This window comes from Acinetobacter sp. S4397-1 (genome assembly GCF_024129285.1).
Lineage (GTDB): Bacteria > Pseudomonadota > Gammaproteobacteria > Pseudomonadales > Moraxellaceae > Acinetobacter > Acinetobacter lwoffii_C.
In genome coordinates, this window is sequence record NZ_JAMXXZ010000013.1 from 1 (window position 1) to 57,671 (window position 57,671).

Sequence of the window (57,671 nt, forward strand, 5' to 3'; positions counted from 1 at the left end):
TCGTAAAACCCTGAAGCTGGACGGGACGGAGCTGTATAGCGTGATGGGGAATATTGCGCCGCGTTCTGACCTGACTTTGGTGATTGAGCGTGCAACTGAAGATGGCAAGAATCAGATTATTGAAGTCCCGGTGACCTGTCGTCTGGATACTGAGGAAGAGGTGTCTGTCTATGAAGCCGGTGGGGTGTTGCAGCGCTTTGCACAAGATTTTTTAGCAGCAAAAGCAGCCTGATGAATCAAACAGCCTAGAGCTATTCATGGGTCAAATAATTTTGAGGATGCTTAAATGGATCATAAGCCACAACTAAAAATTCCAGCCACTTATATGCGTGGTGGAACCAGTAAAGGTGTATTTTTTAAGCTGGATGATTTGCCGGAACAAGCCCAGCTTGAAGGCGCAATAAGAGATCAACTCTTACTGCGCATAATGGGAAGCCCGGATCCTTATGGTAAACAAATTGACGGTATGGGCGGTGCAACATCGAGTACCAGCAAAACTGTCATTCTTTCTAAAAGCACTCAAGCAGAGCATGATGTCGATTATCTGTTTGGCCAGGTGTCTATAGATCAGCCTTTTGTAGACTGGAGTGGAAACTGCGGTAATTTAACCGCTGCGGTGGGGTCTTTTGCCATTTCGAATGGTCTGGTTGAGGCATCCCGTATTCCAGAGAATGGGATTTGTACTGTTCGAATCTGGCAGAAAAATATTCAAAAGACGATTATTGCACATGTGCCGGTTAGCAATGGCCAGGTTCAGGAAACGGGAGACTTTAAGCTGGATGGAGTAACTTTTCCGGCAGCTGAGGTGCAAATTGAATTTTTAGACCCGGCTGATGGAGAAGGCGACGATATGTTTCCTACAGGGAATGTGGTTGACCAGCTCGATGTTCCGGATATTGGCAGTTTTCAAGTAACCTTTATCAATGCTGGCATTCCCACTATTTTCTTAAATGCCAAAGATTTAGGCTACCACGGCACCGAATTACAAGATCATATTAATAGTAATGCCACGGCACTGGCACGTTTTGAAAAAATTCGTGCCCATGGCGCTGTCAAAATGGGCTTGATTAAAGATATTTCGGAAGCCGCCACCCGCCAGCATATCCCTAAAATTGCTTTTATTTCTGAACCAAAAAACTATACGACTTCAAGTGGTAAGCAGGTGTTAGAGGATGAGATTGATTTGCTGGTACGTGCTTTGTCGATGGGTAAACTGCATCATGCCATGATGGGCACTGCTGCAGTTGCGATTGGAGCAGCTGCTTGTATTCCCGGTACTCTAGTCAATTTGGCTGCCGGAGGCGGTGAACGCCATGCCGTCCGTTTTGGTCATCCCTCTGGCACATTACGCGTTGGCGCTCAAGCGAAGCAGCATCATGGTACATGGGTGATTGAAAAGGCCATCATGAGCCGAAGTGCGCGTGTGTTAATGGAAGGAAATATTCGCATTCCACCGCTATAAGTAGCGTTAACACCATTCAATATTCAATAGCTGGTTTTTTAAATAAGCTAAACCGACCTATTGGCTGTATCAGATCAATAGTTGCAGGCTTATTTATCGTTTAGCTGCTCTTGAATAATCGGTAGGAGAAAACCTGAAAATTCAAATTTCACCTTTTTGTCTTCAGCAAAATTTGAATCACTCAGGTATTAACAAATGCGTGAAGGAACATGAAACAAATTAATAAGATATTGGTTGCAAACCGTGGTGAAATTGCCATTCGTGTCATGCGTGCGGCAGCAGAGATGGGAATTCGTACCGTTGCAATTTATGCAGAAGAAGATAAATTTGCCCTACATCGCTTTAAATCAGATGAAGCTTATCGTGTAGGCGCAGGAAAAAAACCCATCGCAGCTTATCTGGATATTGAAGATATTATCCGTATTGCACTGGAGGCCGGAGTCGATGCCATTCATCCTGGATATGGCTTCTTGTCTGAAAATCCTGAATTTGCTGAAGCCTGTAACCAAGCCGGAATTCGTTTTATCGGTCCTAAACCGCAAGTGATGCGTCAATTGGGTAATAAGGTGATGGCGCGCAATGTGGCAATTATTGCGGGTGTTCCTGTGATACCGGCAACCAAGGCCTTACCTGAAGGGCTGGAAGACTGTCAACGGCTTGCTGCCGAGGTGGGTTATCCGCTGATGCTCAAAGCCAGCTGGGGCGGAGGAGGCCGCGGCATGCGGGTGGTTGAACAGGAAAGCGAGCTGGAAGAGGCGATTTTGGTTGCACGGCGTGAAGCCAGATCGGCATTTGGTAATGATGAAGTATATCTAGAAAAACTGATTCGTCAGGCACGGCATGTGGAAGTACAGATTTTAGGAGATACGCATGGTAATATCGTCCATCTGTTTGAACGTGATTGTACGGTACAGCGACGTAACCAAAAGGTCGTTGAGCGGGCGCCTGCACCTTATCTGTCTACTGAGCAAAGGAACAAACTGTGTGAAGCCGCTTTAAGGCTGGCTCGTGCTGTCGATTATACCCATGCTGGGACAGTTGAGTTTTTAATGGATGCTGAAACGGAGGCTTTCTACTTTATTGAAGTCAATCCGCGTATTCAGGTCGAACATACGGTTACTGAAGAAATTACTGGTATTGATATCGTCAAAGCACAAATCAAGGTGACTGAAGGCGCTAAAGTCGGAGATGGCAACAGCTTTATTCCATCTCAGCAACAAATCAGGTTATTAGGTCATGCGCTACAATGCCGCCTAACGACTGAAGACCCTAAAAATGGATTTATGCCGGACTATGGACGCCTGACAGCATTTCGTAGCGCCACCGGTTTTGGGGTGCGTGTAGATAGCGGGACCGCTTATACAGGTGCGGTGATTACTCCCTATTACGATTCTTTGCTGGCCAAAGTGACAGTGCGTGGGGCGAGTAGTGATGAGGCCAATGCACGAATGCTACGCGCATTACGGGAGTTCCGTATCCGCGGCGTGTCTAATAATCTGGCATTTTTAGAAAATGTCATAATGCATCCTTTATTCACTCAAGGCACATGTACCACCCAGTTTATTGATACCACACCTGACTTATTCCAGTTCAAACCGAAACAGGACCGTGCCACTAAGTTGCTGGAATTTTTAGGCGATGTGACGGTAAATGGACAGCCGGAGCTAAAAGGCCGCTCACTTCCTGCTGCATTTCCGGCGCCCGCGCAGTTACCGGCATTTCACCTGAATCAGACAATTCCAACCGGAACCCGAGACCAATTTAAATTACTCGGTGCAGAAGGCTTTTCTGAATGGATGTTGAATCAAAAGCGTGTGCTGGTAACAGATACCACCATGCGTGATGCTCACCAGTCCCTGTTTGCAACCCGTATGCGTACGGCAGACATGCTGGTAATTGCACCGTATTATTCGCAGATGGCCAGCGAGCTGTTTTCGCTAGAATGTTGGGGCGGGGCAACCTTCGATGTGTCGATGCGTTTTTTAAAAGAAGATCCGTGGGAACGTCTGGCTCGACTACGTGAAGCTGTGCCGAACATTCTATTTCAAATGCTGCTACGTTCATCGAATGCAGTGGGCTATACCAACTATCCGGATAATGTGGTTCGCCACTTTATTGCACAGGCAGCACAAGGCGGTATCGACCTGTTCCGGGTATTCGATTCGCTGAATGCAGTCGACAATATGCGGGTGGCCATGGATGCGGTAAGAGAGTCCGGTATGCTATGTGAAGCCGCGATCTGTTATACCAGTGATATTTTTGACCACAACCGCCGATATAACCTCAACTACTATGTTGAGATGGCAAAGCAATTGCAAAAGGCAGGGGCTAACATCCTGGCTATCAAAGATATGGCCGGTATATGCAAACCAGCCGCAGCACGTGAGCTGATCAAGGCATTGAAGGAAGAAACCGGATTACCGATTCATTTTCATACCCATGACACCAGTGGCATTGCTGCAGCCAGTGTTTTATCTGCCATTGATGCGGGTGTAGATGCGGTTGATACCGCCATGGATGCCATGAGCGGCCTGACTTCACAGCCCGGCATGGGATCGCTTGTTGCCGCACTAAAAAATACTGATCGGGATACTGGACTCAATCAAAACAACCTGCAACAACTTTCCACTTACTGGGAAGGCGTGCGTCATATCTATGCACCCTTTGAAGCAGATATGCGAGCCGGTACAGCCGATGTCTATCATCATGAAATGCCGGGTGGTCAGTATACCAATCTGCGTGAACAGGCGCGTTCGCTGGGCATTGAAGAACGCTGGTCGGAAGTTTCGGATGCCTATGCACAAGTTAACTTGCTGTTTGGTGACATTATTAAAGTTACCCCAACTTCTAAAGTGGTCGGGGATATGGCTTTGTATATGGTGTCCAACAATCTCAAGCCTGAAGACATTCATAATCCGGAGCTTGAGATTAATTTCCCTGAATCCGTAGTTTCACTGTTTAAAGGGGAACTAGGGACACCGGCATCCGGTTTTCCGCAAGCATTACAGCATAAGGTCTTAAAAGGTACAGCGCCTTTAAGTGATCGTCCGGGTGCTGTTATGCCCTCTGTTCATCTGGAGAGTGAAAAAGTCAGGCTTGAAAATCTCTTTGGTCAGGTGATCACCGAACAGGAACTGGCATCCTATCTCATGTATCCGAAAGTCTTTAGCGACTTTATGCAGCACAAACAGAAATATAGGACGACTTCAAGCATTCCCTCTTCAGCCTTCTTTTATGGCTTGAAAGAGCAGACTCCGGTTGAAATAGAAATTGAACGTGGTAAAACACTTGAAATTAAACTGTTGGGACGGTCGGAAGCGAAAGAGGGAATCATTGATCTGTTTGTGGAGCTGAACGGACAATTGCGTCTGATTCAGGTGAGACAGGCGAATCAGAAAGAAACCAGCGCTCATCCACAAGCAGACCAGTTGAACCCGAAACATATCGGTGCTTCGATGTCGGGGATGATCAGTACGGTTCCTGTAAAGTCCGGTCAGTCTGTGAAAAAAGGCGATACATTATTTACCATTGAAGCTATGAAAATGGAGCTTGCGATTAAGGCTGAACAAGATTGTCAGATTGAGCAAGTTTTAATGAACCCTGGTAAACAGGTGAGAAATATGGATTTAGTCCTGGTGGTCCATTAAAAAGCCAAAAGTATAGGGGAATCAGCTATCCCCCTATACTCCCTCTCTTTCATACATCGTTTTGCCCAAGCCCACATGATCAACTTTATAGTTTGGTTGAAGCTCAAACCAGATTTATCATTCTATTAGGTGAATATTAACCCAAAAAAGAGCCGCCTATAGGCAGCTCTTTTAATTCAACCGATCATTGATCAGGATGGTACAGACCTAAATCGACCAGATGTAATCTGAGCAGTCGGCGTAGCTCAAGCACTGCTTCCGGAGTCTCCTGAATCGAATGGCCGCCCTTGATCGTTTTACTGGAAGCCGCCCCTTCAAGATAGGCACTTTGATAAGACACAATACCATCAGACATGTGATTCACATCCTCACTGTCCGTTGTATTACCGATGATGGAGTGAAATTTAAAACCCGGAGGAGGTTGAATGCCTTTGGTCAGAGTCATAAATCTTGAATTTTCACTCAAATCGCTAGGCCCATTCTGAATCAGCTCATGGCCCATTTCATGGACAAAATCACTTAAACCAACTTCACCTTGGACTGTATCAGCAAAAGCCCCTAGAAAAGCACTTGGAATACGGATAATCTTACGGGCCAGCTTGGTATGCCAACGGTCTGCATATTCGGTTCCTTCATGCGGGGTCGCCAAGAAAATGGCACGACTGAAATTTGGAATAGGCCGCATTTCTAAACGTGCTTTAAATAGAGGATTATTGCGGAACCTGATCAGCTGAGTGTTTTTCACAGTGTTAAATGTAGACTGACTGATATCTGCCTGGCTGACCAATAAGCGGGAAATAACACCGCCCATACTATGTCCGACCAGCACCGCTTCCTTCTTGGCGGGTGCATGATTGTTGAGACGGGAAAAACTTTGCTGGAGCAGGGCATAAATCTGGTAACGACTTTCCAGAATTGGCATATTGGTGGAGTAAAACACCTGCCAGACCTGAAAGTTTTCTCTTAAAACCGGATCACCCATAATGTCGTTAGTCAGACGAATCCAGGCTTCCGGACTGCTGGCCAAGCCATGAATTAAGACCAGGACTTTCTTGTTGGGATTATAAGGCTCCAGCATATACAGATGCGGCATCATCAGATTGTCATCACGATCAATCAGCGTCAGATAGGCCATACGCCCGAGATTGTTTTCCGCCAGCCAGAGACCGTAAGGAGCAGAAAAATTTGCAGCTAAAGCATACTCTTTGTTTGCGACCTTAATTTTTTCATATTTATAAGGATCATAAAGATTCAAGTTAAAATGAGAGCTATTTAAAATCTGCTCAACAGAATGGGCGAATTGCGGAATAGCAGTAATGGTTGTCGCCAGATAGCGTGCCGAATGAATGTTCGGGTTAAAACCATTGCGGTATTGATGTTTTAGCGGATCAGCCAGATACTTTTTGTCTTCTTGCGAGGTTTTTTCTTCCGGCAAGACTGCGAGAAATTCGGAACCGAAACCATCACGACGGGTAATCGAACGTAAGCCGGAAAAGTTCATGTTATAGGTGGACATCAACTTTTCGATCGACTGATTTTTCAGCTGTGGGAAGTTGTCCAGATTAAGGGTATAGACACTCTTGCCCACCTGCAGGCGCTGACCGGCTTCTTTGCTTTCATGCCGCTCGGCATAAATATGAATCAGATGTGCAATTGCGAGGTTATAAAAATCCCGGATCTGGACCTGCCGGTTATCAAAAATCCGTTCCTGTGGTGCACGCTCGGTCTGAAATAGGTAGGCATAGCTGTAGCGAATGCTTTTATCCAGCATCAGTAATTGCTGTTCCTGACATTGTTGCTGGTTCTGCTTGTGGAGTTGCTGTTTCTCTTCAGAACGGGTTTTCGCCAGGGCACTGGTGGTACATTCTGCCGATTTGCCAAGTTGCAAAGATTTAGCCAGATACAATTCACTCGAAGTAGAAAGTAATTGCTCATCCAGAATCTGCGGGATTTTTTTCAGCTCTGCCACACATTCGTCAGGTTGATCCATACAGATTTGTGCCTCTCGTCCGGTCATGGACAAAACATTCAGACTGGCTTCACTGAGTTTATCTCGGGTCAGAATACTGTCACGCTCATTGCTAATCGAGACATTAATTGCCAGCTCCTTAACACTGACGACCTGACAGCCACTGAGTAGGCTACTCATGACCAGGGTGCACAGCAGAAGCTTTTTAGTTATTTTTTTATGCATACCGTTTGCAGACTCATTTAAATTCTTGAAACCATAATATTCTGTATTCTACTGATTTTTCCATAAAAATAGACTGCCGTAGCAGTCTATTTTTATGAGGGGTTTAAAAGAACAAGCCAATCATTGCGTCTTGGCAGCTGGTGCAGGCGTTGCGGTTTGCATCACTTGCCAAACGTTCCAGCGGCCGTTTTTCTCCACCTCCATGATCAGGCGGTCTGCCACTTCAGCTTCTTGCGGATATTTGATTTTGTAATTTTTCAACGTTTGGATCGCGTTTTTCTTCTGCTCCAGAGCAATATAATTATTTGCTGCCGACAGATAGGCTTCCTGCACACCAGCCTTCATGGCCTTGTCCAGATATGGAATTGCTTCACGGTGACCACCCCCTTCAGACAAGCCAAAGCCAAACCAGAAATTCACTTCAGGATCATCCTGATTCAGGCGAAGAATGCGCTGTGCATAGGTCAGGGATTTCGTGGTATAGACAGAACCCAGATCCAGGTTACGCGCCATCACACTGGCTTTAAAGGCACGCATCAATACATCGAAAGAGGCATTTTCACGTGCGGCGAGCGTATCCAGATGCTGGGAAACTTCACGTAATTTTGCTTCAAAACCACGACGTTCCTGACGGTCCGTAAAGCGAGGCGGATAATGGCGAGCCTTGCCTTCGACCATTTGCAGAAAATCATCCACCTCTGTAATGTCGATCTCATTGTCCTGTGCAAGAGTGGCATAATGCAGGGAAGAGGCCTTGCTGTCGACTAATGGAATGATCAGCTTATTGACATCTAGCGTGATCTTTTTAGAGGGATCATTCGGGTCGCTCACAACCATTTTGGTCACAGGTTGGACTGCAGCTTTTTGCAGATGGACTTCAAACGGAGGTGGTTCGTTATAGTTGAAAGGATTTAAAGCATAAAATGGTGGTGTAAGTGCTGGTTCTACAAATACAATTGCATCTGTCGCTTTCTGTGCTGGTTTCTGTGACATGGTTGAACATGCAGTTAAAGTCAGGGTTAAGCAAGCAAGCGCCAAGGGCTTAAGAGTCATAATATCCGTCCATTTGTGTTATTTTTTAAAATAGCTGGTTTAAAAATCACATGATCGCCAGTCTATGAAAACTGTTAGAATCATGCAAGTCATTGCATGTTACAAAGTTAAGCGTATGGTCAGGCTTTGGACTGATTGCTTTGTGCTTCACATTCCCGTCGTGCTTCTTCCAGAATTGCAAGCTCTTCCTTGCTCAAAGGTGATTCATCAAGTGGCTTTTTAAATGATGGATCAAGCAAAGACAGGCGGTTGCATAAGTTATTCATGCGTTTTTCATTTTGCTGAATTCGATCCAGCAGTACACGCATTCCTTCCAGAATCGGATCAGACTGCTCTTCAGTGGCAGCATAAGGCAGAAAGCCAATACTCTCTGCATAGTCACGACGGCGACTTTCGCTATCATTTTTTGGTTTGTCTTTGGTAATGAAACGTGCCGGGTTACCGACTGCCGTTGTATTGGCTGGTACCGGCTTGGTCACTACGGCATTAGAACCGACCTTGGCATTTTTACCGACAGTGAAAGGGCCCAGAATTTTTGCTCCGGCCCCCACCACTACACCATCTTCCAGGGTAGGGTGACGTTTCCCTTTATTCCAGGTCGTACCCCCCAGTGTTACCCCATGATAAAGCGTGACATCATCACCAATTTCTGCAGTTTCCCCAATGACCACGCCCATGCCATGATCGATAAAAAAGCGGCGGCCAATTTTTGCCCCCGGATGAATTTCAATTCCGGTGACAAAGCGGCTAAATGAAGACAGGGCACGCGCCGTTCCTTTACAGTCTTTGTTCCACAGTTCATGTGCCATGCGATGCATGATCAGGGCATGAATACCAGGGTAGGTGGTTAAGACTTCGAGTGTATTGCGTGCTGCAGGATCGCGCGCAAAGACAGCTTTTATATCTTCTTTGAGCTGTTTTAGCATTAGTTTTGATCCTCATTCTGTTGTAATGTCTTTGAAGATTTTTTCCAAGTCCCGTTATTTAGAGCCTGAACACGACTAAAAATACCACGAAGTAAATGATATTCCATACGATCTAATTGTATACGTCCAAAAAGGCGACGCAAGCGTAAAGGCAATAATCTCGGATTTTTGGGATCCATAAATTCAATTTCTGCCAACATTTTTTCCAAATGCGGATAGAACTGCTCCATGTGCTCATGTGTCACCAGCGGCTCGTCCCATTGCATTTCAATACCATCAATCACTTGCATGGTGGCTTTAGGATCTTGTGGATGTTCAACCTGTTCCATGGCTGCCATACGAAGCTCATAGCAAATAATTTGAATCGCCTGAGCGACGTTCAAAACACCATAATCCTTATTCACAGGAATGGTTAAGTGATAATTGGCCATCGCCAATTCTTCATTGGTCAGCCCCCGGTCTTCGCGACCGAAGATAATCGCAACCTCATTCTGCTCTTGTGTAACCGCAGTGAGGGCTTTGCTTGCAGCTGGCCGGACATCCAGCAAGGGCCATGGAATGGTGCGGCTGCGTGCGCTGGTACCGAATACAATCTGGCAGTCTTTAATGGCATCTTCAAGGGTTTCTACAATTTCGATCTGCTCGATCAGGTCAGTTGCACCCGCAGCCAGCGCGGCAATATCCGGATGCGGATAGGTTTTCGGTGCCACCAGAACCAGCTTGGACAGGCCCATGGTTTTCATGGCGCGTAAGGCACTGCCAATGTTGGCAGGTAAGGTGGTATTGACCATGACAATACGCACATGGGAGAGATGTGCTGAAACGGTAGCATTGTCAATTTGACTCATGAACTTTCCAATTGTGAATGTTTTTAAATGAAATTATGAATATTGGGCCTGATTTTCCGCCTGATACAGGTCCATAGCATCTTCGATGCTCATATCGGCAGGTGGTGGCGGCACTTCGACAGGCTTGGCTTCTTCATAAGAGACGGCTCTGGCCGCTTTGGACTTAACTTGATATTCAATATGAATGGCCGATTTACCAAAGTAATCACGCAGCTTTATGAGCAGTTCATCCAGCGGCGCAACTTTCCAGTTGAGGCCCAAATGCAGTTCAGTACTGGCATAGTCATAATCCAGATATAAAATCACCGGAATATGCGTGCTCATGTCTACATCCGTATAAAGCTGTAAGATCTGCTGTAAATCACGTGCCAGTGTTTTGCTCTGGTGCTCGGCAGTCAGGGTGATTTTAATACTGTTAGCACGTTTCTGACGGATTTCATTTAAGCTAAAAGCCTTGGTCAAGCGGCCCAGTGGGCGGTCAAAACCTTCACGCTCATAAATTTCGCCTTCAATGACTACCACTTTGTCGACCTGGACAATCTCTTTGAAGCGCTGGAAACGTTCATGGTTGGTAGAAATTTCAATACGTGACGTACCATCATCCAGCGTAACCATCATCCGGTTCGGGAAGTTCGCCACATCTACCACCAGCCCGGCAAACACCGTGGTTACGCCACGGCGTGTGGGGGTCAATTCATTAATTTGTGCAGGCACAAAGGCTTTCAGCTCATTACGGTAGACATCAATCGGATGACCGGTCAGATACAGGCCGAGCGTGTCTTTTTCACCTTTAAGACGGACTTCATCTGACCAGGGTTTGACCGGTTTAGATGGCTTGCGCTGAACTTCTTCAACTTCACCAAACAGGTCCATAATGCCGGTTTCACGGTTTGAACGTGCCTGTTCTGCTGCCTGAACGGCTTGAGGCAGTTGTACCATCAAATCTGCACGTTCAATTCCCAGACAGTCGAGTGCGCCCGCACGGATCAAGGCTTCCAGAGTACGCTTATTGATTTTCTTCAAGTCGATCCGGTGACAGAAATCAAACAGGTCTTTATAAGGGCCTTGCTCGTTACGTGAGTTGATCACCGATTGCATTGCCGCTTCGCCCACGCCTTTAATCGCACCTAGACCATACACAATAGTTTTTTCATCAATGGCGTGGAACTGGTAAATCGACATATTGACTGAAGGTGGTAACACTTCCAGATTGTTTTTACGGCAGTCGTCAATCAGGAAGACCACGTTATCGGTGTTCTGCATTTCCGAGGACATGACTGCTGCCAGAAACTCAGCCGGATAATGGGCTTTTAACCAGGCAGTCTGATAGGCCACCAAAGCATAGGCAGCCGCATGTGATTTGTTAAAACCATAGCCGGCAAACTTTTCCATATAGTCAAAGATATGGTTGGCTGTGGCTTCATCAATATCTTTTTTTGCAGCGCCTTCAATGAAGATTTTACGCTGTTTGACCATTTCTTCAGGCTTTTTCTTACCCATGGCCCGGCGCAGCAAGTCCGCACCGCCCAAGGTATAACCGGCACAGTACTGCGCAGCCTGCATCACCTGTTCTTGATACACCATAATTCCGTAGGTCGGTTCCAGGACACCTTCCAACAGGGGATGCAGATATTCAAAATCGCCACCATGCATCCGGTGAATAAAGTCAGGAATCAGATCCATCGGACCAGGACGGTATAAAGATACAAAGGCAATAATTTCTTCGAACTTACTAGGACGCGCCTCTTTCAGCATCTTTTTCATGCCGACAGATTCAAACTGGAAGACGGCGGTGGTGTTGGCATTAGCAAATACGAGGTAGGCGTCTTTGTCATCTAGCGGGATATAGGCAATATCCAGCGGTTTTTCACTCTGAATGCGTTTATTGATGTTCTTGACCGCATCTTCAATCACGGTCAGGTTACGCAAGCCTAAGAAGTCAAACTTCACCAGACCGGCAGATTCAACATCGTCCTTATCGAACTGTGCCACGCGTCCGGTACCATCAGCATCGCACATGACCGCAGAGAAATCGGTAATCTTGGTCGGTGAAATGACCACACCACCGGCGTGTTTACCGGTATTTCGGGTAATGCCTTCAAGTTTGAGAGCCATTTCCCAGATCTCAGAAGCATCATCATAGTCAGGATTCGAGGGATTGGTCACCAAATCCTTGAGTTGCGGTTCGGCTTCCAGCGACTCTTCCAATGTTAGACCCAACGGTTTGGTTGGAATCAGTTTAGAGATCCGATCTGCCAGACCATAAGATTTGCCTAGTACCCGTGCGACGTCACGAATTGCCCCTTTGGCAGCCATGGTACCGAAGGTTGCAATCTGGGACACCGCGTCACGGCCATAAGTGCGTGCAACATAGTCAATCACCCGGTCACGACCAGTAATACAGAAGTCTACGTCAAAATCGGGCATTGACACACGTTCCGGATTCAGGAAGCGTTCAAACAGCAGCTCATAGCGTAACGGATCCAGGTCGGTAATTTTTAAACTATAGGCCACCAGTGAACCCGCACCTGAACCACGACCCGGGCCTACCGGTACGCCGTTGCTCTTGGACCATTGAATAAAGTCCATGACGATCAGGAAGTAGCCAGGGAAACCCATCGAGTTAATGATGTTGATTTCATATTCAATCCGCTCATCATAAGGCTTACGGATTTCTGCCCAGTGCTCGTCACGCTCTGCAGGCGGATAAAGGAAGTCCAGACGCTCTTCGAGACCTTCTTTAGACAAATGTGCAAAGTAAGTATCAATGGTATGACCTTCAGGGATCGGATAATCCGGCAGAAAGTATTTACCCAGTTGCAAGGTTACATTACAGCGCTTGGCAATATGGTAGGTGTTTTCAATTGCTGCAGGAATATCCGAAAAAAGTTCGGTCATTTCCTCGGCAGATTTAAAGTACTGTTCAGGTGAATAAGTTTTGGGACGGCGGTTATCGCCCAGAACATAGCCATCTGCAATACATACACGCGCTTCATGTGCTTCAAAGTCATTACGGGTCATAAAATGCACATCATTATGTGCCACGACCCCAATATTGTACTTTTTGGCCAGCTTAACCGCCTCAAGAATGAAGTTATCTTCATCTGGACGATTGGTACGGCTAAGTGCTAAATAGACACGATTCCCAAATTTTTCAATCCATTCTTCTAATAGTGGTTCAGCTTTTTGTGGATTGGAGGTAATAAGCATTTTTCCAACATCGGACTGTATGCCGAGCAGGGCAATCATGTCGTCGGACTGCTCCAGAATCCATTTTTTTTGTATGCACGGAATGTCCAGTTGCTGTCCGCGAATAAAGCCTTCGGAGACCAGCTCAGTCAGGTTACGCCAACCTTTATTGGTCATGGCCAGTAAGGTCATACGATGTTCGGCATCATTCAGGCGAATTTCTGAACCTAAAATCGGTTTAATGCCTTTTCCTAGGCATTTTCCATAAAATTTTACTGCTGCATGCAGGTTGGACAAGTCGGTGAGGGCAAGGGCAGGCATTTGCTCTTTCTCAGCAGCTTTGACTAAATCAGGTATACGTACGATGGATTCAGTAATCGAAAATTCTGTATGAATACCAAGATGAACAAAGTGCATAAATGAGTCCCTGCAAAAACCGCTCGATAGTTTAACATGGGATTTATTGTTGCAGTTTGAAATTGATGGGAAATGCTGAACTTTTAATTTAATTGAGCAGCTTATTTTTCTTTAGTCTTGAAAAACGAGCAGCACTGCTGGGTGCACTCATAAAAAACTTTTCTTAGTTTGCTGAAATATTGTTAGATTACCCGCCAACGAGCCATGATCCATATATGAACTGTTAACCGAGCTGAATATGTCCTGCATCGTTATAGAGGAAAAATAAAACCCTCCGAAGAGGGCTGAACTATAATTTTTATCTTAACCGCGACAGCCAGTCACCGATACTTTGAACAATCTGGACCAGAATCAATAAGACAATCACTGTCATGATCACCACAGACGTGTCAAAACGCTGATAACCATAAGAAATAGCTAAATCACCAATACCACCAGCACCAACGGCCCCGGCCATCGCTGTCGCACCAATCAGGCTAATGGTTGCAGTGGTCAGATTGAGAATCAGGGAGCTACGGGCTTCGGGCAGGACAAATTTGAAAATAATCTGCATTGGAGTTGCACCCATCGCCTGTGCAGACTCAATAATGCCTGCATTTACTTCCAGCAACGAGGTTTCAATCAGGCGGCCAATATAAGGCCCGACATAAATGGTTAGCGGTACAATCGCCGCCCAAGTACCAATAGATGTTCCTACAATCCACTTGGTCAGCGGGATGACTGCAATCAGCAGAATAATAAACGGCAAGGAGCGAAGCGCATTCACAATTGGATTTAAACCGTGATAAATCACGCGATTTGGCAGAATGCCGTCCGGACGGGTTAGCAGTAAAATAATGGCTTGAACAAAGCCCCAGATACAGCCAAACAGCATGGCGAAAAATACCATGTGAAAGGTTTCCTGCAAGGCTGTGACGAACTGGTCCATGGACAGGGAGCTTTTCCAGAAAGGTGCAGTCAGCGTCGTCAACCACTGTACAATGAAATCTCTCATGCTTGTATTCCTGCTTGTGATACCTGCACACCTTGATCTTCCAGATATTGCAGGGCAGCGTTAATTTCAGTGCCATCGCCGGAGAGTTGAATAAACATCTGTCCAATCACGGAGCCATTAATTTCGGTCATGTTGGCAAACAGAATATTCAGGTTAATATTGAACTGTCTGATCACCGCTTGAATCACGGTTTCCTGCGCTGAACTGCCGAGAAATTTTAAACAATAAATACTCTGCTGATTCTGATTTTCCAGATTGTTTAAAATATTCACAGGCAAATGCTGCTGTAAAACGGTCTGGATAAAACTTCGGGTGGTTGGATGCTGCGGTTGACTGAAGATCTGCAAGGTAGAGCCGGTTTCAATCACATCACCTTTTTCCATTACGGCCACATAATCACAGATTGATTCAATCACATCCATTTCATGCGTTACCATCACAATCGTGATGCCTTGCTCTTCATTGATTTTTTTCAGGAGTTGTAATACGGATTTGGTGGTTTGTGGATCAAGTGCGGAAGTCGCTTCATCACAGAGTAAAATTTTAGGATGATTGGCAAGGGCGCGTGCAATACCGACACGCTGTTTTTGACCCCCGGAAAGCTCATCAGGATAGGTATTACGCTTATGTTTTAGATCAATAAAATCCAGTAATTCTTCCAGACGTTTTTCACGCTCAGCCTTGTTCCAGCCCAGAAGTTTCATCGGCATTTCAATATTGGCCGCCACGGTTTGGGTTTGCAGTAAATTAAAATGCTGGAAAATCATCCCGATACCTGCACGTTCTTGACGCAATGCTTTCGCATCCAAGGCCGTAAAATCTGTACCATTGATAATAACTTGTCCCGAGCTTGGACGTTCTAGCAGGTTAATCAGGCGAATTAATGTACTCTTGCCTGCGCCACTATATCCAATAATGCCAAAAATACTGCCTGTCGGGATCTGCAGATTGATCTGATTCAGGGCATGCAAGGTTTGACCTTTCAGCTCATACTGTTTGGAAATATTTTTAAATTCAATCATAGTGTCAAAAACTGCATTACCAGCAAAAAACAGGCAAGAAAAGCTTGCCTGTTTTTATATTGGGTAAAATATTACTGAGCTTCGGTCAAATAAGTAACGGGTTTGTTGACCGCGACTTTTGTGCCACCAAAGTGTTCATCAACATAGGCTTGCACAGCAGGAGTATGATACAGTGCGCCCACTTTTTGAAGTGCCGGGTCGTTCTGACGGTCTGCTGCCACCGCTAAAACATTTACATTCATTTTAGTGCTTTGATCAATTGGCTCATAGTAAATCGCATCTTTTAAGACGTTTAAACCGCCTTCCATTGCCAGAGTATTACCTAAAACAATCGCATCTACTTCGTCTTTTACGCGAACTGCAGTCGCCATTTGAATCGGTTTGATGACAATCTGTTTGGCGTTTTCAGTCACATCGGCCGTAGTGCCTTTGACATAGTCAAATTCAGGTTTAAGTTTCACCAGACCGGCAGACTGTAATAGCAGGAGGGCGCGTGACTCATTTGCACCATCATTTGGAATGGCAATGGTGGCACCGGTTTTAAACTCATGCAAGGATTTTACCTTGCTGGAGTAAATCCCCATAGGCTCTAAATAAGTGGTCGCGAGCGGGGCGATTTTTTGTGTATTGGCATCATTATACGCCACCATATAGGCATAGGACTGGAATGCGTTTAGGTCAATTTCTTTATTGGCGACCGCAGTATTCATGGCAACATAGTCGGTAAAATTTTTTACATCCAGCTTGAGACCTGCTTGCTTGGTTTCCGGCAATGTTGCAATGTAGCGCCAGATGTCGGCATCTGAACCGGTAGATGCCAGCGTTACGGTTTGCAGTTCACCGGAGTTTTTAGCTTGAGCAGCATCACTGTCAGGAGCTTGCTGTTTGCTACACGCAGTTAAAGTGAATACAGATGCACTCAATAAGACACCCAGTAACTTTTTCATAAAAAATATCCTAATTTTTTGTTGCCTAAAGTATAAGCACTTTTAAGTCGTATTAAAGCAGCGTTTTATCGCGATCCTGCTTGAAAGTAAATCAGAATACGCACGGTATTTGCCTAAAGCATACATCTAAAGTTTCCAGTATCTACCCGATGAGCATCAAACAATCGTGTACCTTCTTTTGTATTAAAACTGGAGAGAGCCGCCTTTCAATGGTCGCCATCATAACAATAAAGCTATATTCAGAATAGTGAAGTGAAAATGCGATCTTATCTATTTAGTAGAATAAGGATTAGAGGTTTCAACTAAAAAATCAATAAATACAAAGTATTATTTTTATCAAAAATCGGCAGGCGAAGTCATGGTTTAATTTATGATCTTTATAAGATTTTATCCAATCTAAATCATAAAAACGGATATAAGAGGCTTGGAACCACCTGTTTTTATTGTTTTTATCTGCAAAATATATTTTATGTTTATGACGCTGTAGGAAGCATGCTGCTAATAAAGCAATTCTATAGGTGGTGTGAAAATATATTTAAGAAATGCTGGAGGCGTAAACGTCGACAGTGATCAAATTTTTTAACTGTATAGACTAGACGCCAGTTTTTGTCATCAACGCTTTGGATCAAAGGTGGAAGAGGGAGGACTGATAAAATTTATAGTGATAAAAATATAAAAAATAATGCACAAAATCCAAATCTGGAACGATAAAAAGCCCTATATAAAATAGGGCTTTTACAATTAACGATTCTGGAAAATATTAAGTATTTTCACGCGCAATCGCACGGTAGCCAATATCCTTACGGTATTGAACACCGTCAAAAGTGACTTTTTCACACAGTTCCAAAGCTTTGGCTTGTGCTTCACCGATGGTATTGCCCAGTGCAGTTACACAAAGTACACGGCCACCAGCTGTCACAATTTCACCTTTCTCATTGGCTTTAGTACCTGCATGGAAGACTTTGGCATCGGCCATTTCAGTGTCTAGGCCTGAAATCACATCACCATTGCTTGAAGTTTCCGGGTAGCCACGTGACGCAAGTACGATACCGACAGTTTTACGCTCATCCCAGTCAGCTTCTGCTGGCAGCTTGCCTGCAAGACCTGCTTCCACCAGTTCCACCAAAGAAGATTTTAAGCGCATCATGATTGGCTGGGTTTCAGGGTCACCAAAACGGCAGTTGAATTCAATCACTTTAGGTTGGCCTTGCTCGTCAATCATCAGACCCGCATACAGGAAGCCTGTGTACGCATGTCCATCCGCTTTCATACCATCAACGGTTGGGCGCATGACTTCTTTCATGGTTTTTTCGAAAACGTCAGCTGTCACCACTGGCGCAGGAGAGTAAGCGCCCATACCGCCCGTGTTGGGACCCTGGTCACCTTCAAAAATGCGTTTGTGATCTTGTGAGGTTGCCATTGGCAGGATGTTGTCACCATCAATCATACAAATGAAAGAGGCTTCTTCACCCGCAAGGAATTCTTCAATAACTACACGTGAACCGGCATCACCAAACTTGTTGCCTGCCAGCATGTCATCAATTGCAGCAAATGCTTCTTCGTTGCTCATCGCCACGATTACGCCTTTACCGGCTGCCAAGCCATCTGCCTTGATCACAATTGGCGCACCATTTTTTTCAACAAAGGCTTTGGCAGCATCGACTTCTGTAAATACGTCATAGAAAGCAGTTGGAATGTTGTGGCGTTTTAAGAAGTGCTTCGCAAATGCTTTAGAGCCTTCAAGCTGTGCTGCAAACTGCGTTGGACCCCAGATTTTAAGATCAGCAGCGCGGCACGCATCTACGACACCATTCACAAGTGGTGCTTCTGGACCCACGATAATCAGATCAACCGCATTATTTTTAGCAAAGTCGATAATTGCAGCATTGTCTAAAATGTTTAATGCAACATTTTCGCATTTTGATTCGGTTGCAGTCCCGGCATTACCTGGCGCAACAAAAACTTTAGCAACTTTTTTATCTTGTGCGATTTTCCATGCTAAAGCATGTTCACGACCGCCGTTACCCAAAACTAAAATATTCATCGGTTCATACTCCATGAATCGAAAATGACATAAAGCCCTCAACTTAAAAAGGAGAGGACTTTATGCAAGATTAAAAATCTAGATTGTTCAGCATGTAAGACATTGTCATTACATTGGCACTACATAATTAGTGGCGGAAGTGACGCATGCCAGTGAAGACCATGGCAATACCAGCTTCGTCAGCTGCTGCAATGGTTTCTTCATCACGCATAGAACCACCCGGTTGGATAATGCATTTGATGCCAGCTTTTGCAGCGTTATCAATACCATCACGGAATGGGAAGAATGCGTCAGATGCCATTACTGCACCTTCAACTACGAGACCTGCATGTTCAGCTTTAATTGCAGCAATACGCGCAGAGTTGACACGGCTCATTTGACCTGCACCTACACCAATCGTTTGACGATTTTTCGCATACACAATCGCATTTGATTTTACATATTTCGCAACTTTCCAGGCGAAGATCATGTCATCAATTTCCTGTTCAGTTGGCGTACGTTTAGTCACAACTTTAAGGTCATCTTTAGTGATCATGCCCAAGTCCTGGTCTTGAACCAGTAAACCACCGTTGACACGCTTGTAGTCGAGTTGAGATTGACGCGCATCGATTGCTGGAAGTTCGCCACATACCAGAACGCGTACGTTTTTCTTCGCGCCTGTTACTTCAAGAACGCCTTCAGCAACGCTAGGTGCAATGATCACTTCAACGAATTGACGATCCACAATTGCTTGTGCAGTTGCGACATCTAGTTCACGGTTGAATGCAATGATGCCACCGAATGCAGATTCAGGGTCAGTTGCATAAGCCAGGTCATAAGCCGCCTGGATGCCATCTAAAGACACCGCAACGCCACATGGATTGGCATGTTTTACAATCACACACGCAGGTTTAGCGAATGATTTCACACATTCAAGTGCTGCATCTGTATCTGCGATATTGTTATAAGAGAGCTCTTTACCTTGTAACTGTTTAGCTGTTGAAACAGACGCTTCAGTCGCTGTGTCTTCTACATAGAAGGCAGCAGATTGATGCGGGTTTTCACCATAACGAAGGTCTTGAACTTTATTTAATTGCGTATTGAAAGTACGTGCAAATTTGTCTGCCTGACCTTCTTCTTTACCTACGCGAGCACCCAGATAAGAAGCGATCATGCCATCGTATTGCGCTGTATGTTCAAACGCTTTAACCGCTAGGTCAAAACGAGTAGCATAAGACAAAGCACCTTCTGCTTTTAACTCAGCAATAACGGTTGAGTAGTCAGAAGCGTTTACTACAATACCGACAGAAGCATGGTTTTTTGCAGCAGCACGAACCATAGTTGGGCCACCGATGTCGATGTTTTCAATCGCATCTGCAAGTGAACAGTTTGGTTTTGCTACAGTGGCTGCAAATGGATATAAGTTCACAACAACAAGGTCGATGGCATCGATGCTGTGTTCTGCCATTACAGCTTCATCCAGTCCGCGACGTGCCAAGATACCGCCATGAATTTTTGGATGCAAAGTTTTTACACGGCCGTCCATCATCTCTGGGAAACCAGTGTGCTCTGAAACTTCAACTACGGCAATATTATTGTCTTTTAATAATTTGTATGTACCACCAGTAGATAAAATTTCTACCCCAAGAGCAGCAAGGTTTTGGGCAAACTCAACAATACCAGTCTTGTCGGAAACAGAGATTAAAGCGCGTTTAATAGTCATGATCTTCGTCACAGTTTTCAAGAATTAAAACAAATTAGCTAAATACAGGTCGAAAAAAATGCCTGCGGAAGCCGCAAGCATTTTATCATTTATTCACTCATTAAACCGTGAGCTTTTAACTTTTTACGTAAAGTACCGCGGTTAAGTCCGAGAATCTCAGCAGCACGTGTCTGGTTGCCACGTGTGTACTCTAGAACTACAGATAAAAGAGGCTTCTCCATTTCTGCTAGCACCATGTCATACACCTGAGAAGGTTGCTCGCCCTGCAGTTGTGCAAAGTAGTGGCGAACTGCGCGATCTACATGAATACGTAGAGCGACATCAGATTGTGCAGTAAAAATAGGAGACTTGCTATTCATGCGAATTAATCCGAAAAATAAATATCACTTGGGTAAAGTGATATATAAAAGTGGTCTAGAAATTTAAATGAACTCCAATTTTAGATCCTAAAACTAGAGTTCTAAAACTTGGTCATTACATTGAGCTTGTAGCTTGACATATCTCTGCGGTTTGGTCGAAAAATAAGCGTAACAATAATTAAAGTTTTGTTACTGACCAAAATCCAAACAAAAAATCTGCTCAATACGCAATAAATTTTATAGCGCATTAGTTAAGACTGTATTTGTTGTGGAAAAGTAGCGAGGAGTTTGCAGCACATAGCTTTTGTGGCGCGTATAATACCATTTTCTAGGAAAAAGTGAGCAAGAAAACTGCATTTTTTTAAACTTTTTTCGATTTTTTAATAGTTTTTACCCATATTAAGGCCGAATTATTTCTAAACTATAATTATCGAAGTCTTTGCGGTCTACCGGAAGGCTAAATTTAAACTTGAAGGGACTGTTTTGGGGAATTCGCTCTACCTTTACCAGACTTTCAATCAGATACTCCTGTGAAGTCAGGTTGTAGGTCACGGTCTGCTTGCCATGTTTTTTCAGGTTTACTCTTAAAATAGGCAGGCTGAGACTGCGGTCATGGAGATTGACCAGTTCACCACTAAATTGTGTCTCGTTTTTAGCCACAGATCTGATTTTGACTTTATTAATATGAATTAGGTTGTAATGCTCATTAATATGCGAACAGTTAAACGTTTCGCAGATCTGGGTGAATGCCATACTCATGACATGGCTATTTTGCAGATATTTGGGATTAAACCAGAAAAACTGGAATAACAGCAGTCCAAGTAGGGACAGGTTTAACAGACTCCAGCCGGCATAATAAAGTAAGCTTTTTTCCTGTTCCTTGTCCGACTCATCCCAGTTCATGCTGGGTAAGACGCTGATCGGGGTGGTGCTAAAATAGTTCAGGTTGTTTAGGTAAGTATGCAAGTCGATATTCGAGTTTTCGACTTTCTCATCAAAAATATTCAGAAAACTGTGCCGAGGCCGCTGAACCTGGTTGTTATGCTGCCCAGATGTGTCGGTCTGAGTAGGATAACGACTGTTATGATCGATAGTATCAAAAGCAGATTCAGAAGCAGTGACCGAGTTCTGGTTCTCAGCCACCAGATGTGATAAAGCATTAAAAGTCGTGGTGCATTTGGGACAGCAAACCATACCTTGCGCTATGGTTAATTGTGCAACGCTAACCTTATAAGTTGTAGAACATGTAGGGCAATGGGTTTGCTTGTCACTCATATAGACTTTATATACTCTTTAATTTTTATGGCGTTTCCCCGAAATTCGGCACCAGTTTTCATCACGTTTTTCGACTTCTAATATATCAAAATGTTTTGAGTAAATGCTAGTAACTTCAGTCACTTGCTCTTCAATCACACCTGCAAGTGCGAACTCTGCCTCAGGTTTGACTAAATTTGCAAACTCAGGCTCAAGCATCATTAGGGGCCCTGCCAGAATGTTGGCTACAAACACATCTGCTTTCTGCTCGCCCAGCTCTGTATTGAACTCTTCCGGCAGACCCACATAGAGTTTGTCGAGTACACCATTCAGTTCTGCATTTTGTTGGGTTGCCAGAACAGCTTGTGGATCGATATCAGTGGCATATGCTTTTTTCGCACCTAGTAATAGGGCGGCGACAGCCAAAATTCCTGAACCGCAACCATAGTCAATGACGATCTTGTCTTTAACATCAGTTTTTCCGAGCCATTGCAAGCAAAGGAAAGTCGAGGCATGGTTTCCAGTACCAAAGGCCAGACCTGGGTCAAGTTTGATATTGACAGCATCAGCTTCGGGGGCTTGCATCCATTCCGGTACAATCCAGAATTTTTCTGCAATCTGAATCGGCGCATAGGCATCCATCCAGGTTCTTTCCCAGGCCTGGTCTTCTAAAAACTCATGCCGCATTGGAGCATCCGGGATTTGCAGGCAAATAAATGTTTCAAGAGCGCTGACATCAATTTCTTCATCATCTTCCTGTGCATAGATGCCAGTTACAATCACTTTATTCCAAAGTGGGGTTTCACCTGGAAGTGGTTCCAGTAAATCTTGGTTTTCGGCATCATCCAGTGTCACACTGACTGCACCCAGAGAGCTGAGTAAGGTTTCAGTAAAATCAACTTGAGCCTGATCAACCGTAATATGAATTTGTAACCACTTCACAGAAATTAACCTTTTCTACATGTTTTAAAAAGCTATTGTAACGGAACTTGGGAATGAGCGCTGCTATCTTGTGAGGCTATCACTAAAATAAAAGAGCGCCATAAATGGAGCTGCATCCCAAAAACTTGACAGCTTAAGCCGGGTTTAAAGGATGCATTTTTACTATTGCGCGCTAGACAAGGCAGGTCGAGGGCTAATGGGTGCAAAGCGATTAAGCAAGAAACCAAAGATGGCAGCAAAAATATACATAAAGATCGAGTACACGGCAGCTGGCATGGCGACTGCCGTACTGGACATGACTGTCAACGCAATGGTCATGGCTAAAGTACTATTATGAATGCCAATTTCAAATGCACTGGCCCGAGCCTGAGCTGTATTGATATTCATCAGACGCGGAACAAAATAACCAATGCTCAGGCTGAAAATGCAGAACAGTACAGCGGCCAGACCCACTTGAGCCAAGTATTCAGTAATATTGCTACGTTCACTATAAATGGCCCCTGCGATAATCAGGAGCAGGAAAATGACTGCAAAAATACGCAGGGGTTTATTCAGTTTCTTGGTCAGTTCTGGAGAATAGCGGCGAATCAGCATGCCAATTCCGACGGGAAGCAGAATAATGCCAAAGACCTGCAGGATTTTTGCAAACTGTAAGCTGATTTGCTGGCTGTCCTGCATGAAGTGCATAATTGAAAAGTTAACAATCAATGGCAAGGTCAGCGCCGCAATCACTGAGTTAATGGCAGTGAGAGTAATATTTAGGGCCAGGTCTCCCTTGAATAGATAGCTAAACAGGTTGGCGGTACTCCCACCGGGAGAAGCAGCCAGGAGCATTAGGCCAACAGCAAGTAGAGGTGGAAGCGCCAGCAGCTTACACAGTACAAAGGCAATACCAACCAGCAGTACGAGCTGACAGAACAGGGCGACCAGCACGGCTTTGGGATGCTGGGTCACGCGTGCAAAATCTTTGGGCGTGAGCTCCAGCCCCAAACCCACCATAATAATCGCCAGAGCGAGGGGTAAAAATATAGTAATAATGCCAGAATCCATCTGCATACTCCTTGGTAAAATTATTCTAATCGTTTTGATTTACTTTGAAAAAAGCATACAGCTTAAATCTGGTCATGCCAAGAAAATTACAAATTGGGTAAGTGACGGTTAGGTCTATAATTTACTTTTTGACGACTGATCATCCAGCCAAAAATCGTGGCAAAAACATACATTACAATACTGTAAATTCCGGCCGGGATAGCAATCGTGACATTGTCTAAAACCGAAATAGCAATGGTCATGGCAATGGCCGTGTTATGAATGCCGATTTCAAAAGTGCAGGCCCGCACCATCCTTTCCGGAATCTTCATCATTAAGGGAAGACAATAACCGATAAACAGGCTGGAAAAACAGAGTAATACTGTCGCGGTACCGACGCTGGCAAAATATTCAATCAGGTTGAAACGTTCCCTGAAAATGGCAAAGGTAAATAAAATGCATAAAAAACTCACAGAGAGCAGGCGCATCGTGTGGTGCGCACTGATCGACAGTTGAGGGAGTTTGGCCCGTACCAGCATGCCGATCATGACCGGAATAATTGTAATCAGAAAAACCTGCATAATTTTTTCAGGTGGTAAGCTGATACTGCTTTGATCAGCAAGAAAATAATGTAATGACAGATTAATAATAAAGGGTAAAGTAAAGAGGGAGATAACAGTATTGAAAGCAGTTAAAGTGATATTAAGTGCAACATCCCCCTTATATAAATAACTGAACAAATTCGCTGTAGGGCCGCCAGGGGACGCTGACAGGAGCATCAACCCGACTGCCAGCAGAGGAGGCAAGTTTAAAACCAGACAAATCAGAAATGCCAGGCTGGTTAAAATCACCAGTTGAGAAAACAAGGCAATAAAAATTACTTTTGGATAGCGAAGTACCTTAAGAAAGTCTTTGAAGGTCAGTTCCAGTCCCAGCCCCATCATCATAATTGCCAGAGTGATTGGCAAAAATAAACTAAAAAACCCCGAGTCCATGAAGTTTCCTTCTTATTATTCATTTTTTAAGTGTTTTGAAGTTTATCTTAGCTATACAAATAAGCAACAAAAAAATAAAAAACGGACAAAAACTAGTCAGTTTGCCCGTTTGAGTTGAATTTAAATTAAGCTGTTACTCGGGCAGCTTACATCCCTCTCTGAGGAGTGGTTGCAGGCATCGTTTGATTTTGTTGCATCATATTGTTCTGAGGATGAGGAACGGTAAAACCTAAGGCACATTTGCCACGCATTTCAGTACCATTGATGGTGACTGAGGTCACATTGCCTGTACTACAAGCATTATATAGTTCCGGTTCATCGCCTCTTAAAGAACTAGTGCCTGAAGATGGGAAAAATTGTGGCTCACAGGTACCATTCCAGATAATACCGCGGTAAGCAAAGCTGACTGGTGCACCTTGTGATTTGCCTTTACAAACCTGTTGGTATTTTTGTGCATTATAAACTTTCTCGACCTTATCATTTGCTGAAGCCACAAACGGGGCGAGACATAGACTACAGAGGGCAGCGGATAGAAACAAATTCTTATTCATCTTTTATACCTTTGGTTGTAATGTCAACATAAATAGCTTAAAAAATACTCAAAATTAAGCAATGTTAATCAAGTAATTTTTTAAGCTTAAATGTTTAATTTATATATAAAGTCTGCAAGTTAAGATTACATTGCAATATTCAGCAGGACTCAAAAAGTATGGTGTGGAGATAAATTACAGGGGGTTCTGTCAAATTTAGGCTAAATTTTGCTATAATACTCAGCTATCCTTTTTTATCTCTCAATATACCACTATGCATTATCCTAAAGTTTACGATGTCATTGTTATCGGTGGCGGTCACGCAGGTACGGAAGCGGCCCTGGCTGCGGCGCGTATGGGGCGACAGACTTTACTCTTGACTCATAATATTGAGACTTTAGGGCAGATGAGCTGTAATCCGGCAATCGGTGGTATTGGTAAGTCGCATCTGGTGCGTGAAGTTGATGCCTTGGGCGGAGCAATGGCGCTGGCTGCTGATAAAGGTGGTATTCAATTTCGTATTTTAAACTCACGTAAAGGTGCAGCAGTACGTGCCACACGTGCGCAAGCGGATCGTGTACGCTACAAGGCTGCAATTCGTGAGACTTTGGAAAACCAGGCGAATCTGGATATTTTCCAGCAAGCTGCAGATGACCTGATTGTTGAAGGCGATACTGTCAAAGGCGTCGTGACCCAAATGGGCATTCGCTTTGATGCCAAAACTGTGGTGCTGACTGCGGGTACATTCCTGGGTGGCATCATCCATGTCGGTCTGGAAAAGTCGAGTGGTGGCCGTGCGGGTGATCCGCCTTCTATTTCTCTTGCACATCGTTTACGTGAGCTGCAACTTCCTGTAGGGCGCTTAAAGACCGGAACACCCCCACGTATTGATGCACGCTCTGTTGACTTCTCAGTCATGACAGCACAGCCGGGCGATTTCCCGTCACCGACCATGTCGTTCATGGGAGATGCTTCAATGCATCCTGAACAGGTAAATTGCTGGATTACGCATACAAATGAAAGAACCCATGAGATTATCCGTGGTGGTTTAGACCGCTCTCCGATGTATACCGGTGTGATCGAGGGAGTTGGTCCACGTTACTGTCCTTCTATTGAAGATAAGATTCACCGCTTTGCGGACAAAGATTCGCATCAGGTGTTTCTGGAACCAGAAGGACTGGATACACACGAGCTTTATCCAAATGGTATTTCAACGTCATTGCCATTTGATGTTCAGTTTGAGTTGGTGCGTTCAATCCGTGGTATGGAGAATGCGCATATTCTTCGTCCAGGTTATGCAATTGAATATGATTATTTTAATCCGCAAGCCTTGAAGTTTACGCTTGAAACCAAAGCGATCAACAACCTGTATTTTGCTGGTCAAATTAACGGTACTACCGGTTATGAAGAAGCGGGGGCGCAAGGTCTGCTTGCAGGCTTGAACGCTGCACGTCGTGCCTGGGACCAGGAGCAGTGGACCCCGAAACGTGATGAAGCGTATATGGGAGTCCTGGTGGATGACCTGATTACTTTGGGAACCAAAGAACCGTATCGTATGTTTACTTCACGTGCAGAGTACCGTTTGATGCTGCGCGAAGACAATGCGGATCAGCGCTTAACGCCAATTGGCCGTGAACTTGGTCTGGTAGATGATGAGCGCTGGGCAGCATATTGTGAAAAAATGGAAGCTGTCGAGAGTGAAACAGGGCGTTTGCAAGATCTATGGGCAGCCCCAAATAACCCGATGGGTAAAAAATTCGTAGAGATGACAGGTGCAGATCTTTCCAAAGAATGTTCTGCGATTGATCTGCTGAAACGTCCGAATATTACTTTTGCACAAATCGCAGAACTTACTGGCTCTGAAGTGTCACAGCAGGTTGGTGATCAGATCGAGATTGCGGTGAAATACGCAGGTTATATCAACCGTCAGCATCAAGATGTGGCACAAATGAAGCGTCTTGAGGAAACCAGAATTCCTGCAGACTTTGATTATGACGCCGTCTCGGGCCTTTCCCGTGAAATTACTCTGAAACTGAAGGATGTGGGTCCTGAAACGTTAGGTCAGGCGAGCCGTATTCCGGGAGTGACACCTGCAGCAGTGCAGTTGGTGATGATTACGATTCGTAAGAATGCCCAAACCAAGAAGTCTGCTTAATCGTTTGAATTAAAAAGGCCCGCTAAATGCGGGCTTTTTTATTGAATCGGGAAGATGATCATTTAAAATGATGATTCTATAGTTATAAGTTACTAATTTTATAAATTATTGATAAGTATAAATTTAATATTTTTGCTTATTTGGTGTTTCTCATGTTGTTATTGATTTTAGATCTTATTCTTCTTAAATAAGCTCAGGACTCGAGCATAAATCCTACTATTGTAGTGGTGTTTATTTAGCTCGATTCGCTGAACAATTCAATAGTAGGCTAAATATAGACAGAGCCTTTTATTGAAGGAGATCAATCATGATGTTGGCGCCAAAGGAGAAAACACAAAAACTCCTGGTGATTTTTTTGTGTTTTTGGGTCGCATTTTTTGAAGGCTTTGACTTGCAGGCACCTGGAATTGCTGCAAAAGGAATTGCAGAAACATTTGTATTGGGTCAGGTGCAGATGGGCTATGTGTTCAGTCTGGGTGTTTTCGGCATGCTCTTCGGGGCTTTTTTTGGTGGCCGTATTGCCGACTATCTGGGGCAAAAATGTGTCTTGATGTTATCTGTGGCAATTTTTGGAATATTCTTCGCACTTACCGCGATTGCGCCGAGTGTTGAGGTTTTATATGTAGCACGGTTCCTAACTGGACTGGGTTTAGGTGCGGCGATGCCCACCATGATTTCTGTAGTGGGAGATGAAGCGACAGAAGCCAACCGTGGCAAGTTAAATAGTCTGATGTACTGCGGTTTGCCTGTAGGAGCGATTTTTGTAGCGGGTCTGGCTATCTGCTTTCAAGATATCAGCTGGCAAACCCTATTCTTGATTGGTGGCTTGACACCTTTGGTCCTGCTTCCATTTATGGCTTTTATTCTGAAGGATAAACCACGTACGGCTCAGTTCGAGCAAGCCGGGCAGCAGGATGTTGCTGTACCGGCCATGACAGATGTACTTTTTAAAGAGCAGCGCTATAAACGTACCGTACCGCTATGGTTTGGCTTTTTCTTTACCTTGATGATTAACTATATTCTGATTAGCTGGTTACCGAACTTGTTGATGGAACAAGGTTTATCCAAGCAGGAAGCTTTTAGTATCATGCTGATCTTTCAGGTGGGAGCGGTGATTGGTACCTTGGGTCTGGGTTATTTGCTAGATCGCTTAAAGCTGTGGCAAGTCGCGATGATCATTTATGTTGGTCTGGCGATTGCATTGGTCCTGCTCTTTAGCAGTCAGGTGATTCCATTGCTGATCTTGGCAGGACTGATGGGTGGGATTTTCTCAACCGGTGGACAATCAATTCTGTATGGTATTTCCCCGATATTCTATACCGGTTCAGGTAAAGTCACAGGGGTGGGTACTGCAATCTCGCTTGGACGTTTGGGTGCGATGACTGGTCCATTGCTGTCCGGCAAGATCTTGGCTTTAGGTTTGGGTGCAACCGGTATTTTGTGGGCAAGTTTGCCAGCAGTCGTGATTTCTGCTGTGGCTGTAACCGTGCTGTCTCGCTATAAGATAGGAGATAAAGCCTGATTTAAGACGGTTTTTCTGAAAAAAAGAAGGCTAATCATCTCATGCCAGTCATTGAAGCACTGACTGGCATTTTTTATGTTTGGAGTTTGAGTGCCATTTACTGATCGCCATTAGACTAGGACTGCTTTGATGGAAATAGTATCGGGTTGTTATTCGGCTACTATTTTTTGCTAAGATAGGCTCAGATAAGATTTGAATATGAAAGATGAGCTATCAATTAATTCAGCTGGATATTGCAGCGACTGATAATATTGCCTGTCCACATTGTCAGCAGAAAATTATTAACTGGCAAGAAGAGCAGTATATCCAGCCTTGCGAACATACCTTATTTATCGCCATGGATATTGGTTTTGAATATATTACCGATGAATTTGAACAGACCATGCTGCGTTCGGTGGATGATCTGCACGCCAATGATGATCTGGTCAATATGTTTGCCGAGATTAGTGTAAGTCGTTATCCAGACTATCTGATTTTAAAATCAGATTTGGGGATACAGGGATATTCCCGCTATATCGGTATTGCTCCCTGATTCTTTAAAAATCAGATTAATAAAAAAGCGCCCAATTAGTTGGCGCTTTTTTATGGTTAAGTTTAGGGTCTATTGATATTTCGTCTGTGTTTTCGACACTAAAGATCTATCTCGTAAGATTTTCTTAGTTGGTATAAGGCAAGAGACAAGAGATTTAGTCTTTCTAAATGAATGGCTCATAACGAGATAACAAAAAACATATTCGTCTTCTTGCACAGTGAACACAGCGATGCTTTGTTCTTGCTTATAGAGCTAACACTCTCTTGGATTTCGTTATAAAACTTGACAAGAATCTCGCTATTTCCTTTCTTTTATGCCTCATCTGTCCAGTTTTAACTTGCAGCGCAATCTATTGATGAAATACACACCTGAATAATTAGGTTTCAGCCTCTTCTTCAACATCGTCATCGGCACTGTCCATTCCAAGTTCTTTGAGTTTGCGGGTGAGAGTGTTGCGTCCCCAGCCTAGCAGTTCTGCGGCATGACGTTTACGGCCACGGGTTTGTTGCAGGGCTGCATTAATCAGAGTGCGTTCAAACATCGGGGTGGCAACATCCAGTAATTTCATTTCGCCATTTTTGAGTTTTTGAATAGCCCACTGGCCAAGTAATTCATCCCACTGAGAGGCTGCAATCTGATTTGGATTCGGAATTAGAGCGCTTGCATCCTGCTGCTGGATAGGAATCTGTTTTAACTCTGGTGGCAGGTCTTGAGGATAGATCTCACGACCGGTAATCATGACGGTGAGCCAGCGACAGGTGTTTTCCAGTTGACGCACATTCCCTTGCCAAGGGAGCTTTTGCATATATTCCTGAGTCTCTGGGCGCAAGATTTTAGGGTTAACGCCTAACTCTTTGCCAGCAAGTGCCAAAAAGTGCTGTGCCAGCATTGGAATATCTTCACTGCGATGAGCCAGTTTTGGAATATGAATTCGAATGACATTCAGGCGATGATATAAGTCTTCGCGGAAACGTCCATCCTGTACCAGTTTTTCCAGATCCTGATGGGTGGCTGCGACAATACGCACATCGACTTTAACCGGAATATGACCACCGACACGGTAAAACTCGCCATCGGCCAGAACACGCAGTAGGCGGGTCTGGGTCTCAAAAGGCATATCGCCAATTTCATCTAAAAATAAGGTACCCTCATTGGCCTGTTCAAAACGGCCTTGACGTTGTGTATTTGCCCCGGTAAAAGCTCCCTTTTCGTGACCAAACAATTCGGTTTCGATCAAGTCTTTGGGAATCGCGGCCATATTCAGGGCAATGAAGGGTTTATTACTGCGCGGCGAATGACGATGCAGGGCATGAGCGACCAGTTCTTTACCGGTACCGGATTCACCATTAATTAATACCGTAATATGCGACTGGGATAAACGGCCAATGGCACGGAAGACCTCCTGCATCGCCGGTGATTCGCCAATAATTTCTGTAGACTGAATAGCTGGTGCTGTTCTGGCAGATTCCTGCTGCTGTAATTTACTCAGATGTAAAATTGCACGATTGACCAAAGCCAGTGCTTCATCAATATCAAACGGTTTTGGCAGATATTCAAAAGCGCCGGTCTGATAACTGGATACTGCCGATTCCAGATCAGAGTGCGCCGTCATAATAATGACAGGCAGGTCAGGATACTTATGTTTGACTTTGCTTAAAAAGGTCAGGCCATCAATACCGGGCATGCGGATATCGGTTAAAATTACGTCAGGCGCATTACTATTTAACTGGTCGAGAGCCGATTGTGCCTCTTCAAAGCTGGTGACATCAAAGCCTTCTTCCTTGAAGGTTTTTTCCAGCACCCAGCGCATGGTCCGATCATCATCAATGATCCATATTTTATTGTGTGGCATGGTCTGACTCCCAAGGTAAATATAAGCTAAATATGGTTTTTCCGGGTGCGGAATGACAGGCAATGATGCCGTTGTGCTGATGGATAATATTTTGAGCAATACTGAGGCCAAGTCCGGTGCCTTTGGCACGGCTGGTAACGAGCGGATAAAAGATCGATTCCAGAATATCTTCCGGAACACCAGGGCCGTTATCTTCAATATCAATACGGATCACCGAACGGTGCAGCGTACCGTTAATCGTAATCAGGCGCTGAATCCGGGTTCTTAAAATCAGCTCAGGCTGATGCTCGATGAAAAAATCTTTATTTTCCGTTATGGCTTGAATGGCGTTGGCACAGATATTCAGCATGACCTGAATCAATTGATCACGGTCTGCCAGAACTTCAGGCAAAGAAAGGTCATAATCACGAATGATCTTAATTTTTTTCTTGGTCTGGTTTACGATCAGCGCGCGGACACGTTCAAGTGGTTCATGTACATTCACCATTTGATAACTCGGCAACTGGCGTGAACCGAGCATGGTATCGGCCAGATTTCTAAGCCGGTCCACCTCACTGATAATAATGTCAGTAAATTCTTTATATTGCGGATCATTCAGGCTGCGTGCCAAGAGCTGGGTCGCACCACGAATTCCTCCCAGCGGATTCTTGATTTCATGGGCGACTCCACGAATGAGCAGGCGGGCAACCTGATGCTGCTGACTAAAGTTTTCTTCACGGGAGATTTTCAGCATACGGTCACGCTGATTTAGCTCAATCAGCAGAAGTGGGTGATAGTCCTTGCCGGCATTTAAGAGTGACACCATATAGTCCACATGAATGTCTTTAAAGTTGACATTTAGCGTGGCTTCACGGCGTGTATAAGGTTGAGCTGTTCTCAAGGTATTGAGCAGTGCTTCTTCAGTATTAAACTCATCGGTGGGTACATGCAGGATATTCATGACTGGCGTGCCGTATGCGCGTAATAAACTGATATCAAATAAGGCTTCGCAGGCCGAGTTGAGATAAAAGATATTTAGATCGCGGTCTACCAGCAAAATAGCGGTGGTCATATTATCCACCAAAACACGATAGTCAATCGAATTAGGCTGATCCATTAGCAGTTGTTTCCCTGTTTTAAAATGGCGCAATGGCATCTTCATAAAGCCCAATAAAAAAATTTAAAGTTCAAGAGTTAGGCGGATTAAGCAAGATGCACGCCAACTTTAAAACTCTATAAAATCCGGCTGAAAATGCACGAAATACGCGAGAAGCACATCAATAAATCCAGGTATAACGGATTAAATTCAGCCTGTAAACTAAAAATGATTCATTTTGGTGCATTGCTATTTGTGTTGGTTATTTTATAGCGTTATTTTGGTGCGTGATGCAAAGAGTCAGCTTTTCAACTATTTTTATGATTAGAAAAGTCATACAATACGCGCATTCTAGTGGAGCGCAGATTCATGAAATCCCCCAAAGTCGGTTTTGTTTCTTTAGGTTGTCCTAAGGCATTGGTAGATTCCGAACGAATTTTAACTCAGTTAAAGACTGAAGGTTATGATGTCGCATCGGATTATGACGGTGCTGATTTAGTTGTTGTAAATACTTGTGGTTTTATTGAATCTGCAGTACAAGAGTCTTTAGATGCAATCGGTGAAGCGATGAGCGCGAATGGTCGTGTCATCGTAACAGGTTGTCTGGGTAAAGACGAAGACAAAATTCGTCAAATGCATCCGAATGTCCTGAAAGTGACAGGTGCAGCAGCCTATGAAGAAGTGATGGATGCGGTTCATCAATATGTGCCTGAACCACCAAAACACAATCCATTTATTGATCTGGTGCCTGAGCAGGGTATCCGCTTAACTCCTAAACATTATGCATACTTAAAAATATCGGAAGGGTGTAACCACCGTTGTACCTTCTGTATTATTCCGAGCATGCGTGGTGATCTGGTCTCCCGTCCTGTCGGTTCCGTACTTGAAGAGGCAGCAGCACTCAAACGCGCCGGTGTTAAAGAAGTACTCGTGATCTCTCAAGACACTTCGGCTTATGGCGTCGATACCAAATATAAGCTGGATTTCTGGAACGGTCAGCCGGTTAAAACCAAATTCTATGACATGTGCGAAGCTTTAGGTCAGCTTGGCATCTGGGTGCGTCTGCACTATGTCTATCCTTATCCGCACGTCGATGCAGTCATTGATCTGATGGCCCAAGGTAAAATTCTGCCTTATCTGGACATTCCATTCCAGCATGCCAGCCCGCGTATTTTAAAGCTGATGAAACGTCCGGCGCACAGTGAAAACACACTGGAGCGCTTAAAGCTCTGGCGTGAAAAATGTCCGGAGCTGGTGATTCGCTCTACCTTTGTGGTCGGTTTCCCGGGTGAAACTGAAGAAGACTTCCAGATATTACTGAAATGGCTCAAAGAAGCGCAGCTGGACCGTGTAGGCTGCTTTACCTATTCACCGGTTGAAGGTGCAACGGCCAATGATTTGCCGGATCATGTGCCGGAAGAAATCAAGCAGGAGCGTTATGAACGTTTCATGCAGGTACAGCAGGAAATTTCCGCGGCAAAACTACAAAAGCGTATTGGTCAGACCATGACTGTGCTGGTTGATGACCTGGAAGATGAATTCCCGGTTGCCGTTGCACGCTCTTATGCCGACGCCCCTGAAATTGATGGCAATGTCTTTGTAGAAGATATTGATAAAAACAGGATTAAGGCGGGTGATGTGCTCGAGGTTGAAATTACTGATGCAGACGAATATGACCTGTTTGCCAAGCTGATTTCGATCAAGTCTGCTTAAGATTTTGAATTAAAAATATTTTGAATTGAATACTTTGGAGTTGGAAGATGTTGGATTCTAAAAAACCTCGATTTGGTCGTATCCTGTTAAAGCTTTCTGGTGAAGCACTGGCAGGGAATAAAGACATGGGGATTGATGCCCAGATCCTGGATCAGATGTCTTTATCGATTGCCCATTTGGTTGGTTTGGGTGTTCAAGTCGGTATCGTGGTCGGTGGTGGTAACCTGTATCGTGGTAGCCAGCTACAAAAAGACGGTCTGGTCGGTCGGGTAACAGGCGATCAAATGGGGATGCTGGCGACTGTAATGAACGGTCTGGCCCTGCGTGATGCCTTGGTGCGCCGTAATATCAAAACACGCTTACTGTCAGCTTTACCAATTGGGACAGTTGTAGAATCTTATTCTAGCCGTGATGCTATCCGTCACCTGACACGCGGTGAAGTGTGTGTATTTGTTGCCGGTACAGGAAACCCATTCTTTACTACGGATACAGCAGCTTGCTTACGCGGTATTGAAATTGAAGCGAATCTGATTCTTAAAGCCACTAAAGTTGATGGTGTTTATAATAAAGATCCAAGCAAGTATGAAGATGCAGTAAAATACAATACATTGACCTTCGATCAGGTACTGGATGAAAAGCTGGGTGTGATGGATTTGACCGCCATTTGTCTATGCCGTGATCACAATGTGCCGCTACAAGTCTTCGATATGAACAAGTCTGGTGCTTTATTGTCCGTTGTGATGGGTGAAAATGAGGGCACTCACGTCACGAATTAATGACGTGAGTCCTGAAGCCATTTATACTAGCCGCTAATTTAGCATTTATCTCTTTAGAATTAAGTAAGGAAGATCATATGATTAACGATCTTAAAAAAGACGCAGAAGAGCGTATGAACAAGTCACTTGACTCATTGGAAAATGGTTTTGCAAAAGTTCGTACAGGTCGTGCACATCCATCTATTTTAAACGGTGTTATGGTTCCTTACTATGGCTCTGATGTGCCATTAAATCAGGTTGCTAACGTAGGTGTTGAAGACTCGCGTACTTTACTGGTTCAGCCATTTGAGCGTTCAATGGTATCTGCAATTGATAAAGCGATTCGTGAATCAGACCTGGGTCTGAACCCGATTACGGCAGATGCAATCCGTGTACCTATGGCCGCTTTAACCGAAGAAACACGTCGTGACATGCAAAAAGTGGCACGTAACGAAGCTGAAAATGCCAAGGTTGCAATCCGCAACATCCGCCGTGATGTATTGGGTGATATTAAAGCCTTATTAAAAGAGAAAGAGATTTCTGAAGATGATGAGCGCCGTGCATCTGACGACATCCAGAAAATTACAGATAAATTTGTTGCTGAAGTAGATAAACGCTTGGCTGCGAAAGAAGCTGAATTGATGAAGGTTTAATTCATCAATGACCACTGCTGAAGAAAACCCCCATCTTCCAAAACATGTTGCCATCATTATGGATGGCAACAATCGTTTTGCCAAAAAAAATCAGATGCAGAAAGGTGATGGACACCGTGAAGGAAAAACGGTTCTGGATCCGATTGTAGAACATTGTAAAAAAAGAAATATTCAGGCGCTGACTGTCTTTGCATTTTCCAGCGAAAACTGGAATCGTCCTCAATATGAAGTTGAATTGCTGATGAATCTGCTGCTAGATACGATTCATGAGCAATTGCCTCGCATGGAAAAGTTCAATATTGCACTGCGTTTTATAGGAGATCGCTCGCGTTTATCTCCTGAACTGCAATCACTAATGTTGCATGCTGAACAAAGGACTGCTAATTTCAACAGTATGACACTTACCATTGCCATCAGTTATGGCGGTATGTGGGATATGGCACACGCTGCGAAGCAGATTGCTGCAGATGTTTTAACAAATAAATTAAATCTTGATGCAATTGATGCTGATGTCTTTGGTCAATATGTCTGTTTAGGTGATTTGCCTGCTGTGGATTTGCTGATTCGTACAGGTGGAGATTTCCGTCTGTCTAATTTCCTGCTCTGGCAGGCGGCTTATGCAGAGCTATATTTTACTGAAACTTTATGGCCTGAGTTTACTGTAGAAGAATTTGATGATGCGCTGGCTGTATTTGGTGGGCGTGAGCGTCGTTTCGGCAAAACATCAGAACAGATTTGTCAGGAAAAACTTGAGAACTAAACATGTTTGAGCGGATTATAACCGCATTGGTGTTGGTAGCCGTAGTGATCAGCTGCATGTTTGCTACCAAATCACATTATCCAATGTTTGCCTTAATGGTTGTGGCTGCTGGGGTTGCAGGCTATGAATGGTTTAAGCTCATGCCGCGAAAATCTAAAAATGTAATCAAGCCGGTGGGATGGGGTTATGGTCTGATGACCGCAGCCTTATCTGCACTGGCCTTATATTACTGGGATGTTGCCTTATTATTATGGGCTGCTTCGATCATGACCTGGCTGCTCAGCATCTACTGGGTGAAATCCTATCCTGATTACGACGGCTGGTACAATGTCAGTCTGCAAGGTCTTGGTATTATTTTAATTTCAGCAGCTGTAACGGCAATCTTCTCGGTTTGGCAAAATTCACCTTGGTGGTTGATGTACCTATTCCTGCTGGTGTGGGGTGCAGATAGCGGGGCGTATTTTGTAGGGCGTAAATTTGGCAAGAAAAAGCTTGCGCCGAATGTCAGCCCGAACAAGTCTGTCGAAGGGCTATATGGCGGTATTGTGACTTCAATGCTGATCGTAATCGCCGTGGCTTCCTTATATCTGGAAATGACTTGGGCCGAACTCAGCCTATTTCTGATTTTATCTATCGTAACCGTCTTTAGTTCGGTCTTGGGTGATCTGTTTGAATCCATGATCAAGCGTCGTGCCGGAATCAAGGATTCTGGTCGTATTCTGCCCGGTCATGGCGGTGTGCTGGACCGGATTGATTCTTTGCTGGCTGCAGCTCCAATTTTTGCAACTGGTATCTATATCTTAAAACTTATTGGCGTAAATTTATAAATGTCACAAGCTGTTTGTATACTGGGTGCTACAGGTTCCATTGGTCAAAGTACTTTAAAGATTCTGCAGCAGCACTCTGAAGCTTACTCGGTTTTCGCTGTGACAGCGCAAAGTCGTATGATTGAACTGGCTGAAATCTGCCAGCAGTATCACCCCAAAGTTGCTGTGGTGCCTTCTGAAAAGGTAGATGAGCTTGCCCATCTGCTTGAGCAGCAGGGATTGTCTGATATCGAGATTTTGCAGGATGAGGCCGGTTTAATTGCAGTTGCCGAACATCCTGAGGTGGATATCGTGATGGCGGCAATTGTTGGTGCAGCAGGTTTGTTGCCGACATTGGCAGCAGTAAAAGCAGCTAAACGCGTTCTACTGGCCAATAAAGAAGCCTTGGTGATGTCCGGTGATATCATGATGCAGGCTGCGCGTCAGCATGGTGCCTTATTGCTGCCTGTAGACTCTGAGCATAATGCCATTTTCCAGTGTCTGCCGCAAAACTACTTTGAGGCAGAGCGCAATGGCCAGCCGAAACTCGGCGTACAGCAGATTCTACTGACCGCCTCAGGCGGCCCATTTTTAAATCATAGTCTGGAAGAGCTTGAGCAGGTGACACCTGTGCAGGCCTGTAAACATCCTAACTGGTCCATGGGGCAAAAAATTTCGGTAGATTCAGCGACTTTAATGAATAAAGGGCTGGAATTGATCGAAGCCTGCCATTTATTTGCAGTTGAAGAACAATTTGTTACAGTCGTTGTGCATCCACAGAGTATTATTCATTCCATGGTGCAATATGTAGATGGATCGACTTTGGCACAAATGGGCAATCCGGATATGGGAACGCCAATTGCACATGCTTTGGCATGGCCTGAGCGAATCAGTACCCATATCGCACCATTAGATCTATTTATACATTCACAGCTGAATTTTCAGGAGCCGGATGTGGAACGTTTTCCTGCATTAAAGCTGGCCCGCCAAGCTATGCAGAGCGGCGGAATTGCACCGACGATTTTAAATGCAGCCAATGAGATTGCTGTGGCTGCCTTCTTGAATCAAGAGATTAGATTTACCCAAATTCCTCAGGTGGTTGAAAGTGTCCTGAACCAGATGGATAATCAGCCTGCATATGATCTGGAAACTATTTTGCAGGCAGATCAGACCGCACGAGGTTTGTCACAGCAATTTGTGGTGAATAAAGGAAGTTAAGAGATGAACGCCTTGTTTATTATTGCCGCTGCAATCCTGTTACTCGGTCCCTTAATTGCGATTCACGAGTTTGGTCACTACATTGTGGCACGTAAACTGGGCGTTAAAGTGTTGGTTTACTCGATTGGTTTTGGCCCGACTCTGATCAAATGGACCTCCAAAAAATCAGGTATCCAGTATCAGCTCTCTGCTTTGCCTTTAGGTGGGTATGTGAAGATGCTGGATGAACGTGAAGGCAATGTCGCGGAAGAAGACTTACCCAAAGCCTTTAACCGTCAGCATCCCTGGAAGCGTATCGCGATTGTGGCTGCTGGTCCTTTAATCAATCTGGTGCTGGCTGTGGTTCTCTTCTGGATATTGTTTTTACCTGCTCAGGAACAGCTAAATACCCGGGTCGGCAAGATTATTCCCGATACGCCTGCCGCTACTGTACATATGCAGCAAGGGGATAAAATTGTTGCGATAGACGGAACGAAGGTCGAAACCTGGGAAAAGCTCAGCTATGCGCTGGTCGATCGTGTCGGTGAAACTGGCAATATCAGTATTCAGGCTGAGCGGTCAGGTGAGACTAAAACCTTTCAGCTCCCTATTCAGAATTTTCTCAAAGATCAGTCTCAATCTCCCTTAGAAGAGCTAGGCTTCTTGCCTTATCGCCCGCAAGTTCCAGCAGTGGTCTCCAAGCTGACCGCCGATGGTGCAGCCATCCGTCAAGGGATGCAGGAGGGTGACCGTATCTTGGCCATTAATGGCACCTCGATGAAAGACTGGTACGATGTGGTGCAAGTGGTTCAGGCCTCTCCGGAAAAACTGCTCAAGATAGAAGTATTGCGGGATAAACAGGTGATACAGCTTGAAGTTATGCCGCAAGGAAAGCGTGACAATATGGGCAATGTCACTGGTATGCTTGGCGTACAGGGTGATCCGGGTAAAATTACCATTCCCGCAGAATATAAACAGACCATTCATTATAACCCGGCCGAAGCACTGGTCATGGCTTTTGATAAAACCGCGCAGCTTTCCTCCATGATTGTAAACTCGATTGTGAAGATGATCCGTGGAATGATCGGTTTGGATAACCTCTCTGGCCCAATTACCATTGCCAAGGTAGCCGGACAAAGTGCAGAAATGGGTTGGGAAACTTTTATTTCCTTTATGGCGCTAATGAGTGTAAGTTTAGGAATATTAAACTTATTGCCCATTCCAATGCTTGATGGAGGACATCTGGTTTACTATTTTATTGAATTAATTCGTGGTAAACCTGTTTCTGAACAAATACAATTGGTTGGATTTAAAATTGGTATGGTACTGCTCGGCAGTATGATGCTTCTGGCATTATTTAATGACTTTATGCGTTTATAAGAACGTAAATGAAATAAATTAACAGCGGAAAAGACTGGCATGCAGCACACACATTTATTTATGCCTTTGGCACTCGTTAGTGCAATGGCAGCAGCACAACAAGTATATGCAGTAGATGAATTCATTGTACAAGATATAAAATTTGATGGATTAGTACGTTTAACTCCTGAAAATCTGTATAGCTTGGTGCCGGTCAACAGTGGTGACCGTGTGAATGATCCTGTGATTGCCAATGCAATTCGTAGCCTGTTTGCATCAGGGTTATTTGATGATATCAAAGCCGTTCAGCAGGGAAATACTCTGGTTTTCCAGGTGGTAGAGCGTCCGGTTATTTCAAAGATTGAGCTCAAAGGCAACAAGTTGATTCCAAAAGAAGCACTTGAAGAAGGCCTGAAAAAAATGGGCTTGGCTGAAGGCGAGGTGCTGAGAAAATCTGCGCTGCAAACAGTGGAGTCCGAGCTTGAACAGCAATATATGCAGCAAGGCCGTTATGATGCCGATATTAAGGTAACCACCACTGCGCGACCAAATAACCGGGTTGAATTACTGATTGACTTTGTAGAAGGCAAAGCCGCTAAAGTTTTTGATATTAATATCATCGGGAATACGGTATTTAAAGAATCCGAGATTAAGCAGGCTTTTGCCGTCAAGGAAAGTGGTTGGAGTTCAGTGGTCTCGCGTAATGACCGCTATGCACGTGAAAAGATGGCTGCGAGTCTGGAAGCCTTGCGTGCGATGTATCTGAACCGTGGTTACATTAACTTTAATATCGCCAACTCCAGCCTGAACCTGAGTGAAGATAAAAAAAATGTGTTCATTGAGGTTTCAGTCGATGAAGGTGAGCAGTTTAAATTTGGTCAAACCAAGTTCTTGGGTGATGCGCTTTATCAGCCTGAAGAGTTAAAAGCTTTACAGCTGTATAAAGAAAGTGAAGTGTATTCACAGGAAAAAGTGAATGCAGTCAAGCAGTTGTTGCTACGTAAATATGGCAATGCTGGCTATTACTATGCTGAAGTGAATGTGGTTCCTCAGATTAATGAAGAAACCAAGCAAGTTGATTTGAACTATTATATTAATCCGGGTCAACAGATTACCGTACGACGTATCAACTTTACAGGTAACTCCAAGACCGCAGACGAAGTATTGCGTCGTGAAATGCGCCAAATGGAAGGGGCACTGGCCAGTAACGAAAAGATTGATCTGTCAAAGGTTCGTCTGGAACGCACCGGTTTCTTTAAGAGTGTAGATGTTAAACCTGTACGTATTCCGGGTTCACCTGATCAGGTTGACCTGAATATTGCAGTAGAAGAACAACATTCGGGAACCAGTACACTGGCAGTTGGTTTCTCGCAAAGTGGTGGTGTGACCTTCCAGGCTGGCTTAAGTCAAACCAACTTCTTGGGTACAGGGAATAGCGTCTCTATAGACCTGTCCCGTTCTGAAACTCAAGATTATTATAACTTGAGCGTGATGGACCCGTATTTTACCATTGATGGCGTACGTCGTGGCTATAATCTTTACTATCGTAAAACCAAACTAGATGATGATTATAACGTCAATAACTATGTGACTGACAGTTTTGGTGGTGGGATCAATTTTGGTTATCCAATTGATGAAAACCAAAGTGTAAGTTTGGGCCTGAATATTGACCAGACTGAAGTGACGACTGGTCCCTATGTCTCGACCTATGTTCGGGATTATTTGTTAGCCAATGGTGGTAAAGCTAAAGGCGAAGGTAAGTATTGTTCGAGCGATAACCTAAAATCACAATGGGAGATTGATTTAGCAGCTGATCCTGATCTGGAAAAACCTTCTAATCCACCAGAAGGTTATTTTGATCGTCTTTGCCGAGATGGTAATAATCAAGATATTGGTTTTACCTCATTTGATGATGAGTTTGGTGGAGAATTCCTGACTTATAATTTAAATCTAGGTTGGTCATATAACACTTTAAACCGTCCAGTCTTCCCAACTACGGGAATGTCACATCGAGTCAATGCAGAAATTGCATTACCTGGCAGTGATGTGGAATATCAAAAAGTATCTTATGATGCACAAGCACTCTTCCCATTGGGTAAGGACTTTGTGCTGCGCGGTTACGGTAAGCTAGGCTATGGTAATGATCTGCCATTCTATAAGAACTTCTATGCTGGTGGTTATGGCTCAGTGCGTGGTTATGAAAACAGTACGCTTGGACCTAAATACCCTGGTGTAACTTATAACGAATCACGCAGACGAGATTATGATCCAGAAGAAGTGGGTGGTAATGCGCTAATTCAGTTTGGTGCTGAGTTGGTATTGCCTGTGCCGTTTAAAGGGGATTGGGCACGTCAGGTGCGTCCAGTACTGTTTGCTGAAGGTGCTCAAGTATTTGATACTCAGTGTGATGTACCATCAGGTAAGCTGTATTTGACTGGTAAAATGGATGATCCTGGTGTAGATGCAAAACAATACTGTAAAGACAACTTCGGCTTTGATAGTGGCAATATGCGCTATAGTGTTGGTGCAGGCTTTACCTGGATTACCATGATTGGCCCATTATCACTCAGTTATGCTTATCCACTTAACGATAAGCCGGGTGATGATACCCAGAATGTACAGTTTGAAATTGGACGTACATTCTAAATTACTTATCCATGAAGAATGTAAAATTTGCTCACGAGGTTGTGGCCTTGTGAGCAAATTTTTTGAAAGAGTGAAAATTATGAATAAAATAATGATGACAATGAGCCTGGTTTTAGCCACATTCGCGCCTTTGACTCAAGCAGCCGGGATTGGTGTAATTGATCTGGAGCGTGTGGTTGAAAATAGTACTTATTTAAAGCAGCAAAATACTGCATTCCAGCAAAAAATTCAGCCTCAAACCACCAAGATTGACCAGTTAAGTAAAGAGCTTGAGGCTTTACAGCAGCGAGCGCAGGCAAATAGCAAAATCAGTGATGCTGAAAAGCAGAAAATGTCAGCTCAATATCAGGCTAAACTTCAGGAATTGGCACAGCTTCAGCAAACCGTTCAAGGCAGTGTACAAAGCTCCATTCAGCAAATCCGGACAGTTTTTGATGGACGTGTGAAACAGATTGCAGAGCAATTGCGTAAAGAAAACAACCTGGATGTGGTTTTAAATAAAAATTCCACGCTTACTTATGACGCCAAGTATGATTTAACTGATAAAATGATTCAAAAGGTTAATGCAATTAAATAAATCAATGAATCATCAACAGCTTCAGTTAGCTGATCTTGCTCGCCTGGTTCAAGGCGAGTGTGTAGGTCAGGCAGATTTGCATTTGAGAGGTTTGGCCAGTCTTGAACATGCAACCTCACAAGATTTGGCATTCGTTAATGCAGACAAATATCTAGAGCAGGCCAATCACAGTCAGGCGGGTGCGCTCATTGTCACTGCTGAACTGAAACAGCAATGCACTTCACAGCAAAACTTTATTGTGGTGGATAATCCTTACTTGGCTTTTGCCATCCTGACGCATGTTTTTGAAAAAAAACATAGCATGACTGGAATTGAAAGTACGGCACAAATTCATCCTTCAGCAATAATTGCCGACGATGCCTATATTGGTCACTATGCAGTGATTGGTGAGCATTGTGTGGTGGGTGCAAATACGATTGTTCAAGCACATGCATATCTTGATGATGCTGTGGAAATCGGTCAAGACTGTTTTATTGATGCACATGTGACCCTAACTGGCGAAGCTAAAATTGGTAACCGTGTCCGTATTCATGCCAATACGGTGATTGGTAGTGAAGGTTTTGGTTTTGCGCCTTACCAAGGGAAATGGCACAGGATCGCCCAGTTAGGTTCTGTTCGCATCGCTGATGATGTCCGGATTGGGTCGAACTGTAGTGTAGATCGTGGTGCGTTGGATGATACGGTTTTGGAACAAGGTGTTATTATTGATAACCTTGTGCAAATCGCGCATAACGTTAAAATAGGTGCCAATACCGCTATTGCTGCGAAAACTGCTGTTGCAGGAAGTGTTTCAATTGGCAAAAACTGTATCATTGGTGGTGGTACCGCAATTTCTGGACACTTAAATATTGCTGATAATGTGACTTTGACTGGAATGTCAATGGTGACAAATAATATTTCTGAAGATGGAAAATATTCTTCGGGGATTGGATTGTTTGAAAATCAGAAATGGAAACGCACAGTGGTTCGCCTCAGACAATTAGCAGATGTGCCATTGACCCAGTTGGTTAAACGATTGGATCATATGCAATCTCAAATTGAGTCCATTGAATCAACATTAAAGTTGCGTAAATAATTATGATGACAGAGTCGAATTTGCCTACATTGACGAAGCCTGAATTGCCAATGAATATTCAAAAAATTCGTGAATATTTGCCCCATCGTTATCCATTTTTACTGGTTGATCGTGTAGTCGATATTACTGAAAATGGTATTGTTGGTTATAAGAACGTCTCGATTAATGAAGAGTTTTTGCAAGGTCATTTTCCGAATTATCCGATCATGCCGGGCGTGCTGATTGTTGAAGCATTGGCTCAGATTTCTGGAATTTTGGGTTTTGTCATGAATAACGAAGTTCCAAGTGAAGGTTCTTTGTTCCTGTTTGCTGGTGCTGAGAAGGTCAGATTTAAAAAACAAGTGGTTGCTGGTGATCAATTGGTTTTAAAAGCTGAATTAGTGATGCAAAAGCGAGGCATTTACAAATATAATTGTATTGCCACTGTAGATGGCGTCGTCGCAACAACCGCGGAAATTATGGTTTCGCATCAAAAAGTCGAGCAGGCATGAGCAATAATCCCCTTATTCACCCAACTGCCATTATTGACTCATCAGCAGTAATTGCTGCTGATGTGCAAATTGGTCCATATTGTATTATTGGACCGAATGTCACTATTGGCGCGGGTAGCAAACTTCATTCACATGTTGTGGTGGGTGGCTATACGCGTATGGGTGAATATAATGAAATTTTTCAGTTCGCCAGTGTGGGCGAAGTTTGTCAGGATCTCAAATATGCAGGTGAAGAAACCTGGCTAGAAATTGGTGATCACAACAAGATTCGTGAACATTGTAGTTTGCATCGTGGTACGGTTCAGGATCAGGGCATTACTAAAGTGGGTAGTCATAACCTGCTGATGGTGAATACGCATATTGCCCATGACTGTAGGGTGGGCGATCATAATATCTTTGCAAATAATGTCGGTGTAGCTGGCCATGTGCATGTAGGTGATTATGTTGTGGTTGGAGGTAACTCCGGAATTCATCAATTCTGCAAAATTGATTCATATAGCATGATTGGCGGTGCTTCACTTATTCTCAAAGATGTGCCAGCGTATGTAATGGTGTCTGGAAATCCTGCACATGCATTTGCCATGAATGTGGAAGGGATGCGTCGTAAGGGTTGGTCCAAGAATGTGGTCAATGGCTTACGTGAAGCTTTCAAGCTCATTTATAAATCGGGTCTGACCACTCAGGAAGCGCTTGAAAAAATTCGTAGTGAGATTTTACCAGAAGTGCCTGAAGCGCAGCGTTTAATTGACTCTCTGGAGCAATCAAAACGCGGAATCATACGCTAAAGCATTTTTTATAAAAAAGACACCTTGAGAGTGTCTTTTTTATTTTCTAAACAGCCTTTATTTAAAATACTGCGCTTCTTCTGATTGTGGATGCTGACTTAATAGCTGGTTTTTATATTGCATCGCTACATCAGGCTTGTGTTCTACATCCTTGCTGATGCTATAAAGCTGATACAAGGCACGTGGTGCACGCGATGATTTGGGAAAGCGTTCTGTAACCACCGTATAATTACGCTTGGCTTCTGCAAAATTGGGTGGATCAATGGCCAGATTAAACTCAGCCAGCCAGAAGTGCGCATTGCTGATATACACGCTATTGGGATTGTTCTTGATAAAATTCTGCATTGGTGCGATTGCTTTAGCAGCACCGCCATTTTTATAAGCATCCAGTGCAATGGTATAAGCGGCTTTTTCCTGCTCATTAGCTTGTGTGCTGCTGGTGTTTGCTGCGGCTGTTGAACTCAAACTGGGAGGAGTATCCTGTTGATTATCCTCCGTTGGTGCATCCTCTGTCGGTTCTATTTTTTGCTGTAATAATTCCAGACGCTGATCTAAGTCGGCATAACGGTTGGTCAGCTCGCTTTTAAGACGTTCAATCTCGTTTTCCTGCTCTTCCATTTTTCCGCGCAAGCTACGCAAATCATTTTCAAGCTGCTGGTTTTTTTGCATGATTTGCCAGCTGGTATTGGTCTGTACAGGCGCATCTGAGCTGGTAGAAATAGCGGCTTGTGCTGCAGGATTGTTGGATTGGCTTAATCCGCGTGATTCTATTGGAATGGCGGCAAGCAGGGGCGTTGTAAAGAGTGCAGTCAAAGCACACAATGCCGTTTTCTTAAACATTCTATAATTTCCATAATTCTTGGCGAGCCCTGGGCTCGCTACACAGTTATATCAACAAGAAGATCTGCTCTCTATTATCCACATTAGAAACGGCATTTTTAGAAATTGCAACAAGGTTTTACAAAGATTCAGTTAATTTTGCTGTTCATGAATTAAATATGAAGATCAATCAAAAAGCGCTAAAATATTCGGACTGTTTCTAAAGTAATCAAACGGATAGCTTGTGAGCTAATTTTGAATACAAGTACTTGCAACTTACTTAAAAATCTTTATACTCTGTTCCTGCAATGGTAGCCCTGCCGGTTACTTCGCAATTGCACTCTATGAACCCCGCCAGGACCGGAAGGTAGCAACGGTAATAGAACTGTGATGTGCCGAAGCTTTGCTGGTAGGGTTGCCACCATATATTTAATTATAAAAGTTATACATATTCGCAATCTCATTTATCCGATTAAACTTAAGCTCTTCTATTTAAAACCCACCTATAGCATTTTTTTATTTAATTTTATTGCTCTATCAACACCTCAGTGTTTCGTCTGACAGATGTATCATCATTGAATGAGTAGGAATCAGTAGGATTAAAGTTAAGAACTGGAAAGCTGAGTAAATGAATATATTGAAGAAAGGATAGGGTTAGTCTTCAGGCTTGCGGCTAATGGCTTTTATGATCGCATCCATTTCAAAACCACGATACATCAGAAAGCGGATCTGTTTAGCCTTAAGTTTAGGGTCTTTGCTGACTTCTGGCCCATATTTTTTAAGTTTAAGCTCATAGGCCTGTTGTACCCAGTCAGTTTCCTTGAGCTCTTCTGAAATTAAAGCAGTATCAATTTTTTTGCTTTTAAGCTTCATTTTAATTTGATTGGGGCCTTTGCCTTTGCGCTTTTGACTCGATAGCATGATTTCAGCGACACGCTGGTCGCTCTGGTAATTTTCTTTTGCAAGCTCATCGACCAAAGCGATGACCTCATTACGATCTTCTGCATAAAGCGCCAGTTTTTCGATCAGCTCAGCTTTAGAATATTCCTTGCGGGTTAAGACGGCAAAGGCATAAGAACGCAGACGAGAGCCGCTAAGGCCTGGTTTTTTCTCTTGCTTATCCGGCTGTCCAAATAAACTGTCTTCCGGATCAAATTCTGGCAAAACTTGAGACGGAACAGTTGAGGTGTGTGCTGAATCTTCAGTATCACCAAACTGCTGCTTAATCGCTTCATAGTCCAAGAGCTTACTGAATTTTGCGTCCGACATGCTGATCTCGAATAAAGTAAACCAGTCCATCATAACAAAACGCCCCGTAGGGCGCTCTGGATGATGTTGAAAGACTAAACAAATAATAGATTAGGCATCTAAAAGATCTGCTTCTTCTTTATCATCTTCTTCAGTGATTACGGCTTTGGTAAGCAGTTGCTCCCGAATCAGCTTTTCAATGGTTTTAGCCATTTCTTTATGTTCTTCCAGGTAGCGAATCGTGTTGTTCTTACCTTGGCCAATCTTGTCGCCTTGATATGAATACCATGCTCCGGCTTTTTGTACGATTTCTTGCTGTACGGCAAGGTCGATCAGTTCACCTAGATGGTTTACGCCTTTACCATACAGAATCTGGAACAGGGCTTCTTTGAAGGGAGGCGCCATTTTGTTTTTCACAACTTTGACTTTGGTTTCAGAACCAATAATCTCGTCACCTTCTTTAACCTGACCGATACGACGAATATCCAGACGTACAGAAGCGTAGAACTTCAGAGCGTTACCACCAGTCGTAGTTTCCGGGCTACCAAACATCACACCAATTTTCATACGGATCTGGTTAATGAAAATGACCATACAGTTTGAACGTTTGGCATTACCGGTAATTTTACGCAGTGCCTGGCTCATCAAACGTGCTTGCAGGCCCATGTGTGAGTCGCCCATTTCGCCTTCAATTTCGGCGCGAGGGGTTAGGGCAGCCACGGAGTCAACAACGATCATGTCAATTGCACCAGAGCGTACCAGCATGTCTGCAATCTCAAGTGCCTGTTCACCATGATCGGGTTGAGAGACCAATAGGTTATCAATATCTACACCAAGTTTACGGGCGTATTGAGGATCAAGCGCGTGCTCGGCATCGATAAATGCACATGTGCCGCCTGCTTTTTGACATTCAGCAATCGCTTGCAGGGTCATCGTGGTTTTACCTGAAGATTCAGGACCATAAATTTCGATAATACGGCCTTTCGGTAAACCACCAATACCGAGTGCAATATCAAGCGTTAATGAGCCTGTAGATACAGCTTCAACTGCCTGCACGGTATTGTCACCAAGACGCATCACTGTGTTTTTACCAAACTGTTTTTCAATTTGGCTTAAGGCAGCATTAAGCGCCTTATTTTTATTCTCATCCATCTTATAACCTCAATACGATGTCACAAACTTAGTACTCAAGTGGATGTCTTAAATTAGAGCTTCGTTCCACAAGTGTATGGTGACAGAAAATGCCTTGCTATTCTATCAATGTCAGGTGTGTTGCGACACATTCTGACGCTTATATTCAATCATCATTATATGACCACTGCTGGTCAAAGTTCTGACTATTTTCATTTCTGAATTTACTGATGTCCCGGCGGTCTTTTTTGCTCGGCCGATGATCGGGACGGGCTAGATTATGCAACTTTCTTTGTGATGCAATCAATTCCCGGCGTGCAATACTGACTTCAGTTTCTTCATAAAGTTTCTGTGCAACTGGCGCAGGACCGCGTACATCGGAAAGTTCTTTCACGACTACCGTTTTTTTGTCGATGCCTTGCTGAATCGTCAACTCCATTCCGACACGGACTTCGCGTGATACTTTAACCCGTTCGCCATTATGGTGGACTTTGCCTCCCTCAATAGCATTTTTGGCAATTGAACGGGTTTTAAAAAAACGTGCCGCCCACAGCCATTTGTCTATACGCATGCCTACCGCATCTTCAGGTAAAGACGATTTACGCATATTGCTTGCTTACCTCAGTTTGATTTAAATGGGTGATCAGTTCTGTTAATTGGTGCAGCATTGGATAATTGCAAGTCTTGCGTGCAACTTTGCCAGACGAGGGTTGCTGGATGCTAAACAGGTTCTGAATCCCGTAAGCACGGGCACCATTCAGGACTTTTTCGGTATCATCAATAAAATAAACCTGCTCTGGATTAAAAGGATGCAGGGCATTTAAACCTTGCCAGAATTCTACAAACTCTTTGGCATGTCCTATGCTTTCCGAGCTGACAATCACATCAAAATAATCTTTTAAATTCATCTGTTCGAGTTTAAACGCCAAGCTGGCACAGTCGGCATTCGTGGTTAGCCAGATCGGATAATCATTGCTTTTCAGATAGTCGAGCAATTCAAGGCAATAAGGGCGCAAAGCCACTTTATGTTTATGTTCTATTTGCATGGCCAGGACGTCGACTCCAACTTTAGCCGTCCAGAAGCTTGAAGAGTACCAGTTTAGGGTATGATTGTGTTGTTGATAGAAGGTATACAGGGTGGCGCGGCTTTGTTCCAGGCTACAGCCATGTGTTTCAGCATAACGTACTGGTAATAATTCGTTCCAGATGAAATCATCATAGGCAAGATCAAGCAAGGTTCCGTCCATATCAAAAAAAACGGCCGGTTTTTCTGAGCAATTCGACATATTAAGGTTTTCTATGTTTAAAACGACAATAACACCACAAGATCCCATGATTTTGCAGCTTGTGCCCATCTTGACACAGGCTTGTGAAATTTTGCGAGAAGAATATCAGCTTTATTGCTCGGGTGCTGCATTTGATATTGTCAAGAAAAGTGATGATTCTCCGGTGACACAAGCAGATTTTCGGGTGAATAAATATCTGACTCAAGCCTTGGCAGATATATCGGAGTTACCGTTATTGTCGGAAGAAGGTCATCAGGACCAGCGTCATGAATGGTCGGAATTCTGGTTGCTTGATCCTTTAGATGGAACCAAAGAGTTTTTGCACCAGCGGCCTGAATTTACCATTAACTTGAGTCTGGTGAGGGGGAGCTTAACCACCTTCGCCATATTGGCTGTTCCGGCTCAGCAGCTGATTTATTTCTGCCCGGAGCACGGCATGCCGTTGAAATATGATATTCACCATAATGTATGGTTCAGCTATGAAGCGGCGACGGATCATCAGGCTGTATATATTGGTTTGAGTCAGAGTAGCCAGCAGAAGCTGAAATATGTTGAATATCTGCAAAGCTTGGCTAAATTCACTTCATATAGCGAGTTTAAGGCAGGCAGTGCTTACAAGTTCTGTATGATGCTGGAAGATCAGGTGGATATTTATCCACGATTTCACCCAACTGCTGAATGGGATACCAGTGCTGGCCAGTGCATGATCGAACGAATCGGTGGCGGACTGATTGACCTGGAAGGGCGGCCATTCATTTATAATCAGCGTGACACCTTGCTGAATGGCGGATTTATTGCTTATAAGAATCACAAGATGAAAATGCTTGCCTTAAAGGCATTGAGCGATATGCAGTCCAAGCATTGAGCAAAATCCTGAGCATGTTATAGTGAAGGATAATCCTTCACGAATGGAACTGGTCAAGACGTGTCCCTAAAGCTGCTTCCACCTAGCATGTTAAGTGCTATAGATTTACTACCTGATGGACAGACCCCGGTCACCTTGTTCACACGTCACTCGATCCGTGAAAATGTCCAGGGCCAAGGGCTGGCAGGCTATGATCTACAGTTGACTGAGCAGGGAAGAGAGCTGGCGCAGGAGTGGGGAGCTTATCTGGCCGACCAGACAGATCGTATTATCCAACATTGTATTTCCAGTCCGATCCAGCGCTGTATTGATACTGCTGCCTTAATGATTGAAGGCGCGGATGGAGTTACAGCTGAGCCGAATACTCATCGGATTGAAATTATTGAGCAAGGGCTACTGGTCGAGCCGGGAAGTTTTGTATTGGATATTCAGCAAGCCGGCCCTTATTTTGCTAAACAGGGAGCGCTGGGTTTTATTAACAGCTTCGTCAATAATGCTTTGCCGGGAATGAAACATCCGATTCGTGGCGTAGTGGATGTATTGGAGTTAATTTATAACACTCATCCACAAAATAAGTACGGTGTGAGCCTTGCTGTGAGCCACGATACTATTCTGGCAGCCATGATTGCGGTGATGTCCGGTCGGCAGGAAGTAAGTCGCGAGGACTGGCCGGAAATGATGGAAGGGCTGTTTGTGTGGTTTGAGGGAGATGTGTTTTTGGAGTCTAAGCTGAAATGGATCTGGCGTGGTAAGGTTTCAGAATTAAATATTCAGGATTTTAAAAACTTAAATCTCTAACTTTTTATTCTTTCTATATTTTTCGTATTTTAAAAAAGCTTGATACATGATGTTATCGGGCTTTTTTTATTTTGCTGTCTGGATTCCAGGCGATCAAAGTTCCCATTATTAAAAAATCTGGTTCGGTAACAGCGTAATTTAAAAACGAAATACTTTTAATCCGCTCACTGTCTGATAATAAAAAATGTTCCATGACACATTCTAATCATTTGGCTCCATCAATTTTTATTCATATTTTTTTGTTTATCAGACAATAACCGATTGCAAATGAAGCTGCGTATAAATATGATTACATCCTGTATAAGTTGTTGATTTTATTTATTAAAATAAGTCTACCTTTTGGGGTTTTTTGTGCTTTTAGTGGGGGTTTAATATGAAAAATGTGATCAGGTGTTCACATGGTTATTTAAGTGTATGTGTATTATCGCTCATGTTGGTCGCATGTGGGGGTGGGGAAAATGATCAGAATACAGATCAGGGAGGAAACCAGAATCCGAATGAACTTTATCCAGAACCGACTGTAGACGCGAGCTATGCCAATACATTGGGTTTTTATGATTATGATGCAGAATCCAAAACTCGAACGATACGTCATGATCTAAAGGGTGAGTTTCAAGCGATGGTGCAGTTTGGTCAGCAGCATGTTGTTGATCCGAATGGGAATGAAGCCAAACAGATGCCAAGATTAACCAGTGAAAAAGAAGCTTTGCTACTGGTTACGCCTGTGGCTGAAATGCAGGATATTACCTCACTTCAAGTTGATATTTATCAAGGTAATCAGCTGCTGCGTACTGTAAAGCTGGCAGATCCGACCAAAATTCCTGCATCAGATCAGAAAGGACGAGGTACCCGTCCATCTTTACAATATAGTAAGCGTGCCTGGTCAGTCCGATTAAACTGGAATGAAGTTAAGCCTGGTCTGAAATTACGTTTCAGTGACTCGAAAAACCGTAGCGGTGAACTCGCCGAAGAAGCGATTGATTTTGCTGCGCCAGGAGAACTGGTACTCAACAATATCCGTATCGGAATGTTAACTGATGCGCCTGTTTCCGGTGGCCATAAAATGCTGCTAGAGCCGGAAAAATCGGGTACGGATTATTTTCAGACGATTCCTGCGGCACACATGACCGTGGCCAAATATGATGATATTAGTCTGGATAAAGTCATGATTGCGTCAGGTGTCATTTATGATAAGAATACGGGCAGTGCAGGAAGTGGGGATGTTTACAGTGGGGATATGCGTGAGAATGTCGGGAAATCTACATTTAGTGTAGGAATTAATCTGGCTAACTGGGGCATTACCAGTGCTTCAATGGCCAGTCAGGCACAGCCTCAGTTGACGCAAAGTGTTGTGGCCCATCACTCGCGGGGTAAATATACCAATGGTGAAAGTAGCCATGGCCTGAGTGGTGGGAATGGCATGCTGACTTTATATGATTCTATAGGAAATGAATTCAGTCATGAGATTGGACATCACTATGGTTTGGGGCATTATCCTGGGCGTGTACAAATTGATCAGGATACGGTTAATGACTTTTTAACTGCCCATCATGCAGATAGCGGATGGGGATATATAAGCTATCGTAACAAGATGCGTGGTAATTTGAGCTGGAGCTCGACAAGCTTGCGTGATGGTTCAAATGGTATTCCAAACTTTTTAAATCTGTTCCGCTATGGTACAGACTCTATGGCGGGAGGCTATCCGGACAGCACCATATCCAACTATACCCATTATACGGGCTATAGCACCTATTTAAGAATTCAGCCACATTTTGACCGTGCAGTCTGGGATGAAACATCACCGACAGGTTATAAGACCTGGAATAAACAAACCAGGACAATGGAGGTTTATCAACCTCAGATTCCTGCCAAGATGAACGCCGTCTGGTTTAATCGTCCAGATGGTTATTACTTAAAGCCACGTTTGTTCGGTGTGCCGGTCTTTACGATTTTAGGGGGGTATGACCCGGTAAATCAGGTGGGCTTGCTTTACCCGGAAGCACGCGGGAACTGGGGAAATGTCTTTAATCTTCCAGAAGCAGATCTATCATCTGAAAATGCAGCCTGCTGGTTAAAGGTCCACTATCTATCGCATACAAAAACTGTAGCGCTGGCGCCTTCTCGTTTAGGCTCCAATGCAAATAAATTGCATGTGAATCTGGCTATCTCCGATCAGCCGAAAACGGTAGATTTATATTGCAAAAATGCGGGTGAAGAAGCCAAGCAGCTGTCACACCTTGAGATTAAAACTTATCCTGACGCCATTAAGCCAGCCGTTAAGATTGGTCGTCAGGCCGGCTATAGTGCGCTGCGTGCGATAGAACTGCCTGCCCTAGAGGAAGCCTTGGAAGCTCAGGCAGCCAGTACGGTCATCAATTTAAATGCACAGCAGCAGCTGATTGCTGACTCCTATACCGATCATATGGATAAACTGAGTCCTCTGGCCCGACAGCAGTTGATACGTTATCAGCACCAGCAGAATATTGTTCCGCGCTTTGATCGCTGGATTGCAGCTTATCAGCAAGACTTCTCTGCTGGAAAAGCACAGGCCATAACTTCATTTGAAAAACTCATGGTTAGATTGGGGCTGAACAATGACAATATTCTTGCTGGGGCAATGCCAATTAAAAATAATGGCAAGAACTGTCTGAAAACTGAAACACTGACGGATGGTTCGCTTAATCTTTATATTAGTGGACCGAGTGCCTGTACGGGAGATTTAACAGAGCAATGGATGTTTGATGTATCGGGCCGAATTCACTCTGCGAAAGATCCGGGTCAATGTGTCACCAGTACTGGCAGCTATGCAAAAGTGATCATGGCGGTATGTGATGCTAATAATAGCAATCAAATCTGGACCATGAAGCCAGAGAACTCTACGATTATTCAAGCAGGGCAGTGTTTCGATCTTGGAAATGGTTATTTAACCAATAACCGGACTAACCTGTTACGCTATGCTTGTAATAATACCGCTGCCCAGATATGGAATACGCTAACACCAAGCTCCAGTTTGATTTTGGCGACAGCCAGGCCATTTAGCCTGGATTTATATGCAAAATATTTGCAGAATAAAGCCGCCTCTTTAGAGCCGCCAGTAATCCACTAAGTTTTCGGGAGATTAAGAAAAAACAAGCTCTTTAAGGGCTTGTTTTTTTCGATAACTTTTATTTAGGGAATATAGTTACCAGTTAGAAACCAACAGCGGGGTTGAAGCTGATTTATTTTGATTTCTGGCTCTTAAGTCTTAAATGATTGAATGAGTCATTTTTTGATTTTGTAAGAGTTGAGAGGAACAATCAATATTAATCTACATCATCACTTCAAGAGTGAAGATACTGAATACAGTCAGTCGGATCATATCCAATTCACCTTGCTGCTTATGTATAAGAAAATAGAAAAATGCGACACTACAGGGCAGCAAAAATATTTTCATAAAATTTAACAGTACTTTTATTTTGAATGAAGAAATAAGTGCTCAGCGATGTAAAATTAAACTATTCCAGGTTAAAAACTCGTTTTATTATTGTGTTTTTTTTAAGAGCTAATTGAGCTTAATTGAATTTTAGATACAAAAAAAGCCCTAATGGGCTTTTTTCATATCGCGATTAGTTAGCAGCCAAAGCTTTAACTTGCGCATTTAAACGGCTCTTATGACGAGCTGCTTTATTTTTATGGATGATACCTTTATCAGCCATACGGTCGATTACTGGAACAGCTTTTTTGTAAGCTTCAGAAGCAACCGCATAGTCGCCAGCAGCAATAGCAGCTACTGTGCGTTTAAGATAGGTACGAACCATAGAACGCAAGCTTGCGTTGTGTTTGCGTGCTTTAACGTTTTGACGAGCACGTTTTTTAGCTTGAGCAGAGTTTGCCACTCGTGCACTCCTTGAAATAGATTGGTCTGGGCGGGCTGAAACTCAACTGAAAACCAACATCAGAAGAACTATCACCAGCCCGTAAACAAGTGCCATATTTTGATTAAACTAAGCACCGAAGTCAAGTCTTGACATGCTTTGGCAACATTTTAGATGCAGAAAAACTCTAAAGAAAACGTTAGATTAGTATTCCACTGAGGAGATCGTATAAAAAATGACTAAATCAATAACTCATCCTATGGTGATTGGCGCCAGTGGACTGGTCGGAAAACAACTCATACAGGACCTGCAAGTTGAGCCAAGTTGCGAGCAGATTACTGCTGTAGTCAGGCATTATCAGACAGACTGGGACAGCTTCAATAAAGTGCGCCAGCTGGTACTTGAAGACTTTCTGATGCTAAATGATCAGGATGTAAGCGGGCATACTCACGGCTTTAGTTGTCTGGGTACGACCATAAAAAAAGCCGGTTCCAGACAGAGTTTTTACGATATTGATTACACGATTAATGCCCATTTTGCAGAATTGCTTCAGCAGACCGAGGCTCATTATTTGTTGCTGAGTGCGATGGGTGCAAATCCGCAATCGCTATTTTATTACAATCGGGTCAAGGGTGAGCTGGAAGAATATGTTCAAAGTCTGTCTCTGGACAGAATTAGCCTGATTCGCCCCTCACTTTTACTTGGCGAGCGCGAAGAGCCGCGTTTTCTGGAAGATACAGCGCAACAGATCTATCATAAGATCTCAAATTTTATCCCCGATACTTTTCAATATAAGCCGGTGACAGCCGCCCAAGTGGCTCATACTATGGTCGAGGCAGCACGAACTCAAACGGTAAAGTTTGAAATTTATGATAATTTATATATTCAAAAAATGAAAAGAGGCTAAATATCGTGTCTACAGTACCATTTGTCACCTGTGATTTATTGGATGATCATCCGGATCTGGAGTTACAGGTCCTAACACCATGTCTGGATGGAAAGTTCTTCAAAAGCTATGGTGCTCGCAAGACCTTCGGTGGGCAGGTCGTTACAGTGAAATGTTTTGAAGATAACTCACGGGTCAAAGAACTCCTGGCAACGGATGGTACTGGCAAAGTGTTGGTGGTGGATGGTGGTGCCTCCATGCGCTGTGCATTAATGGGAGACCTGATTGCCGATTCAGCAGTTAAGAATCACTGGAATGGTGTCATTATTTATGGTTGCATCCGTGATGTAGATGCAATTGCTGAGCTGAACCTGGGGGTACAGGCATTGGCATCCATTCCACAAAAAAGTAACCGTAAAGGCCTTGGAGAGGTAGATGTGCCGCTGTATTTTGGCGGGGTAACTTTTACTCCAGGCGAATATGTTTATGCTGACAATAATGGTATTGTGCTGTCCAAAAGCTCTTTAGTGGCTTAAAAATAGCTTAGACAGACTGTAAAAGAATTACAAAACCAAGCTATAAGATAAAGATACAAGACAGAATCATGAGAGTCTGTCTTGTAGGATGATTAAAACAAAAACAGGAGAAAAATATGCTGGGTCATCAAATCAAGGTTGTTCAAGCATTGGCATCGGCCTTTACCCAAGGCGGACGAGGTACCACAGGTACACCTTTTCCAAATCAGCCGGACCAGCCTTTAAAGCTATATGAATATGAAGGGTCGCCATTTTGTCGGCGTGTACGTGAAGTGATGACTCTGCTGAATCTGGATTATGAGGTTTATCCTTGTCCACGCGGTGGTACCCATTTCCGGCCTGTCGTACAAGCACTCGGAGGAAAGCTCCAGTTTCCTTTTTTAGTAGATGAAAATACCGGCGACAAGTTGTATGAATCTCAAGACATTATTCATCATTTGTTTAAACACTATGGCAAAACTGGAAAAACACCAAAGAAATATGCGTATTATCCAAAAATTCCTGTAGCTGCTATTGCTGGCACAGTCATAAATGGATTAAGCGGGGGCATGGCCAATCCAAAGGCCAAAGGCCGGCCTGCGCCTGAGCAGTTATTGGAGTTATGGGGATTTGAAGCCAGTCCCTATACCCGAATCGTACGTGGCGTTTTGAGCGAACTGGAAATCCCTTTTATTTTTCATAATGTTGCTAAAGAGCGCTGGCAGGATCAAGGGCTTGCCAAGTTGCGCTTAAAACCGGGGA

48 protein-coding genes and 1 other RNA gene (1 of these 49 running past the window's edge) are annotated in these 57,671 nt (G+C 43.9%); 25 read left to right on the top strand and 24 right to left on the bottom strand.

The window, feature by feature from the left end:
* The 3 genes from NI467_RS08320 to NI467_RS08330 all read left to right on the top strand — a co-directional run.
* Positions 1-232, top strand: a 232-nt coding sequence (locus tag NI467_RS08320) for a hypothetical protein (RefSeq protein ID WP_253152235.1), incomplete at its 5' end; no start/stop codon positions are given.
* Positions 233-286: 54 nt separating this feature from the next.
* A complete protein-coding gene (gene prpF, locus NI467_RS08325; RefSeq protein WP_253152237.1) occupies positions 287-1,462 on the top strand; it encodes a 2-methylaconitate cis-trans isomerase PrpF in 1,176 nt (391 codons plus the stop codon).
* Positions 1,463-1,671: 209 nt separating this feature from the next.
* Complete coding sequence (locus tag NI467_RS08330; RefSeq protein WP_253152239.1) at positions 1,672-5,109, top strand: pyruvate carboxylase; 3,438 nt, start codon at positions 1,672-1,674, stop codon at positions 5,107-5,109.
* Between the two features lie 184 nt (positions 5,110-5,293).
* On the opposite strand, the gene NI467_RS08335 is transcribed toward NI467_RS08330, so the two are convergent.
* The 16 genes from NI467_RS08335 to NI467_RS08410 form a co-directional block, all read right to left on the bottom strand.
* On the bottom strand, positions 5,294-7,303 hold the full coding sequence (locus tag NI467_RS08335) for a triacylglycerol lipase (protein ID WP_253152241.1): 2,010 nt from the start codon (positions 7,301-7,303) through the stop codon (positions 5,294-5,296).
* 120 nt (positions 7,304-7,423) lie between these two features.
* A complete protein-coding gene (locus NI467_RS08340) occupies positions 7,424-8,356 on the bottom strand; it encodes an ABUW_2363 family tetratricopeptide repeat lipoprotein (RefSeq protein WP_253152250.1) in 933 nt (310 codons plus the stop codon).
* A 119-nt stretch (positions 8,357-8,475) separates the two neighbouring features.
* Positions 8,476-9,282, bottom strand: a complete 807-nt coding sequence (gene cysE, locus NI467_RS08345) for a serine O-acetyltransferase (protein WP_253152252.1) — start codon at positions 9,280-9,282, stop codon at positions 8,476-8,478.
* Complete coding sequence (locus NI467_RS08350) at positions 9,282-10,130, bottom strand: RNA methyltransferase (protein ID WP_253152254.1); 849 nt, start codon at positions 10,128-10,130, stop codon at positions 9,282-9,284. Before NI467_RS08350 ends, cysE begins: the two co-directional genes overlap by 1 nt.
* Before the next feature lie 33 nt (positions 10,131-10,163).
* Positions 10,164-13,736 carry a DNA polymerase III subunit alpha gene (dnaE, locus tag NI467_RS08355; protein ID WP_253152256.1) on the bottom strand — a complete coding sequence of 1,191 codons (3,573 nt, stop codon included), beginning with the start codon at positions 13,734-13,736 and terminating at the stop codon, positions 10,164-10,166.
* Between the two features lie 298 nt (positions 13,737-14,034).
* The gene (locus NI467_RS08360) at positions 14,035-14,730 is read right to left on the bottom strand and encodes a methionine ABC transporter permease (RefSeq protein ID WP_151205134.1); all 696 of its coding nucleotides are present in this window, start codon (positions 14,728-14,730) and stop codon (positions 14,035-14,037) included.
* The gene (locus tag NI467_RS08365) at positions 14,727-15,752 is read right to left on the bottom strand and encodes a methionine ABC transporter ATP-binding protein (RefSeq protein ID WP_151205135.1); all 1,026 of its coding nucleotides are present in this window, start codon (positions 15,750-15,752) and stop codon (positions 14,727-14,729) included. The genes NI467_RS08360 and NI467_RS08365 overlap by 4 nt, the downstream gene beginning before the upstream one ends.
* Positions 15,753-15,823: 71 nt before the next feature.
* A complete protein-coding gene (locus NI467_RS08370; RefSeq protein ID WP_253152257.1) occupies positions 15,824-16,699 on the bottom strand; it encodes a MetQ/NlpA family ABC transporter substrate-binding protein in 876 nt (291 codons plus the stop codon).
* Between the two features lie 760 nt (positions 16,700-17,459).
* Positions 17,460-18,743 (bottom strand): phosphoribosylamine--glycine ligase, encoded by a 1,284-nt coding sequence (gene purD, locus NI467_RS08375; protein ID WP_151205137.1) that lies wholly within the window; start codon positions 18,741-18,743, stop codon positions 17,460-17,462.
* A 127-nt stretch (positions 18,744-18,870) separates the two neighbouring features.
* Positions 18,871-20,445 (bottom strand): bifunctional phosphoribosylaminoimidazolecarboxamide formyltransferase/IMP cyclohydrolase, encoded by a 1,575-nt coding sequence (gene purH, locus NI467_RS08380; protein WP_253152260.1) that lies wholly within the window; start codon positions 20,443-20,445, stop codon positions 18,871-18,873.
* Positions 20,446-20,534: 89 nt separating this feature from the next.
* The gene (fis, locus tag NI467_RS08385; protein WP_001086304.1) at positions 20,535-20,804 is read right to left on the bottom strand and encodes a DNA-binding transcriptional regulator Fis; all 270 of its coding nucleotides are present in this window, start codon (positions 20,802-20,804) and stop codon (positions 20,535-20,537) included.
* A gap of 399 nt (positions 20,805-21,203) precedes the next feature.
* Positions 21,204-22,079: a DUF3426 domain-containing protein gene (locus NI467_RS08390; protein ID WP_253152262.1), complete on the bottom strand. Its 876-nt coding sequence runs from the start codon at positions 22,077-22,079 to the stop codon at positions 21,204-21,206.
* 18 nt (positions 22,080-22,097) lie between these two features.
* Positions 22,098-23,000, bottom strand: coding sequence for a 50S ribosomal protein L11 methyltransferase (prmA, locus tag NI467_RS08395; RefSeq protein WP_151205140.1), 903 nt, complete (start codon positions 22,998-23,000; stop codon positions 22,098-22,100).
* Positions 23,001-23,162: 162 nt separating this feature from the next.
* The gene (locus NI467_RS08400; RefSeq protein ID WP_253152263.1) at positions 23,163-24,050 is read right to left on the bottom strand and encodes a bile acid:sodium symporter family protein; all 888 of its coding nucleotides are present in this window, start codon (positions 24,048-24,050) and stop codon (positions 23,163-23,165) included.
* Positions 24,051-24,136: 86 nt separating this feature from the next.
* Positions 24,137-25,024 (bottom strand): bile acid:sodium symporter family protein, encoded by an 888-nt coding sequence (locus tag NI467_RS08405; protein ID WP_253152264.1) that lies wholly within the window; start codon positions 25,022-25,024, stop codon positions 24,137-24,139.
* Between the two features lie 146 nt (positions 25,025-25,170).
* The gene (locus tag NI467_RS08410; protein ID WP_253152265.1) at positions 25,171-25,575 is read right to left on the bottom strand and encodes a hypothetical protein; all 405 of its coding nucleotides are present in this window, start codon (positions 25,573-25,575) and stop codon (positions 25,171-25,173) included.
* Between the two features lie 253 nt (positions 25,576-25,828).
* Here NI467_RS08410 and mnmG point away from each other — a divergent pair, with 253 nt between their 5' ends.
* The 3 genes from mnmG to NI467_RS08425 all read left to right on the top strand — a co-directional run bounded on the left by mnmG (position 25,829) and on the right by NI467_RS08425 (position 29,763).
* A complete protein-coding gene (gene mnmG / locus NI467_RS08415; RefSeq protein ID WP_151203827.1) occupies positions 25,829-27,709 on the top strand; it encodes a tRNA uridine-5-carboxymethylaminomethyl(34) synthesis enzyme MnmG in 1,881 nt (626 codons plus the stop codon).
* A 310-nt stretch (positions 27,710-28,019) separates the two neighbouring features.
* A complete protein-coding gene (gene mhpT, locus NI467_RS08420) occupies positions 28,020-29,231 on the top strand; it encodes a 3-(3-hydroxy-phenyl)propionate transporter MhpT (protein WP_253152304.1) in 1,212 nt (403 codons plus the stop codon).
* A 205-nt stretch (positions 29,232-29,436) separates the two neighbouring features.
* Positions 29,437-29,763 (top strand): hypothetical protein, encoded by a 327-nt coding sequence (locus NI467_RS08425; protein ID WP_174659669.1) that lies wholly within the window; start codon positions 29,437-29,439, stop codon positions 29,761-29,763.
* Between the two features lie 376 nt (positions 29,764-30,139).
* Here the strand turns inward: NI467_RS08425 and glnG are convergent, their stop codons facing one another.
* Both glnG and glnL read right to left on the bottom strand, forming a co-directional pair.
* Entirely contained in the window at positions 30,140-31,615 is a 1,476-nt protein-coding gene (glnG, locus tag NI467_RS08430; RefSeq protein ID WP_253152266.1) for a nitrogen regulation protein NR(I), read from the bottom strand.
* Positions 31,602-32,711, bottom strand: coding sequence for a nitrogen regulation protein NR(II) (gene glnL, locus NI467_RS08435; protein WP_151203821.1), 1,110 nt, complete (start codon positions 32,709-32,711; stop codon positions 31,602-31,604). The genes glnG and glnL overlap by 14 nt, the downstream gene beginning before the upstream one ends.
* Positions 32,712-33,059: 348 nt before the next feature.
* Between glnL and rimO the strand changes: the two genes are divergently transcribed.
* The 12 genes from rimO (at position 33,060) to lpxA (ending at position 45,507) form a co-directional block, all read left to right on the top strand.
* Complete coding sequence (rimO, locus tag NI467_RS08440) at positions 33,060-34,403, top strand: 30S ribosomal protein S12 methylthiotransferase RimO (RefSeq protein ID WP_253152267.1); 1,344 nt, start codon at positions 33,060-33,062, stop codon at positions 34,401-34,403.
* 47 nt (positions 34,404-34,450) lie between these two features.
* On the top strand, positions 34,451-35,179 hold the full coding sequence (gene pyrH, locus NI467_RS08445) for a UMP kinase (protein WP_151203817.1): 729 nt from the start codon (positions 34,451-34,453) through the stop codon (positions 35,177-35,179).
* Between the two features lie 77 nt (positions 35,180-35,256).
* Positions 35,257-35,811: a ribosome recycling factor gene (frr, locus tag NI467_RS08450; RefSeq protein WP_151203815.1), complete on the top strand. Its 555-nt coding sequence runs from the start codon at positions 35,257-35,259 to the stop codon at positions 35,809-35,811.
* A gap of 7 nt (positions 35,812-35,818) precedes the next feature.
* Positions 35,819-36,571: a polyprenyl diphosphate synthase gene (uppS, locus tag NI467_RS08455; protein WP_151203813.1), complete on the top strand. Its 753-nt coding sequence runs from the start codon at positions 35,819-35,821 to the stop codon at positions 36,569-36,571.
* Positions 36,572-36,573: 2 nt separating this feature from the next.
* Positions 36,574-37,398, top strand: coding sequence for a phosphatidate cytidylyltransferase (locus NI467_RS08460; protein ID WP_151203811.1), 825 nt, complete (start codon positions 36,574-36,576; stop codon positions 37,396-37,398).
* Complete coding sequence (gene ispC / locus NI467_RS08465) at positions 37,399-38,595, top strand: 1-deoxy-D-xylulose-5-phosphate reductoisomerase (protein ID WP_151203809.1); 1,197 nt, start codon at positions 37,399-37,401, stop codon at positions 38,593-38,595.
* Positions 38,596-38,598: 3 nt separating this feature from the next.
* Positions 38,599-39,954, top strand: coding sequence for an RIP metalloprotease RseP (gene rseP / locus NI467_RS08470; RefSeq protein WP_253152268.1), 1,356 nt, complete (start codon positions 38,599-38,601; stop codon positions 39,952-39,954).
* A gap of 39 nt (positions 39,955-39,993) precedes the next feature.
* On the top strand, positions 39,994-42,579 hold the full coding sequence (gene bamA / locus NI467_RS08475) for an outer membrane protein assembly factor BamA (RefSeq protein WP_253152269.1): 2,586 nt from the start codon (positions 39,994-39,996) through the stop codon (positions 42,577-42,579).
* A gap of 79 nt (positions 42,580-42,658) precedes the next feature.
* Entirely contained in the window at positions 42,659-43,156 is a 498-nt protein-coding gene (locus tag NI467_RS08480) for an OmpH family outer membrane protein (protein WP_253152270.1), read from the top strand.
* A 4-nt stretch (positions 43,157-43,160) separates the two neighbouring features.
* The gene (gene lpxD, locus NI467_RS08485; RefSeq protein WP_253152306.1) at positions 43,161-44,231 is read left to right on the top strand and encodes a UDP-3-O-(3-hydroxymyristoyl)glucosamine N-acyltransferase; all 1,071 of its coding nucleotides are present in this window, start codon (positions 43,161-43,163) and stop codon (positions 44,229-44,231) included.
* A gap of 5 nt (positions 44,232-44,236) precedes the next feature.
* A complete protein-coding gene (fabZ, locus tag NI467_RS08490) occupies positions 44,237-44,722 on the top strand; it encodes a 3-hydroxyacyl-ACP dehydratase FabZ (RefSeq protein ID WP_373688392.1) in 486 nt (161 codons plus the stop codon).
* The gene (lpxA, locus tag NI467_RS08495; protein WP_151203796.1) at positions 44,719-45,507 is read left to right on the top strand and encodes an acyl-ACP--UDP-N-acetylglucosamine O-acyltransferase; all 789 of its coding nucleotides are present in this window, start codon (positions 44,719-44,721) and stop codon (positions 45,505-45,507) included. The genes fabZ and lpxA overlap by 4 nt, the downstream gene beginning before the upstream one ends.
* A 57-nt stretch (positions 45,508-45,564) precedes the next feature.
* On the opposite strand, the gene NI467_RS08500 is transcribed toward lpxA, so the two are convergent.
* Complete coding sequence (locus tag NI467_RS08500) at positions 45,565-46,347, bottom strand: YbgF trimerization domain-containing protein (protein ID WP_253152273.1); 783 nt, start codon at positions 46,345-46,347, stop codon at positions 45,565-45,567.
* Positions 46,348-46,644: 297 nt separating this feature from the next.
* Here NI467_RS08500 and ffs point away from each other — a divergent pair.
* Positions 46,645-46,741: signal recognition particle sRNA small type (gene ffs, locus NI467_RS08505), an RNA gene on the top strand.
* A gap of 239 nt (positions 46,742-46,980) precedes the next feature.
* Here the strand turns inward: ffs and NI467_RS08510 are convergent.
* From NI467_RS08510 to NI467_RS08525, 4 genes are all read right to left on the bottom strand, one after another.
* Positions 46,981-47,595: a regulatory protein RecX gene (locus NI467_RS08510; protein WP_253152308.1), complete on the bottom strand. Its 615-nt coding sequence runs from the start codon at positions 47,593-47,595 to the stop codon at positions 46,981-46,983.
* Between the two features lie 90 nt (positions 47,596-47,685).
* The gene (gene recA / locus NI467_RS08515; RefSeq protein WP_151203792.1) at positions 47,686-48,726 is read right to left on the bottom strand and encodes a recombinase RecA; all 1,041 of its coding nucleotides are present in this window, start codon (positions 48,724-48,726) and stop codon (positions 47,686-47,688) included.
* A 145-nt stretch (positions 48,727-48,871) separates the two neighbouring features.
* A complete protein-coding gene (locus NI467_RS08520) occupies positions 48,872-49,312 on the bottom strand; it encodes an RNA-binding S4 domain-containing protein (RefSeq protein ID WP_151203790.1) in 441 nt (146 codons plus the stop codon).
* The gene (locus NI467_RS08525; RefSeq protein ID WP_253152275.1) at positions 49,305-49,991 is read right to left on the bottom strand and encodes an HAD-IA family hydrolase; all 687 of its coding nucleotides are present in this window, start codon (positions 49,989-49,991) and stop codon (positions 49,305-49,307) included. The genes NI467_RS08520 and NI467_RS08525 overlap by 8 nt, the downstream gene beginning before the upstream one ends.
* Positions 49,992-50,004: 13 nt before the next feature.
* Here NI467_RS08525 and NI467_RS08530 point away from each other — a divergent pair, with 13 nt between their 5' ends.
* The 3 genes from NI467_RS08530 (at position 50,005) to NI467_RS08540 (ending at position 54,760) form a co-directional block, all read left to right on the top strand.
* Entirely contained in the window at positions 50,005-50,856 is an 852-nt protein-coding gene (locus NI467_RS08530; protein WP_253152277.1) for a 3'(2'),5'-bisphosphate nucleotidase CysQ, read from the top strand.
* Positions 50,857-50,916: 60 nt separating this feature from the next.
* The gene (locus NI467_RS08535; protein WP_253152279.1) at positions 50,917-51,654 is read left to right on the top strand and encodes a histidine phosphatase family protein; all 738 of its coding nucleotides are present in this window, start codon (positions 50,917-50,919) and stop codon (positions 51,652-51,654) included.
* Positions 51,655-52,027: 373 nt separating this feature from the next.
* A complete protein-coding gene (locus tag NI467_RS08540; RefSeq protein WP_253152281.1) occupies positions 52,028-54,760 on the top strand; it encodes a M66 family metalloprotease in 2,733 nt (910 codons plus the stop codon).
* 499 nt (positions 54,761-55,259) lie between these two features.
* Here NI467_RS08540 and rpsT read toward each other — a convergent pair whose 3' ends face one another.
* Positions 55,260-55,529: a 30S ribosomal protein S20 gene (gene rpsT / locus NI467_RS08545; protein ID WP_151203782.1), complete on the bottom strand. Its 270-nt coding sequence runs from the start codon at positions 55,527-55,529 to the stop codon at positions 55,260-55,262.
* Positions 55,530-55,743: 214 nt separating this feature from the next.
* Between rpsT and NI467_RS08550 the strand changes: the two genes are divergently transcribed.
* The 3 genes from NI467_RS08550 to NI467_RS08560 form a co-directional block, all read left to right on the top strand.
* Positions 55,744-56,415, top strand: coding sequence for a nucleoside-diphosphate sugar epimerase (locus NI467_RS08550; protein WP_151207887.1), 672 nt, complete (start codon positions 55,744-55,746; stop codon positions 56,413-56,415).
* A 5-nt stretch (positions 56,416-56,420) separates the two neighbouring features.
* Positions 56,421-56,930: a ribonuclease E activity regulator RraA gene (rraA, locus tag NI467_RS08555; RefSeq protein WP_151203778.1), complete on the top strand. Its 510-nt coding sequence runs from the start codon at positions 56,421-56,423 to the stop codon at positions 56,928-56,930.
* Positions 56,931-57,046: 116 nt separating this feature from the next.
* On the top strand, positions 57,047-57,671 hold the 5' portion of the coding sequence (locus tag NI467_RS08560) for a glutathione S-transferase N-terminal domain-containing protein (RefSeq protein WP_151203776.1). The gene runs 161 nt beyond the window's last position; 625 of the gene's 786 nt are visible here — the first part of the coding sequence; its start codon is at positions 57,047-57,049; its stop codon lies beyond the right edge, outside the window.

Coding starts and splice junctions, on each gene's coding strand:
- prpF (WP_253152237.1), top strand. CDS start 287: ATGGATCATAAGCCACAACTAAAAATTCCAGCCACTTATATGCGTGGT.
- NI467_RS08330 (WP_253152239.1), top strand. CDS start 1,672: ATGAAACAAATTAATAAGATATTGGTTGCAAACCGTGGTGAAATTGCC.
- NI467_RS08335 (WP_253152241.1), bottom strand. CDS start 7,303: ATGCATAAAAAAATAACTAAAAAGCTTCTGCTGTGCACCCTGGTCATG.
- NI467_RS08340 (WP_253152250.1), bottom strand. CDS start 8,356: ATGACTCTTAAGCCCTTGGCGCTTGCTTGCTTAACCCTGACTTTAACT.
- cysE (WP_253152252.1), bottom strand. CDS start 9,282: ATGCTAAAACAGCTCAAAGAAGATATAAAAGCTGTCTTTGCGCGCGAT.
- NI467_RS08350 (WP_253152254.1), bottom strand. CDS start 10,130: ATGAGTCAAATTGACAATGCTACCGTTTCAGCACATCTCTCCCATGTG.
- dnaE (WP_253152256.1), bottom strand. CDS start 13,736: ATGCACTTTGTTCATCTTGGTATTCATACAGAATTTTCGATTACTGAA.
- NI467_RS08360 (WP_151205134.1), bottom strand. CDS start 14,730: ATGAGAGATTTCATTGTACAGTGGTTGACGACGCTGACTGCACCTTTC.
- NI467_RS08365 (WP_151205135.1), bottom strand. CDS start 15,752: ATGATTGAATTTAAAAATATTTCCAAACAGTATGAGCTGAAAGGTCAA.
- NI467_RS08370 (WP_253152257.1), bottom strand. CDS start 16,699: ATGAAAAAGTTACTGGGTGTCTTATTGAGTGCATCTGTATTCACTTTA.
- purD (WP_151205137.1), bottom strand. CDS start 18,743: ATGAATATTTTAGTTTTGGGTAACGGCGGTCGTGAACATGCTTTAGCA.
- purH (WP_253152260.1), bottom strand. CDS start 20,445: ATGACTATTAAACGCGCTTTAATCTCTGTTTCCGACAAGACTGGTATT.
- fis (WP_001086304.1), bottom strand. CDS start 20,804: ATGAATAGCAAGTCTCCTATTTTTACTGCACAATCTGATGTCGCTCTA.
- NI467_RS08390 (WP_253152262.1), bottom strand. CDS start 22,079: ATGAGTGACAAGCAAACCCATTGCCCTACATGTTCTACAACTTATAAG.
- NI467_RS08400 (WP_253152263.1), bottom strand. CDS start 24,050: ATGGATTCTGGCATTATTACTATATTTTTACCCCTCGCTCTGGCGATT.
- NI467_RS08405 (WP_253152264.1), bottom strand. CDS start 25,024: ATGGACTCGGGGTTTTTTAGTTTATTTTTGCCAATCACTCTGGCAATT.
- NI467_RS08410 (WP_253152265.1), bottom strand. CDS start 25,575: ATGAATAAGAATTTGTTTCTATCCGCTGCCCTCTGTAGTCTATGTCTC.
- mnmG (WP_151203827.1), top strand. CDS start 25,829: ATGCATTATCCTAAAGTTTACGATGTCATTGTTATCGGTGGCGGTCAC.
- mhpT (WP_253152304.1), top strand. CDS start 28,020: ATGTTGGCGCCAAAGGAGAAAACACAAAAACTCCTGGTGATTTTTTTG.
- NI467_RS08425 (WP_174659669.1), top strand. CDS start 29,437: ATGAGCTATCAATTAATTCAGCTGGATATTGCAGCGACTGATAATATT.
- glnG (WP_253152266.1), bottom strand. CDS start 31,615: ATGCCACACAATAAAATATGGATCATTGATGATGATCGGACCATGCGC.
- glnL (WP_151203821.1), bottom strand. CDS start 32,711: ATGGATCAGCCTAATTCGATTGACTATCGTGTTTTGGTGGATAATATG.
- rimO (WP_253152267.1), top strand. CDS start 33,060: ATGAAATCCCCCAAAGTCGGTTTTGTTTCTTTAGGTTGTCCTAAGGCA.
- pyrH (WP_151203817.1), top strand. CDS start 34,451: ATGTTGGATTCTAAAAAACCTCGATTTGGTCGTATCCTGTTAAAGCTT.
- frr (WP_151203815.1), top strand. CDS start 35,257: ATGATTAACGATCTTAAAAAAGACGCAGAAGAGCGTATGAACAAGTCA.
- uppS (WP_151203813.1), top strand. CDS start 35,819: ATGACCACTGCTGAAGAAAACCCCCATCTTCCAAAACATGTTGCCATC.
- NI467_RS08460 (WP_151203811.1), top strand. CDS start 36,574: ATGTTTGAGCGGATTATAACCGCATTGGTGTTGGTAGCCGTAGTGATC.
- ispC (WP_151203809.1), top strand. CDS start 37,399: ATGTCACAAGCTGTTTGTATACTGGGTGCTACAGGTTCCATTGGTCAA.
- rseP (WP_253152268.1), top strand. CDS start 38,599: ATGAACGCCTTGTTTATTATTGCCGCTGCAATCCTGTTACTCGGTCCC.
- bamA (WP_253152269.1), top strand. CDS start 39,994: ATGCAGCACACACATTTATTTATGCCTTTGGCACTCGTTAGTGCAATG.
- NI467_RS08480 (WP_253152270.1), top strand. CDS start 42,659: ATGAATAAAATAATGATGACAATGAGCCTGGTTTTAGCCACATTCGCG.
- lpxD (WP_253152306.1), top strand. CDS start 43,161: ATGAATCATCAACAGCTTCAGTTAGCTGATCTTGCTCGCCTGGTTCAA.
- fabZ (WP_373688392.1), top strand. CDS start 44,237: ATGACAGAGTCGAATTTGCCTACATTGACGAAGCCTGAATTGCCAATG.
- lpxA (WP_151203796.1), top strand. CDS start 44,719: ATGAGCAATAATCCCCTTATTCACCCAACTGCCATTATTGACTCATCA.
- NI467_RS08500 (WP_253152273.1), bottom strand. CDS start 46,347: ATGTTTAAGAAAACGGCATTGTGTGCTTTGACTGCACTCTTTACAACG.
- NI467_RS08510 (WP_253152308.1), bottom strand. CDS start 47,595: ATGTCGGACGCAAAATTCAGTAAGCTCTTGGACTATGAAGCGATTAAG.
- recA (WP_151203792.1), bottom strand. CDS start 48,726: ATGGATGAGAATAAAAATAAGGCGCTTAATGCTGCCTTAAGCCAAATT.
- NI467_RS08520 (WP_151203790.1), bottom strand. CDS start 49,312: ATGCGTAAATCGTCTTTACCTGAAGATGCGGTAGGCATGCGTATAGAC.
- NI467_RS08525 (WP_253152275.1), bottom strand. CDS start 49,991: ATGTCGAATTGCTCAGAAAAACCGGCCGTTTTTTTTGATATGGACGGA.
- NI467_RS08530 (WP_253152277.1), top strand. CDS start 50,005: ATGTTTAAAACGACAATAACACCACAAGATCCCATGATTTTGCAGCTT.
- NI467_RS08540 (WP_253152281.1), top strand. CDS start 52,028: ATGAAAAATGTGATCAGGTGTTCACATGGTTATTTAAGTGTATGTGTA.
- NI467_RS08550 (WP_151207887.1), top strand. CDS start 55,744: ATGACTAAATCAATAACTCATCCTATGGTGATTGGCGCCAGTGGACTG.